The sequence below is a fragment of the Nitrospirillum amazonense genome (assembly GCF_007828045.1).
GTDB lineage: Bacteria > Pseudomonadota > Alphaproteobacteria > Azospirillales > Azospirillaceae > Nitrospirillum > Nitrospirillum amazonense_C.
This window is the reverse complement of record NZ_VITN01000011.1, coordinates 55,815-113,138: the sequence shown is the minus strand read 5'-3', so window position 1 is coordinate 113,138 and position 57,324 is coordinate 55,815. Positions and strand designations below refer to the sequence as shown.

Sequence of the window (57,324 nt, the reverse complement as noted above, 5' to 3'; positions counted from 1 at the left end):
GGCTTGGACGAGCAGGGCTTCATCAACCTGCCCAACCAATCGGCGGCCCAACTGCTGGACATCCCCGACGTGCACGAGATGACGGGGCGCGATATCCTGGCCGTGGTGCCGGAGCTGGAAGATCTCATGTCCGCCATCCGCCGGCGCCCGTCGCGCCTGGTGGAGGGCCAGGTGCAGATCCGCCGGGGCAACACCCAGCGTACCCTGCTGGTGCGGGTGGCGGCGGACACCAGCGGCCACGGCATCCGCGGCTTCGTCATCACCTTCGACGACGTGTCGGAACTCTTGTCGGCGCAGCGCAAGGCTGCCTGGGCCGATGTTGCCCGCCGCATCGCGCATGAGATCAAGAACCCGCTGACCCCCATCCAGCTGTCGGCCGAGCGCCTGCGGCGCAAGTACCTGAAGGAAATCCAGAGCGATCCGGAAACCTTCAAGGCCATGACCGACACCATCGTCCGCCACGTGGACGACATCGGCCGCATGGTGGACGAGTTCTCCGCCTTCGCCCGCATGCCCACGCCGGTGATGAAGCTGCAGAACATCCAGGAGCTGTGTCGTCAGGCCGTGTTCCTGCAGGCCACCGCCCAGTCCGGCATCAAGTTCGATAGCATCCTGCCGCCAGAGAAGGTGGAGGTGGAGTGCGACGGCCGCCAGATCTCCCAGGCCCTGACCAACCTGCTGAAGAACGCGGTTGAGGCCATCGAGGGACGGATGGAGGAGGACGCGGCTGGCGGCCACGACTCCCCGCCGGGCCATATCTCGCTGAGGGTAGAGGCCTTGGACGACCACATCGTCCTGACCATCGCCGACAACGGCAGGGGGCTGCCCAGCGAGGGCCGGGACCGGCTGACGGAACCCTATGTCACCACCCGGGCCAAGGGCACCGGCCTGGGCCTGGCCATCGTGAAGAAGATCCTGGAAGACCACGGCGGCACCCTGGGGCTGGACGACAACCCCGGTGGCGGCGCCCGCGTCACCCTGATCCTACCGCTTGTGCAAGCGGCGGCGCCGCAGGACGCGGAAACGGCCGCCACCCCGGTCCTGGCCCCGGTCCTGGTGGCCGGGACCAGTGCCTCCAAAGGCGTTTGACCCAAAGGCGTTGACTCATGGCGCATGATATTCTGATCGTCGATGACGAGGCCGACATCCGGATGCTGATCTCCGGCATCCTGGAAGACGAAGGCATGAAAACCCGCGAGGCGGCGGACGCCGACCAGGCGCTGGCCGCGGTCGCCGCCCGCCGGCCCAGCCTGATCATCCTGGACATCTGGCTGCAGGGCAGCCGCCTGGACGGCCTGCAGATCCTGGATGAGATGAAGCGTGATCATCCCGACGTGCCGGTGGTCATGATCAGCGGCCACGGCACCATCGAGACGGCGGTGGCGGCCTTGAAGAAGGGCGCCTACGACTTCATCGAGAAGCCGTTCAAGTCCGACCGCCTGCTGCTGCTGGTGGAGCGCGCCATCGAGGCCGCCCGCCTGCGTCGTGAAAACCGCGAGCTGCGCCTGCGCGCCGGCGGCGAGGTGGAGCTGATCGGCCGGTCGCTGATGATCAACCAGCTGCGCCAGTCGCTGGACAAGGTGGCGCCCACGGGCAGCCGTGTCCTGGTCAGCGGGCCGCCGGGCAGCGGCAAGGAGATCGTGGCCCGCATCATCCATGAACACTCCCGCCGCGCCGATGGCCCCTTCGTGGCGCTGAACTGCGCCACCATGCGGCCCGACCGGCTGGAGGTGGAGCTGTTCGGGACGGAGCATCCCATCGACGGGGCGGGCCGCAAGGTCGGCACCTTCGAGCAGGCGCACGGCGGCACCCTGTTCCTGGACGAGGTGGCGGACATGCCGCTGGAAACCCAGGGCAAGATCGTGCGCGTGCTGCAGGAACAGACGTTCGAGCGCGTGGGCGGCAGCACCCGGGTGGAGGTGGACGTCCGCGTCATCGCCAGCACCAACCGCGACCTGGCGGCCGAGATCGAGGCGGGGCAGTTTCGCCAGGACCTGTACTACCGCCTGGCGGTGGTGCCGCTGAAGGTGCCGTCGCTGCGGGAACGGCGGGAGGACATCCCCTTGCTGGCGCGCTATTTCCTGCAGCGCTCCGCCACCGCGTCGGGTCTGCCGCAGCGTGTCCTGGGCGAGGACGCCATGGCGGCCCTGCAGGCCTATGAATGGCCGGGCAACGTGCGCCAGCTGCGCAACGTCATGGACTGGCTGTTAATCATGGTGCCGGGCGACCCGGATGAGCCCATCCGTGCCGACATGCTGCCGCCGGAGATCGGCTCCATCACCCCGACGGTGCTGCGCTGGGAAAAGGGCGGGGAGATCATGTCCCTGCCGCTGCGCGACGCCCGCGAGGTGTTCGAGCGCGAATACCTGCTGGCCCAGGTCACCCGCTTCGGCGGCAACATCTCCCGCACCGCGTCCTTCGTGGGCATGGAGCGTTCGGCACTGCACCGCAAGCTGAAGTCCTTGGGCGTGCATGGCAATGAGCGGGGCGAGGGGAAGGGTGAGGAATAAGCGACAAATAACTGATATATCAGTGATATCTGTCGCTTCCTAAGATTTAAGGTGAGGTTCATCCCATGCCGCGGACAGCCTATGTCAATGGTCGCTACGTGGCCCACGGCGGCGCCCATGTCCATATCGAGGACCGGGGTTTCCAGTTCGCCGACGGTGTCTATGAGGTGGTGTCGGTGGTCGATGGTGTCTTCGCCGACGAAGACGGCCACCTGGCCCGCCTGTCCCGCTCATTGAACGAGCTGGATCTGCCATGGCCCATGCACCCCGTGAGCCTACGCTTCGTGATGCGCGAGGTGGCGCGCCGCAACCGGGTGCGCAACGGCCTGGTTTACGTCCAGATCACCCGGGGCGAGGCGCCGCGCGACTTCCGCTTTCCGGTGGACCCGGCGCCGACGCTGGTGGTCACCTGCCGTTCCACCAAGTTCAGCGCACCGCCGCAGCTGGAAAAGGGCGTCTCGGTCATCACCATCCCCGACATCCGCTGGGCCCGGCGCGACATCAAGTCGGTGGCGCTGCTGCCCCAGGTGCTGGGCAAGCAGCGTGCGGCCGAGGCGGGCGCTTTCGAGGCCTGGCAGGTCGATCCGGACGGCACGGTGACGGAGGGCTGCTCCAGCAACGCCTGGATCGTCACCCAGGAAGGTGTGCTGGTCACCCGTGCGGCCAGCACACGCATCCTGAACGGCATCACCCGCCTGTCGCTGCTGGCCGAGGCCGAGGCGGCGGGTATCCCGTTTGAGGAGCGGGCGTTCACGGTGGAAGAAGCGTACGCTGCTCGGGAAGCCCTGATCTCCAGCGCCAGTACCTTCTGCGTGCCGGTCACCCGCATCGACGGCAAGCCGGTGGGCGATGGGGTGCCGGGTCCCCTGGGGCGGCGTCTGCGCCAGGCCTATCTGGCGCATGTGGGGGTAGATGACCCTGTGGTGACCAAGCTGTGACCGTGACCGCGCGCGATATCCTTTCTGCCCCCATTTGGGCCGCCCCCGCCTTGGCCTTGCCCAAGGCCGTGCTGTTCGACTGGGACAACACCCTGATCACCAACTGGCGTTGCGTCCATGCCGCCACCAACGCGGCGCTGGAAGCCTTCGGTATGCCCGTCTGGACGCTTGAGGAAAGCTACACCCGCGTGCGCCAGAGCCTGCGCGACGCCTTCCCGGCGCTGTTCGGCGACGGGTGGGAGCGGGCGCGGGACATCTTCTACGCCCATTTCGAAACCCACCACCTGGACTACCTCGACCCGCTGGCGGGGGCGGGCCAGTTGCTGGAGGCGCTGTCCGCGCGCGGCGTTTATGTCGGCGTGGTCAGCAACAAGACCGGCCGCTTCCTGCGCACCGAGGCCCGGGCCCTGGGCTGGGACCGCTGGTGCGGCGCTCTGGTGGGGGCCGGTGACGCCGAGGCCGACAAGCCGCATCCGGCGCCGGTGCACCTGGCGCTGGAACCGGCAGGATTGGCGCCGGGGCCGGACGTGTGGTTCGTGGGGGACGCCGACGTCGACATGGAAGTCGCGCATCGCACGGGCTGCCTACCCCTGATGGTGGGGGCCACCCCGCATGGGGAGGGCGCGCTGAGTGTTTACCCGCCGCATCGCCGCTTTGCCGGCTGTGACGAACTTTGCACCTTGGTGGATGGGCTCTAGCACCCCATATCACTTCCTGTGCTAGGATGGCGGACGCTCCGGGGTGTGCCCGGGGCCGCCGGCACTTTCACGCACGGCTCCATAACCGCCGGAAAGGCAACCCCGGGCGCTCCATAGAGGGCCCCAATAAAGAGCGAGGCATGCAATGTCCGAAAAGTCGCAAAACGTTCAGGACGTGTTTCTGAACCACGTGCGGAAGAACAAGACCCCTGTGACGGTCTTCCTCGTCAACGGCGTGAAGCTGCAAGGCATCATCACCTGGTTCGACAATTTCTCGGTGCTGTTGCGCCGCGACGCCCATTCGCAACTGGTCTACAAGCATGCGATTTCGACCGTGATGCCGGCCCACCCCATCCAGTTGTTCGAATCGGCCAAGGAAGGCGACCACGATTGATGAGCGTAAACAGTCGGCGGCCCCCCGTCATGGGGTGGCCCGGCCGGTTGACGGGAAGGACGGCGGCGCTGTGACGGATCGTCCGGCGGATGAGCCCGCCCTCCTTTCTCCCCTGAACGTAGAGGGGTTGCCGGAGGCAGCGCCAGCGGAGAAATCCGCCCGGCGCGCCCTGGTGATCCATCCCATCCTGCGCGAAGAACTCGACGACAAGCGTCCGCCGGAGTCGCGGCTGGAAGAGGCCGTTGGCCTGACCGCCGCGATCGAGTTGGACGTGGTGGCGGCGGAGTGCGTGCGCGTCACGCGGCCCAAGCCTGCCACCCTGCTGGGCGGCGGCTACTTGGAAGAGGCGGCCAAGCGTGTTGCAGAGCTGGGCATCGGCCTGGTCGTGGTCGATCATGCGCTGTCGCCTGTGCAACAGCGCAACCTGGAACGCGACCTCAAGACCAAGGTCATCGACCGCACCGGCCTGATTCTGGAGATTTTCGGGGCGCGTGCGCGTACCCGTGAAGGCCAGTTGCAGGTGGAACTGGCGGCGCTGACCTACCAGCGCTCGCGCCTGGTGCGGTCCTGGACGCATCTGGAACGCCAGCGCGGCGGCTTCGGCTTCCTGGGCGGCCCTGGCGAAAGCCAGCTGGAAATGGACCGCCGCCTCATCGGCGACCGCATCATCAAGCTGAAGGCGGAGCTGGAGGAGGTGCGGCGCACCCGCGGCCTGCACCGCAAGGCGCGCGAGCGCGTGCCTTATCCGGTGGTGGCGCTGGTCGGCTACACCAATGCCGGCAAGTCCACGCTGTTCAACCGCATGGCGCGGGCGGACGTGTTCGCCAAGGACCTGCTGTTCGCCACGCTGGACCCGACCATGCGGTCCATCGTCCTGCCGTCGGGCCGCAAGATCATCCTGTCGGATACGGTGGGCTTTATCTCCGACCTGCCGCACCATCTGGTTGAGGCGTTCCGTGCCACCCTGGAGGAGGTGCTGGCCGCCGACATCATCCTGCATGTGCGCGACGCCGCCCATCCGGACAGCGAGGCGCAGAAGCGGGACGTGGAGACGGTGCTGGCTGAACTGGGTATCGAGGCGGAGACCGATCCCCGGGTGGTCGAGGTCCTGAACAAGATCGACAAGCTGCCGCCTCTGGATCGCGAGACCCTGGTGCGCCAGAGCCGCCGGCCGGATGGCTTGGTGGCTGTGTCGGCCCTGACCGGCGACGGGCTGGAAAGCCTGTTCAACGTCCTGGACCGCCGCATGGTGGCGGGCCGCGACGTGGTCAAGGTTGGCGTGCCGGTCAGCGATGGTGCCGCCATCGCCTGGCTCTATACCAAGGGCGAGGTGACGGAGCGTGAGGACGACGACGACAACGCCCACCTGACGGTGGCGCTGGAGCCGGCGGACGTGGCCCGTTTCCGTGACCGCTTCCCTGGCTGTTCCGTGACCGAGACCCCACCGCTTGCCGAACGGGTTGCCCCGGACAGGCAGGTCCAGGCGTCCTAACCCCCCACCATTCGTACCGCGCCCGCGCATCCGCGCTTCCGGCCGCCGCAGCGGCTGGGCCATAGCCGGCTGTGTTAAGTCAGAACGACAGCCGGCTATGGCTCTGTCTGTCTGCGAGCAGATTCAGGTGCCAAGGCGGTTCCGCCTTCGCACGATCTGCTCTAAGGTGCCGGCCACCCGACGCCGGTCCGCTTCAAGAGAAGGGGGCGGCGCCCATTCCTGGAGGTTCCAAATGAGTTTCAGGCCCCTGCACGACCGTGTGGTGATCCGGCCCATCGAGCAGGATCAGAAGACCGCTGGCGGCATCATCATCCCCGACACCGTCAAGGAAAAGCCCCAGCAGGGTGAAGTCTTGGCCGTGGGCAGCGGCGCCCGCAACGAGAAGGGCGAGATCGTCGCCCTGAGCGTGAAGGCCGGCGACAAGGTGCTGTACGGCAAGTGGTCCGGCACCGAGGCCAAGATCGACGGCAAGGACGTGCTGATCATGCGCGAGTCCGACCTGCTCGGCGTCCTGGAATAAAGCCAAGGCTCAAGCGCAACTTCAGCTCTTATAGGACGCGACCGCGTCCGCCGGAGCGAGCACCGCAGGGCGCAGCGAGGAAGCCAAGCCGGCGGATGCCGGCGCCCGGCGCCTGAGGGAAAACGAAAAAGGAATTTAAAATGGCTGCCAAGGACGTGAAGTTCAACACGGATGCCCGTGACCGCATGCTGCGCGGCGTGGACATCCTGGCCGACGCCGTGAAGGTGACCCTGGGCCCCAAGGGCCGCAACGTGGTCCTGGACAAGAGCTATGGCGCCCCGCGCATCACCAAGGACGGCGTCAGCGTCGCCAAGGAGATCGAGCTGGCCGACAAGTTCGAGAACATGGGCGCCCAGATGGTGCGCGAAGTGGCCTCGAAGACCAACGACGTCGCCGGTGACGGCACCACCACCGCCACCGTGCTGGCCCAGGCCATCGTGCGCGAGGGCGTGAAGGCCGTGGCCGCCGGCATGAACCCGATGGACGTGAAGCGCGGCATCGACCTGGCCGTGACCGCCATCGTCGACGACCTGAAGGGCCAGTCGCGCAAGGTCTCCACCTCCGGTGAGATCGCCCAGGTCGGCACCATCTCCGCCAACGGCGAGGCCGAGATCGGCGAGATGATCGCCAAGGCCATGGACAAGGTGGGCAACGAGGGCGTCATCACGGTGGAAGAGGCCAAGAGCTTCGACACCGAGCTGGAAGTCGTCGAGGGCATGCAGTTCGACCGCGGCTATCTGTCGCCGTACTTCGTCACCAACGCAGAGAAGATGACGGCCGAGCTGGAAAGCCCCTACATCCTGCTGCATGAGAAGAAGCTGGGCAGCCTGCAGCCCCTGCTGCCGGTCCTGGAGGCCGTCGTGCAGAGCAGCCGCCCGCTGCTGATCGTGTCGGAAGACGTGGAAGGCGAGGCGCTGGCCACCCTGGTGGTGAACAAGCTGCGCGGCGGCCTGAAGATCGCCGCCGTGAAGGCCCCGGGTTTCGGCGACCGCCGCAAGGCGATGCTGGAGGACATGGCCATCCTGACCGGCGGCCAGGTCATCTCCGAAGATCTGGGCATCAAGCTTGAGAACGTGTCGCTGGACATGCTGGGCACCGCCAAGAAGGTGGTGATCACCAAGGACGCGACCACGATCGTGGACGGTGTCGGCGCCAAGGCCGACATCGAGGCGCGCATCGGCCAGATCAAGGCGCAGATCGAGGAGACCACCTCGGACTACGACCGTGAGAAGCTGCAGGAGCGTCTGGCGAAGCTGGCGGGCGGCGTTGCCGTCATCCGCGTCGGCGGCGCCACCGAGGTCGAGGTGAAGGAGCGCAAGGACCGCGTTGACGACGCCATGCACGCCACCCGCGCCGCGGTGGAAGAGGGCGTGGTGGCCGGCGGCGGCACCGCCCTGCTGCGCGCCACCCGGTCACTGGCCAATGTGAAGCCGGTGAACGACGACCAGCGCGTGGGCGTGGACATCATCCGCAAGGCCCTGCAGTCGCCCGTCCGTCAGATCGCCTTCAACGCCGGCACCGACGGTTCCATCGTTGTCGGCAAGCTGCTGGACAACAATGACGCGGCCTTCGGCTACAACGCCCAGACCGGTGAATTCGGTGACATGTTCGCCTTCGGCGTCATCGATCCGACGAAGGTCGTGCGCACCGCCCTGCAGCATGCCGCCTCCGTGTCCGGCCTGCTGATCACCACCGAGGCGATGGTCGCCGAGAAGCCCGAGCCCAAGTCGGCCCTGCCGGAAGGCGGCATGGGTGGCGGGATGGGTGGCATGGGCGGCATGGGTGGCATGGGCTTCTAAGCCCTTGCATCATCCTGCGGCCCGGCTTCCCGGCCTGGTTTGAAGAAAGGGATCGTCAGCTGGTTCATCCAGGGGGCGGTCCCTTTTCTTTTTGGGGCTTTATGGTTTGGCCTATCGATTCTATTCCTAGGGGGCACGACCGCCGCCGCCAACCATAGATGTCCCCATGACCGCGCCCCTGCCTGCGACCGACATCCCCGCCATTGATGTGGCCGTTGTCGACGCCCTTATTCGTTCCGTAGCCGAAACGGAAATATTGCCTCGCTTCCAGCACCTGGACGGCGGCGATATCCGCGAGAAGGGACCGGGCGACCTGGTGACCGTGGCGGACGAGGCCTCGGAACGGGCGCTGACCGCCCGGCTGACGGCGCTTTTGCCCGGCAGCACCGTCGTGGGGGAAGAGGCCGTTTCGGCTGACCCCGCCGTGCTGGATCGCCTGCTGGGGGCGGATCCCGTCTGGATCGTGGACCCCATCGACGGCACCGCCAATTTCGTGGCCGGCAAGCCGCGCTTCGGCGTCATCGTCGCCTTGGCCGCCCATGGCCGCACCGTGGCCGGTTGGATTCACGATCCGGTGGGCCGGCGCACCGTGCGCGGCCGGCAGGGCCAGGGCGCCTGGCTGGTGGGGGCCGACGCCGCCGAGGCCGGCACCCGCTGCGTCGCCCTGCCGCCGGTGGCGGTGGAACAGATGCGCGGCATCGCAAACATCCGTTTCTTCGACAGCGACATGCGTCGCCAGCTGACCCAGCGGCGGGAACGCGTGGCGGAAGCCTACACCCAGCGCTGCTCCGCACACGACTACCTGGACCTGCTGACCGGCCAGGCGCACTTCAGCCTGAACAACATGATCAAGCCCTGGGACCACGCGGCGGGCGCGTTCCTGTATGCCGAGGCCGGCGGCCATGCCGCCAAGCTGGACGCCAGCCCGTACAATCCCACCGACCGCACCGGCGGCCTGCTGATGGCCCCGGATGCCGACAGCTGGCGCGCGTTGTATTCGGTGCTGTTCGACGCGTGACAGGAGGGCTGGACGGTTCCGGCCCGGAAACGCGCCGCCGCTTCCTGCGGCCCACCCTGACCGTGACCGCGCTGGCCTTCGCCGTCGATGAGCCCCGGGAATTGATCGGCGCTATGCGGGAACGGTTACCGGGCGACAACGCCGGCCGTCCCTATAGATGACGCTTAACGTCCATCCGTTCATGCAGGACACGGACAACTTCGATGCCAGCGGCTGTCGTTCTATAAAACAGAAGATGGGAGCCGGCCGGGTATTTGTAATAGCCGGGCCTGACCTCATCGCAAGACCTGCCTAAGTCCGGCTGGGCCGCAAGCATCCTGAGGTGATGCCAAAGCTGTCGCAGATATGTTTCGGCTTGGCCAACACCCCATCGTGACTCCGTATAGTCCCAGATGGCTTCCAGATCCCTGACGGCGGCGGGCCTGAGCCGATAGCGGTCTGTCATCGGTCCGACGGCCGGGCGGTCCGCTTGCGTGCGATGAAATCCTCAAAGTCGAAGTCCGTTACCGGACCGCTCTCTTCACCATCGACCAATGCCGAGCGTAGGGCGGCCAGCTTGGTTTCGTGTTCTTCAAGGAGGCGGAGACCGGCGCGCACTACATCGTTGGCCGTATCGTAACGGCCTTCGTTGATCTGTTCCTCAACGAACTTGGTGTAATGGGGATCGAGGCTGACGGATGTGCGCTTGCTCATGATGGACCTCTCATACGTCGGTACCAGTGTACCGATTCTAAGTGCATCTTGGTTGGTGAAATAGAACGTGACGGCCTGACGATGGCAGGTCCGCGTTCAGAAATCCCTTGAATAGGATATTGTATAAACTCTTAAATGGCATCTCCTATCATGGGGGAGCCGTTCATGCGCCGTCGTTCGTTCATCGCCGCCCTGCCTGCCGCCGCCGCCGCGGCCCATGCCCTGGGCGCCCGCGCGGCGGTGGAGACGGCCGCACCCGTTCCCGTGGGGGGAGGGCCGGCGCCCGCCGCCGGGCCGGTGCCGACGGAGGCGGATTACGAGCGCGCGCTGTCCCTGCGCGACCGCTGGATGGGCCTGACGGAGAATGTGGCCTGGCCCGCCCGCTGGGTGGGCAAGAGCGGGCGCCTGCTGTACCGCAAGACCGTGCCGGGCGGCTTCCAGTTCACCACGGTCGATGCCGCCACCCTGCGGAAGGAGCCCGCCTTCGACCATGACCGGCTGGCGGCGGAGTTCAGCAAGGTCGCGGGGCAAAGCTTCACCGGCCTGCATCTGCCGTTCGAGCGGGCGCGTTTCAGCGAGGACGGCCAGACCCTGACCTTCGAGTGGGAGGAGGCGGACTGGTCCTGCCGGCTGTCTGACTATGCCTGCAAGCGGGAGCCGGAGGAGGGCGGCCGCCGGCCCCGGGGTTTCGGCGTGGTGCGCGACCTGGCCCAACCGGGCGACACCGGCCCCAAGGCCTCCCCCGATGGACGGTGGGAGGCGCTGATCCTGAACCAGAACTTGGCGCTGCGCGAGGTCGCCACCGGTACCGTGACGCCGCTCAGCACCGACGGCAGCGAGGGCGACTTCTATGATGGCGAGACCATCGCCTGGTCGCCGGATTCGCGGAAGCTGATCCTCTACCGGGTGCGGCCCGGTTATCGGCGGGACGTGCACAAGGTGGAATCCTCGCCCAAGGACCAGATCGAACCCAAGCTGCACACCCAGCTCTACCCCAAGCCGGGTGACGCCGTGGACCAGGAGCAGCCGGTGCTGTTCCATGTGCCTGGCACCGGCGCGCCCGGACGGAAGCTGGACATCGACGCGGCCCTGTTCCCCAACCCCTACCTGATGACGGATTTCGAGTGGCGGGCCGACAGCGCCACCGTGGTGTTCGAGTACACCCGCCGTGGCCACCAGATGGTGCGGGTGATCGAGATCGACGCCGCCACCGGCACCCCGCGCGCCGTGGTGACGGAGACGGCCGCCACCTTCGTGAACAACGAACGCCGCTTCCGCCATGACGTGAAGAAGGGCGGCGCGGAAGTCATCTGGCTGTCGGAACGGGATGGCTGGAGCCACCTCTATCTCATCGACGGCCGCACCGGGAAGGTGAAGAGCCAGATCACCAAGGGCGACTGGGTGGTGCGCCACGTGGCCAAGGTGGATGATGAGCGCCGCCAGATCTATTTCGCCGCCAGCGGCATGCGTGCGGGGGAGGACCCGTACTTCCAGCACTACTACCGCGTGGATTTCGACGGCCGGAACCTGGTGCCGCTAACCACCGCCGATGCCTACCACGATGTCAGCCTGTCCGACGACCTGGCCTACTACGTCGATACCTATTCCCGCATCGACATGGCCCCGGTCATGGAACTGCGCCGCACCGCCGACCGGTCCCTGGTGGCGGAGATCGAGCGGGGCGACATCACCCGCCTGCTGGCCGCCGGCTTTCGCCCGCCGGAGGTGTTCAAGGCCAAGGGCCGCGACGGCAAGGCGGACATCTGGGGCGTCATCGTTCGTCCCCTGGGCTTCGACCCCGGCCGCCGCTATCCGGTCATCGAGAACATCTACGCCGGGCCGCACGACAGTTTCGTGCCCAAGACCTTCTGGCCCTTCGGCTTCCATTCCGGCGGCGACAAGGTCATCGGCATGCAGGCCCAGGCGGAGATGGGCTTCATCGTCGCCCAGATCGACGGCATGGGCACCATGAACCGGTCCAAGGCCTTCCACGACGTGTGCTGGAAGAACCTGAAGGACTCCGGCTTCCCCGACCGCATCCAGTGGTGGCAGGCCGCCGCCGCGCAGTATCCGCAGCTGGACATTACCCGCGTGGGCATCTACGGCGGTTCCGCCGGCGGGCAGAGTTCGCTGGCCGCCCTGCTGTTCTTCGGCGACTTCTACAAGGCCGCGTTCTGCTACGCCGGCTGCCATGACAATCGCATGGACAAGATCAGCTGGAATGAGCAGTGGATGGGCTGGCCGGTGGATGAGAGCTACGCCCGGTCATCCAACGTCGACAACGCCCACCGGCTGACGGGCCAGGTGGCCCTGGTGGTGGGCGAGTTGGACGACAATGTCGACCCGTCGTCCACGATGCAGGTGGTGAATGCCCTCATCAAGGCGGACAAGACCTTCGATTTGCTGGTGGTGCCGGGCGAGGGGCATTCCGCCGGCCGCTCCACCGGCCCCATCCGCTATGCCCTTCGCAAGCAGTACGGCTTTTTCCTCAAGACGCTGGGCGGCGCCGACGCGCCCGACTGGAACGCCAGCACCAGCACGGCAGCGGTCGTACCGCCAGCTAGCGGTAACGGATAAAGCTGGGCTGGCGGTCCAGCGGGTGTATGGCCGGATGGCGCCGCAGATCCGGCGGTTTTCGGTCCAGCAGCGCCCCATGTCCCGTCCACAGTCAGAACAGGGTGCGGCTCTCCAGCGCGCCCAGGTCGTGCGGCACCGGTCAGACCATCTCGGGCGTGACGGTGATGTTGAAGCTGTTCAGCAAGGCGGCGCGCCGCTGTCCCAGGTCGGTGTCGGGGGCCTTGTGGCGGCGGTAGACGTAGAGGTAGTCGAACACGGCGTTGTAGTCGTGGGACTGCTGGCTGACGCCGCGCCGCTCCGACTCCGCGGCGCTGTCCTTGAAGATGCGGGCGCCGATGACCGGCACGTGCTGAGCCTTCTGCCGGGCATAGACCGCCAGCATGAATTCCCAATCCTCGTACGCCCGCATGTGCACGTCGAACTTCAGCCCGGCCAGCAGGGCGCGGGGGAAGGCGAAGCAGCAGATGGGGATCTGGTTCTTCAGGTAAATCTCATCGGTCAGGCGGCCGGCCATATCAACGCCCCCCTCCGACAGGATGGCGGCATCCGCGCCCCGGCGCTCATTCACGATGGCGCAGTTGAAATAGACCGGTAGGCCCTGGCGCACCGCCGGCTGGTCCTTCAGGGCGGCCAGGAAGCCTTCGTACCAGGCGTCGTCCTCATCCAGGAAGAGGATGTAACGGCCTTTGGCCAGGCTCAGGCCCATGTTGCGGCTGGCCGACGGGCCGGACGGACCGTTGCGGCGCACGTACATGTCGGCGGGGGTCAGCAGCTCGGCGCAGACGGCGTCGGTGTCGCCGTCGATGGCGTCGGAAACCACCAGGATCTCCACCCCGCCCACGCCTTCGCGCTGGGCATTGATGGACGCCAGCGTCCGGCGCAGCAGCGGCGCCCGCTTGTGCGTGGGCACGATGACGGAAAAGAACGGCAACTCGGCCATCAGGCCCCCCAGCCCCGAAAAAATATGCCCCGAAAAGACATACCTTAAAAGAAATCGGCCCGCGCTTGGGACCCTGACACCAGTCTCTCAGACTGGGGAAAGGATGCCAAGGCGGGCCTGATTTGCTGTCGGCTGGACGCCGACCGTTTCAGTTCTTCTTGAACCGGTGAACAGCCAGGCCGGCCGGGGCCTGGACCGTGGGCATGATTTCCACGCGGTTGACGTTGAAATGCGGGGGCAGGGTGGCGGCCCAGGTGACCGACTCCGCCACATCCTCCGCCGTCAGCGGCGTGGTGTCGGCATAGACCTTGGCCGCCTTCTCGGCGTCGCCCTTGAAGCGCACCAGGCTGAAGCTGGTTTCCACCATGCCCGGCTCCACCGAGGTGACGCGCACGCCGGTGCCCAGCAGGTCGGCCCGCAGGCAGAGGCTGAACTGGGTGACGAAGGCCTTGGAGGCGCAATAGACATGGCCGCCGGGGTAGGGGTAGCTGCCGGCGGTGGAACTGAGGTTGATGATGTGGCCGCGTCCCCGCTCCACCATGCCCGGCAGGATCAGGCCGGTCATGATCGCCAACGCCTTGTCGTTGGTGTCGACCATGATCTCCCAGTCGTCCAGGTTGGCCTTCTGCGCGGGCTCCATGCCCAGGGCCAGGCCGGCGTTGTTGATCAGCAGGTCGATTTCGGCGAAGTCCGCCGGGATGCTGGCCACCGCCGCCTCCATGGCGTTGCGGTCGCGCACGTCGAAGGCCAGCGTGTGGGTGGGCACGTCCAGGCTGTCGGCCAGCGCCGTCAACTTCTCCGTATTGCGGCCGGTCAGGACAAGGCGGCTGCCCAAGGCCGCGAAGCGGCGGGCGAAGGCGGTGCCGAAGTCACCGGTGGCGCCGGAGATCAGGACGATGGCGGGGATGTGGGGCGGGGCGTAACTCATCAGACTGCCTCCTTATTTGCTTTGGCGTTCCAGGCCCTTGGCCTTCTGCCACAGGGCTTCCATCTCTTCCAAGGTCGCGTCCGCCGGTCCGCGTCCGCCTTCGGCCAGCCAGGCCTCGATCTGGCGGAAGCGCCGCTCGAACTTGGCGTTGGTGCCGCGCAGCGCGGTTTCGGGGTCGATGTCGATGTGGCGCGCCAGGTTGGCCAGCGCGAACACCAGGTCGCCCAGCTCATCCTGCATGCGGGCTTTCTCCGGCACCGCGTGCTCCATCTCCGCCCGCAGCTCGCCGATCTCTTCCTCGATCTTGTCCAGGATCTCTTTGGCCTGGGTCCAGTCGAAGCCCACGCGGGCGGCGCGCTTCTGCAGCTTCACCGCGCGGGTCAGGGCCGGCAGGCCGCCGATGACGCCATCAAGGGCGGAGGCCTTGGCGCCGCTGGCGGCGGCCTTGGCCGCGCGCTCCCCCGCCTTCTGGGCTTCCCAATTCTTCACCTGGTCGGTGGCGTCGGCCACGGCGCCGACCTGCTCACCGAACACATGCGGGTGGCGGCGCACCATCTTGTCGCTCAGCGCCGTGGTGATGTCGTTGAAGTTCCACAGCCCCCGCTCGCTGGCCATCTGGGCGTAGAACACCACCTGGAACAGCAGGTCGCCCAGTTCCTCCTTCAACGCCGCCATGTCGCCCTGCTCGATGGCGTCGGCCACCTCATACGCCTCCTCGATGGTGTGCGGGGCGATGGTGGGGAAGTCCTGTTCCAGATCCCAGGGGCAGCCGCCGTCGGGGTCCCGCAGCCTGGCCATGATGGCCAGCAGGCGGTCGATGGGGGCGGTCGCGGACGGGCGGTCGGTCATGGGCTGGTCCCGGAAAGGCGAAAGGGGAGCCGGATGGCCCCCCTTCCTACACCGAACCATGCGCCCGAGGCCACCGGCCCGGCGGCATGCGGCATCACTTCTTGAGGCCGATCTCACGCAGCCGCTGGTCCAGGTACTCACCCGCCGTGTAGGCGTCGCTGAGGCGCACGTCCGGCCGGGGGTGCAGGAACATGGGCATGGAATAGCGCGAGACGTTGTGCTCCGGCGGCGGGTTCACCACGCGGTGGGTGGTCGCCGGGAAGTAGCCGCCCGACGCCTCCTTCAGCATGTCGCCGCCGTTGACGGCGATCATGCCGGCGTCGCAGGGCACGTCGTGCCAGTTGCCGGCGATATCCTTGGCCTGCAGGCCGGGCTCGCTGCCCGTGACCAGCAGGGTGATGAGATTGATGTCCTCATGCGCCGCGGCGCGCACGGCACCCGGCTCGAAGCCATCCGCCAGGGGCGGGTAGTGCAGCACGCGGAACAGGCTCTGGGTGCTGCCCGCCATCATGTCCGGCAGGGCGACGGAGAACTTGGCCTTCACCGCGTCCGGCGTATGCTGCTGCAGCCATCCCAACAGGTCGGCGCCCAGTTGGGTCAGGGCCGCGTACATGGCCTCGGTCGCCTCCTTCACGCCCGCCGGCAGGGGCCGGTTGGGATAGACGTGATAGAATTCCTTCAGGTCCTTGATGGGGCTGCCCTTGGCGTTTTCCGACCGGAAGGGGAAATAGCCGTCCTGCGTCTCGGGCGAGAACAGGTGGTCCATCTTGGACTCCGACGCGAAGAACGCCGCCCATTCCCTGTACAGGCGGTCGATCAGCGCCGGATCGATGGGGTGGTTGCGCAGCACGGCGAAGCCGGTCTCGTGCATGGAACGCACGAACTCGGCCGGGGCCGTGGACTCGGTGCAGTCAACACTGGCGATATCGAACATGGGTGTTCCCTGATGGCGCCCGTCCGCCCCGCTTTTGCGGGAGAGGGGTGGCACGCGGACGCCGTTACATCCGCCCCCGGGCCGCGGGCCAGGGACTGTTTTAAGGATCAAGGCCGGCCGCGGGCAGCCATGTCGAATTTCGGCGACTATCAGCAGGCGGGCGGCCCGCCGTCAACCACGCAGATGTTGGAGAGTGTTTCCGTTTTTTGCAGGGGTATGGTGAAGTTGCGGCGCCCTGTCCGGAGGTCCCCCCATGCGTCTGTTCCTGGCCGCCGCCCTGATGCTGGCCTGCACCACCGCCCGGGCGCAGCAAAACCCGCCCACCTTGGCGCCCGCCCTGGCGCCGTTGGGCTTCCTGCTTGGGGATTGGAGCGGCGGGGGCAACACGGCGGACGGCGGCACGGCGCGCGGCACCTCCACCATCCAGGCCGTGGCCGGCGGCGGCGGGCTGCTGCGCCGGGACCACACGGACCTGATGGGCAAGGACGGCAGGCCGGTACCGGGCGCCGGCTTCGACCAGATCATGCTGATCTATCCGCAGGACGGCACTATGCATGCCAATTATCTGGATGGCCAGCACACCATCCACTACACCGGCGCCCAGGTGACGGCCGGGGAAAGCGTGACCTTCCTGGCCGATGCCACGCCCGCGACGCCGGGCTTCCGCCTGGGCTACACCAAGGTGGACGCCGGCACCCTGCACGTGAAGTTCGAGATGCTGCCCCCCGGCGCCCCCGGTTACATGATTGTGGCCGAGGGCGACGTGAAGCGGCGCAAATAGGCCTCAGTCCTTCTTCTTCCGGGCCGGTGCCTTGGCCGCCTGCGCCGCCGCCTTGTGCACCCAGTCGCGCAAGGCGGAAGCATCATCCAGCAGGCCGTCCGGCACCAGGACGTAGGTCTTGCTGACCGGCTGGTCCGGCCCATACTGCAGCGGCTTGGCGCCCGGCAGGGCCAGCAGCGCCGCCTGGTCCGCCCCCGCCAGCTTCAGCGCCAGCCCGACGTCGGAGAGCGAGGCGACGGGCTTGCCCCCGGCATAGGCCAGGATGCCGCCGAACATGGGCTTGTAGGTCAGTTCCAGATCCGGCACCGCCGCCGCCATGATGGTCTGTAGTTTCTTGGGATCGTGAGCCATAAGGGTCCCTGTCGTTAGGCTGGTAACGGGGAATTTAGCATTCCCGGCGTGACAGGTGCTGGCAGGATGGTGACCCCACCCCGGCGAAGGTCTCCTGTCATGAACTCCCCCCAACTGACCTGGCAATTCTGGGCCGTGCTGTCGGCCTTGTTCGCGGCGCTGACCGCCATCCTGGCCAAGGTGGGGGTGGAGGGGGTGAATTCCGACTTCGCCACCCTGGTCCGCACGGCGGTGATCCTGCTGGTAATCGCCGCCTTGCTGCCCATCACCGGGCAGTGGCAGCCGCCGGGCAGCGTGTCGGCCCGCAGCTATCTGTTCCTAGTGCTGTCCGGCTTGGGCACCGGCGCATCCTGGCTCTGTTATTTCCGGGCGCTGAAGCTGGGGGAGGCGGCGCGGGTCGCCCCCATCGACAAGATGAGCGTGGTGCTGGTCGCCCTGTTCGGCGTGCTGTTCCTGGGCGAAAAGCTCAGCCCACCCAATTGGTTGGGGGTGGCCTTCATCGCTTTGGGCGCGGTGTTGGTGGCCTGGCGGGGGTGAGGGCGGCAAGGGTTTCTTAATGGCTTCCGTACCCGGCACTGAGGAACGGAACTCAAGCGCCTCTCGCACGACGCCTCCCGCACCGACCTGAGGGCCCGCATGGATGGATGCGGGACGGGGGGCCTGACGCTCTCCCCGCCGTCGCAGGGGCGCGGGGATGGGCTTCGGCGACAAGCCTTTCTTAACCACCCGACCGGCAATGTGAAGCCCTAGGGACGGGGAGTTTTTCGGGATTGTCGGGCATGGACGGGTTGGCACAGCGGGAAGAGACGGGCGGGCACTTTACCGAGGCGGCCCCCAAGTTGCGCGCCATTTTCCAGGCTCAGACCCAGGCTGCCGCCGGCAGCCTGCACATGGTGGGGCTGGACAGCCTGCGCAGCCGCCTGGGCGCGCGTTGGCCGCGTGTGGCGGACCGGGTGCATATGCTGGCGGAACGCCTGTTGCGGCAGATGCTGAACCCCCGGGATGCCTGGTTCCGCCATGGCGAGGAGGGCTATATCGTCGTCTTCCATCAGCTGGGCCGGACGGAGGCGGGCTTGGTCTGCGCCAAGCTGGTGGAACAGTTGCAGCGCCTGTTGCTGGGCGATGTCGACACCGCCGCCGTGCGCATCCATTCCGCCGTGCATGAGATGGACGGGGAGTTGCTGTTCCAGAGCAGCAGCCTGCATGAAATGCTGTCGGGCGCCGCCTCGCTGGCGGGGGCGGCGGTCGCGGCGGAGACCGGCGCCGACAAGGCCAGTCCCTGGTGGGCCCATGCTGCCCCGCAGGAAGAACCGGTGCAGGTCGTCTACCGTCCCATCTGGGATGTGCGCAAGGAGGTGCTGTCCATTTATCTCGCCCGGGCCATGCGGCCCCGGCGGGGGCGCCTGCCGCTCTGGGGCTACGACTGTGCCGCCGACCCGCAGGACATGCAGCAGATCCTGGGCCTGGACCTGGACGTGCTGCGCCAGACCATGGAGGTCTACGGCGAACTGTACCGCAACCAGTTCCGCTGTTTCCTGTCCGTGCCGGTGCATTTCGAGACGCTGGCCGGCATCGCACGGCGGCGCGAATATCTGGCGGCCTTGCAGGCCATTCCGAAGGAACTGGCGGCATTCCTGGCCTTCCATGTCGTGGGCTTCCCCCAGGGGGTGCCGGTCAGCCGGGCGACCGAGATGGTGGCGTTCCTGAAGCAGTTCAGCCGGGTGGTCATCGCCGTGGTGGAAAGCGGCTGTCAGGATCTGCCGGCTCTGGCGGCGGCCGGCATCTACATCGTCACCATGCTGCTGCCGCCCGGCGCCTCACCCAAGCGCTGGGGACCGGAGCTGTCACGCTTCTCCCACGAGGCGTTGCGTCTGCGCGTGCACGCGGGCGTGGAAGGCGTGGACACCAGCCTGATGGCCTCTTACGCCGACGGTGCCGGCTTCCACTACATGGCCGGCGACTTCATCGGCCCCTGGTCGGAGGTGCCGGAAAACGCGCTGCGCTTCACCCACGCCGACCTGCGCGCCCGCATCGTCGCCGACTAATCGTCCAGCCCCTTGCCGGCCAGGATCAGGGGCGCGCATTTCTCGATGCGCGCCGCCCGGGTCTTGGATTGCTTGGCGGATGAGAAGTGCAGCAGGTAGCCGCGCTGGCGGCCTGGCGTCAGCGCGGCGAACGCCGCCTTAAGGGCGGGATCCCCGTCCAGGCGCTCCTGGAACTCCTCGGGCACGGCGAATTCCCGGGTCGGCCTGAAATCCACCTTCAGGCCGTCCTTTTCCACGGTGATGGCTTCCAGGATGTAGGTTTTCAGCGTTGGCGCCAACTGGGCGATCTCACCGCTGTTGGTGAATCGGATCTGGCGGCCGGCCTGCACATTCTCCGTCTGCTGGATCAGGATGCCGTTGGGGTCCTTCATGAGCGCGCCCTTGAAGAACAGCAGGGCGCAGTAGTCCTTGAAGCCGTGGATCAGGACGATGTTGGCGCCGTCGGAGGTGTAGCAGGGGTTGCCCCACTTGAAGTCCTCCTCCAGCGGGCAATCCAGCGCGATCGCCCGCAGCCTGGCGAATTCCTCGGCCCACTTACCGGCCTTTTCCATATAGGCGTCGACCTTGGGATGGGGCATGGCGGTCTTCCCGACTGAATTGTCTTGTTTTATTGTATGGTCAAAGCGTCTGGGACTGGCTTTGGCCGTCCTGGATCTGGGCCTGTCGCATGGCGGGCGGATCCTCCCCGACCTCCTCGACGTCCACGCTGACATGCAGCGCATGGGTGTCCCCGCCCAGGATGACGCCGCGCAGGGGACAGACGTCGTCATAGTCGCGGCCATAGGCCAGGGTGATATGATTGCGGTCGATCAGGGTGTCGTTGGTCGGGTCCATGTCGACCCAGCCGGCATCGGGCCCGCACCATACCTGCACCCAGGCGTGGCTGGCATCGGCCCCTTGCAGGCGCGGCTGGCCGGGCGGCGGCAGGGTGCGCAGATAGCCGCTGACGTAGCGGGCGGGCAGGCCCAGGGCGCGCAGGGCGCCGATCATGACATGGGCGAAGTCCTGGCAGACGCCGCGCTTGAGCGCCAGCGCCTCCAGCACCGGCGTGGTCACGCTGGTGGCGGAGGCATCGAAGGCAAAGCCATCGTGAATGCGGTGCGCCAGGTCGCGGGCGCCGGCGCCAACGGGCCGGCCGGCCGGGAAGCTGGCGGCGGCGAAGGCAGCCAGATCCGGGCTGGGCTGGGGCAGCCGGGGGGACGCCTCGACGAACTCCGCCACCGCCAGGCGCCGGGGCGCCTCGGCTGCGATCGCCTCCCAGGCCGGCGTCGCCTCCAAGTCGGATGCCGGCCGTGGCGACAGGATGACGTCCAGCTCCACCGTCATGGACAGGTCCAGGTGGGGTGTGTCGATGGCGACATAACTGGTGGGGTTGCCCAGCCAATCCAGGCGGTCCGCCACCACGGCGGGCTCGGGCTCCACCGTCAGCGCCACCACCTGCGCCCGCTGGCCCGCCAAGTCGCGGGGCCCCAGATGGGCGATCAGCTGGGAGGAGACGACCTGCACCGTATAGCTGTAGCGCGTGGTGTGGCGGCAGCGGTAGCGGACGGGCGCTAGGCGGGGCTGGTCAGGCGGCACGGGCGCGGACATGGCTGAAATAGGCTTGTGACAACAGATTGGACATGTCGGGCAACGCCCAGCCCAGCTGGAACAGGGTGGCGCTCAACAGCCCCATGTCGCGGGTCAGCGCCAGATCCTGTACGCGATAGCTGGCCTGTGCCACCAGGTCCGCCAGGCGCATCAGCGGATCCGCGCCACCGGCTGCGCCGAAGGCGGGCAGGGAGGGCAGGCGGGAAACCTGGCGGCGGATGGTCTCCAGCTGGAACAGCAGGGAATGCGGATGTTCCGGATCGGTCAGCAGCAGGCTCAGCGCCGCCTCGCGCTGCACCCCCACCGGGAAACGCTCACGGTAGGCGGGGCCGGCCTCCGCCAGTTCCAGCAGCACCTCCTGCGTGGCGGCGTCCGGCCGCTCATGGGCGATGCCGCTGGCCTGCAGCCGCTCCACCGCGTCGATGGCGCGCTCCAGCCGGCGGCCCAGCACCAGGAAGCGCCAGCCGGCGCCACGGGGCATGCTGTCCAGCTCAAGCCCCGTCTGTGCCGCCAGCACCTGGCTGAAGTCGCCCAGCAGCACGGCCAGCGCCGCGCGATCCGCCTTGGCCAGACGGGCGCCCAGGGCATCCAGGCGGCCCAGGATCTGGCGGCTGTCCAGGGGCAGGCGATCACGCACGCTGCCCATGGCGCGGCGCAGCCGGCCGGTGGTGGCCACCAGGCTGCCCGGGTTGGCGGGGTCGACCGCGATCTCCAGCGCCTGGCGCATGCCGCGTACGGCGTCGCTGTCGGGCAGCTGCGCGATTTCCTGCGGGATCAGGGTGGCGCGGCCCATCAGGCGCAACAGGGGCGACAGTTCCTCCCGTGCGGCCGGCCGGCTGTCATCGGACAGGCGCAGGGTGGCACCGCGCAGCAGGCGCATGGCCGACGCCGCGCGCTCCGCGTACCGGCCCACCCAGAACAGGTGGTCGGCCGCGCGGCTGGGTAGATTGCCGGGCACGGGGCTGGGCTCGCGCGCGCCGTCTGGCGCGCTGATCAGGCGGCGGATCGTACCCGGTGGCTCCGCCCCGACGATCCACAGATCCTTGGAGCCGGCACCCTCCTGCAGGGAGACGGCGGCATGGCGCGCGTCGGCGCTGATGCGTACCAGGCCGCCGGGCATGACTGTCCAGCCCCCGTCGCCACTGGCGCAGAGGAAGGCGCGCACGACCAGGGGCCGCGGTTCCACCCGGCCGTCCCGCCACAGCGGCGCGGTGGAGGGGGCGACCGGCAGCTGGCCCGCCCAATCCTGCGGCCGGGCGCGGATACGCGCGGCCAGATCGCCCCGCGCGGCCTCGTCCAGGTCGGGCCCATGGGCGACGTGGCCGGGCAGGCTGGAGAAGGCCGGCCGCATCACCATGCGGTTCAGCTGCGCCAGCAGCGCCTCGCGCTGTTCCGGGTCCCCGCCCCAATACGTCGGCACGTTGGGCAGCAGCAGATCCTCGCCCAGCAGGCGCCGGCTCAACGCCGGCATGTGGGACAGCAACGCCATGCTTTCCGCCATACCGGATCCCAGGGCGTTGACCACGGCGACGGATCCCGCGCGCACCGCCTGCAGCAGGCCGGGGACGCCCAGCGCGCTGTCCACGCGCAATTCCAGCGGGTCGCAGAAGGCGTCGTCCACGCGGTGCAGGATGACGTCCACCCGCTCCAGCCCCGCCAGGGTCTTCAGGTAGACGGCCTGGTCGCGCACCACCATGTCCGCCCCTTCCGCCAGGGTCATGCGCAGATGGCGGGCGAGGTAGGCGTGCTCGAAATAAGCCTCGTTGAAGGGGCCGGGGGTCAGCAGCACGGCGCGGGGATGGCCATCCACCCCGGAGTGCTGGGGCGCGGCGCGGGCGATGGCCGCGCGCAGGGACTCGAAGAAGGGAGACAGCCGCTCCACATTGCAGGCGCGGAAAGGGTCGGCCAGGGTCTGGCTCAGCACCGCCCGGTTCTCCAGGGCATACCCCACGCCGGTCGGCGCTTCCGTCCGGCAGGTCAGCACCCGCCACTGGCCGTCGCCGTCGCGCACCAGGTCGGCGGCGAACAGCACCAGGCGCCGGCCGCCCGGCACATCCATGCCTTGGCAGGCGCGCAGGTAGCCGGGGTCGGCATAGAGCAGGCTGGGGGGGATGGCGCCGTCGGACAGCAGGGTCTGGGGACCATAAAAGTCCTCCAGCACCTTTTCGGCCAGGGTGGCCCGTTGCACCAGCCCGGCGCTGATCGTCTGCCATTCCGGGGCCGAGAGCAGCAGGGGCACGGGATCCAGCGGCCAAGGCCGTTCCGTTCCCTGCGGATCACGGTAGGAGTTGAAGGTAACGCCGTTCAGGAACAGCCGCTGGCGCGCCGCCGCCCACCTCGCCGCCATCTGCTCCGGGGCGAACGGGCCATGGGCGGCGAAGAATTGCTGCCAGTGCGCGCGCAACTGCCCCGTGCCGGTCACCATCTCGTCAAAGATGGGACCGGTTCCATAACCGAGGTCGCCGGCGTCGCTGAACAGCGAAGGCTGCTCGGGCGGCTGGTGGGAAACGGGTTCCGCCAAATCCTGCTCAGCCAAGTCTCAGGTCTAGGGTCATGGGATAGTCCGGGTTCCGTGTTTCCGGCGGGATGGCCATGGGCCCCGGCGTATGCCCGAAGGGAAGGAAGCGCGCCAGCCGGCGCCCCTCCGCTTCATTGGCATTGACCGGGAAGGTGGTGAAGTTGCGCCCTCCTGGATGGGCGACGTGATAGGTGCAGCCGCCGACGGACCGTTCCGTCCACAGATCCAAAATATCGAAGACCAGGGGCGTATGCACGGGGATAGTCGGGTGCAGGCATCCGGGGGGCTGCCAGGCGCGATATCGGACGGCCGCCACATATTCCCCCTCCGTGCCCGTGGGGTGCAAGGGCAGGCGGCGGCCGTTGCAGGTGACGGCGTAGCGGTCGCCCACCATGCCCGTCATGCGGACCTGGATACGCTCCAGGCTGCTGTCGACATAGCGCACGGTGCCGCCGCCGCCCGGCTCCTCGCCCAGCACGTGCCAGGGCTCCAGCGCCGTACGCAGTTCCAGGGTCAGGCTGCGCTGGCTGACGCTGCCGATCTTGGGGAAGCGGAAATTCAGGTGCGGGGCGAACCAAGCCTCCTCGAAGGCGTAGCCGGCCTCGCGCAGCTCCGCCACCACGTCCTGAATGTCCTGGGTCACGAACTGCGGCAGCAGGAAGCGGTCGTGCAGCTTGGTGCCCCAGCGCACCAGGCCGGCGCGATAGGGCTCCCGCCAGAACCAGGCGATCAGGGTGCGCAACAGCAACTGCTGCACCAGGCTCATCTGCGCGTGCGGCGGCATCTCGAAGCTGCGCAGTTCCACCAAGCCCAACCGGCCGGTGGAACTGTCGGGGCTGTACAGCTTGTCGATGCAGAATTCGGAGCGGTGGGTATTGCCCTGCACGTCCACCAGCAGGTGGCGCAGCGCCCGGTCCACCAGCCACGGCGGCGGGTTGGGACCGGCCCGGTCCAGTTCCTTGAAGGCGATCTCCAGCTCATACAGGCTCTCGTGCCGCGCCTCGTCCACCCGGGGGTGCTGGCTGGTGGGGCCGATGAACATGGTGCTGAACAGGTAGGACAGGCTGGGGTGGTTCTGGAAATAGGCCAGCAGGGAGCGCAGCACGTCCGGCCGGCGCAGGAAGGGGCTGTCCGCCGCCGTCGGACCGCCCACCACCACATGGTTGCCGCCGCCGGTGCCGACGTGGCGGCCGTCCAGCGCGAACTTCTCCGTGCCCAGGCGGGTCTGGCGCGCGTCCTCATACAGGGTGGTGGTGGTGTAGACCAGATCCTGCCAGTTGGACGAGGGATGGATGTTCACCTCGATGACGCCGGGATCCGGCGTCACGGCCATGCTGTTCAGGCGCGGGTCGCGGGGCGGGGGATACCCTTCCAGGACGACGGCCAGGTCCAGGTCGACGCAGGTGGCCTCGATCTGGGTGACCAGCTCGATCCAGTCCTCAAGATAGCTGGTGGGCGGCAGGAAGATGTAGAGACGGCCGTCGCGCGGCTGAACGCACAGGGCCGTGCGCACCAGCCACCAGGCGCTGGTGCCCTTTTCCGGCACCTGGTCGCGCACATCGGCCATGGCGCGCTGGCGCAGCGGTTCCGTCTGGCCCTTGCGCAGCACCATCTGCCGTTCCAGGTCCTCACGTGAAGGCAGGTCCGGCCGGCTGTCGAAAGGATCCTGCTCATAGGAATAGACGCGGTCGATAGTGTCGACCCAGGGCAGGGAACCCAGGGGCAGGCGATAGCCGATGGGACTGTCGCCCGGGGCCAGCAACAGCCTGTCGCTGCGCGTGGTCCAGGCGCTGGACAGCCAGACGGGGCCGCTGGCCTCATGCCGGCGGCTGACGGGCAATGCGTAGCCGACGGCGGTACCCAGGCCGGTGTCGAACACCTTGGCCAGGCGCGCCCGCTCCTCCGCGTTCTCCAGCTTGCTGTCGAACGGGTCGACGTTCACCGGCAGCTCGTGTTCCTTGCGGATGTAGTGCCAGGGGTCCTCGAAGGCACCCCGCGCGTAGTCGGGATCAATGCCCAGCCGTTCCGCCAGGCGGCGGATGAACCGCTCGGACTCGGCCAGGCCATAGCCATAGTGGCGGCGCTCATCGGCCAGGTATTCGGCATGGGTCCACAGGGCGTCGCCGTCTCGCCGCCAGAACAGCTGCAGCGCCCAGCGCGGCAGGCTTTCCCCGGGGTACCACTTGCCCTGGCCGAAATGCAGCAGGCCGCCTTGGGCGTAGCGGGCCTGCAGGCGGCGGATGAGGTCGCCGGACAGCAGGCGCTTGGTGGGGCCCAGCGCCGCCGTGTTCCACTCCGCCCCCTCCATGTCGTCGATGGAGATGAAGGTGGGCTCACCGCCCATGGTCAGGCGGATGTCGCCATCCACGATCTCGCGGTCCACCTGCTGGCCCAGCCGGTCGATGGCGCCCCACTGGTCGGGGGTGTAGGGCTTGGTGGTACGCGGCTGTTCCCGGATCCGGGTGACCGACATCGCGTGCTCGAACGTCACCTCGCACATGTCCAGGCCGCCGGTGACCGGGGCGGCGGAGAAGGGGTCGGGCGTGCAGGCCAGCGGGATGTGGCCCTCGCCCGCGAACAGGCCGGAGGTGGGGTCCAGCCCGATCCAGCCGGCGCCGGGCAGGTAGACCTCGGTCCAGGCGTGCAGGTCGGTGAAGTCGGCCGTGGGGCCGTCCGGTCCCTCCAGCGGCTTCTGGTCGGCCACCAGCTGCACCAGGTAGCCGGAGGCGAAGCGGGCGGCCAGGCCAAGGTTGCGCAGGATTTGCACCAGCAGCCAAGCGGTGTCGCGGCAGGAACCGGTGCCCAGCTGCAGCGTTTCCTCCGGCGTCTGTACGCCGGGTTCCAGGCGGATGACGTAGCCGATGCGCTGCTGCAGCTTCAGGTTCACATCGGCCAGGAAGGCGACGGTGCCCGTGGGCGTGAGATCGACGTCGGCCAGCAGCGCCTTGACCAGGGGGCCCGGCTCATCCGCCTCCAGGAAGGGTTTGAGGTCCTTGGCCAGCCACGGTTCATAGGTGAAGGGGAATTTCTCTGCCGCCGGTTCCAGGAAGAAGTCGAAGGGGTTGATGACCGCCATGTCGGCCACCAGGTCCACCTCCAGCGTGAATTCCTCCGTCTTCTCGGGGAAGACCAGGCGTGCCAGCCAGTTGGACTGGGGGTCCTGCTGCCAGTTCAGGAAGTGCTGCTTGGGCGTGACCTTCAGCGAATACGACAGGATGGGCGTGCGGCAATGCGGCGCCGGCCGCAGGCGCACCAACTGGGCCCCCAGATTGATCAGCCGGTCGTAGCGGTAGCTGGTCTTGTGATTGATGGCGACGTGGATGCTCATGACTTCCCCTGTTCGCGGAAGCGATGGCGACCCATAGCCCCCGGTGCCCTGACCCGGTCACGGTACCATCATTGGCCGCAGGCGTTAAAGTGCATTGCAGCATGTTTTTTGGGCAGCACAAAAGATAGGCAATGCGCTGCCCAAGGACCTCCCGCCGATCAGGTCCGGCCGCCGATGTCGAACGCGACGGTTGTGCGCGTCTGTGCGCTGTGGAAGGGGATGGTGCCGTGCCACATGTAGCTGGGGAACAGCACCAGCAGGCCGGGGCGCGGCTGGACGGCCCGTTCCCACGGCAGGGTGGCGCCGGTCCCCTGGGCGAAGGCGCCGAAGGTGATCCAGCCCTGCTTGCCCTCGGCATCCTTCACCACATCGGGCATGTCCACGTAATAGCAACCGCTGATCCAGCCCTCGGGATGGATGTGGTTGGTGTGATAGCCCTGGTCGCGCAGCCGGGCGGACCATGATCCCGCCCAGACCAGGGACTGGCCCTTGCGCCGCAGGAAAGGATGGTCGGGATCGTCCGGCAAGGCCGCGATATAGCGTTGGGTCGCGGCCAGGATGCTGTCGCGCAGGGCCTGTATGGCGGGGGCCACGCCCACGCGCGTGAACAAATTCTCCCGCGTCTGCGTGCCGTTGCGCAGCGTCTGCTCGATGGGTTCATGCGTGGCCACGTGCTGGGCGTCCAACGCCGCCATCAGGTCGGCATGGAAGGCGGCCAAGTCGGTGTAGCCTGCCGGCGGCGCCAGGTCGATGGATTGGATGAAGCGGTCGTAATCATAGAGGCCGCGCGGATCCGGCTGGCCCAGCAGGCGATAAGCCGTGGCCTGGAAGGCGGCGGCGAACTGGCTGTCCCGCGCCACGGCATCCAGGCGATGGGCGGCCTCCAGCGCCTCGGCCGGCCGGTTCAGGCGCAGTGCGGACTCGGCCACCCGGTGCAGCAGCAACTGGTCGTCCGGCGCGGCCACCAAGCCTTGGCGGGCGGCTTCCAGCGCCTCCTCCACCCGCTGCTGGGCCAGCAGCAAGGTGGTGCGCAGGCGGGGAAGGGCGGGGGCGTCGGGCTCCAGGGCGGCGACGGCGGCGATGTTGGCCTCCGCCTCCTCATGCCGGCCGAACAGGATGTAGGCCTCCGCCGCCATCTTCAGCAGTTCGGGATCGTTGGGCTTGCGTTCCTTGGCCCACTCGTAGGAGTTCAGCAGCTGGGTGTGCTGCCCGGTTTCCCACAGCGTCTGGTTAAGGGCGCTTTGCGCGGCGTAGTTGGCGGGATCCAGCACCACCACCTTCTTGAAGCAGACGATGGCGTCGTCCATCTGGCCCAGGGCCAGGAAGGTGTTGCCCAGGTTCAGCCAGATCTGCCAGCGGTCGGGGGCCCGCTCGGCCGCGCGCTTCAGATGGGGGGCCGCCTCCTCGAAGCGCTGCTGGCGGCGCAGGGCCGTGCCCAGGCTGTTGTTCAGGTAGAAGTCGTTGGGCAGCCGGGTCAGGCCGGCGCGCAGCACCTCCTCCGCCTGCTGCGGCTCATTCAGTTGCAGGTAGGCCTCGGCCAGGCCCACGCGGGCGCCGACGAAGTCGGGCTGCAGTTGCAGGGCCCGGCGGTACAGGGGCAGGGCCGTTTCCAGCAGGGAGCGGGCGTTGGCCGCGTCCGTCCCCGCCAGCGTCGTCAGGCAGTCGGCACGATTGGTGTAGGCCTCGGCATAGTCGGCCTTGTACAGGATGGCCTTTTCATAGAAGGGCAACGCCTCGGCCGGTCGGCCGGTGTCCTTCAGTAGGTTGCCCAGGTTGTAGTTCACATGCGGCTGGCGGCTGTTTATCACCAGCGAGCGGCGCAGCAGCTGTTCCGCCTGGTCCAGCTTGCCGTTGCGCTTGGCGATCAGGCCCATGAGCTGCAGCGCGTCCGGTTCCGAGGCATCCACCGCCAGCACCTGCAACAGGATCTGTTCCGCCTCGTGCAGCTGGCCCCGCGTCTGAAAGGTCAGGGCCTGCTGGATGAGCGCCTGGATGCGCTGTCGCTGGGGCGCCGAAACGGACGGGGTGACGGGGATGGAGAAGGGGGACTGGCCGTTGGTCATGAGGCGTGCGCCGATGCGTCGTGAACGGGAGTGAGAAACGGCGGGCCCCTGGGGTAGGGACCCGCCGCGTGTCGAGATTATACGATAAGCCGCTCCGGGAGTCGGCGATTAGAAATCAGCGGTGATACCCAGAAAGAAGGTCCGTCCCAGCGTGTCGTAGATGTCGGGGTGGGTGTTGTCGTTGCCATAGGTGCCCGGCACGCCGACATAGTCGTCGTTGGCGGACTGGATGGGCGGGGCCTTGTCGAACAGGTTGTTGACGCCGAACCGCAGCGTGTAGTGGTCCATCAGGTTGATGGTCCGGTGAGGTCGAAGTAATGGTAGGCCGCTCAGCGCGCCAGACGCTGAGACAGGATGATAGAGGAGTTGGTGCGCTCCACCCCCTCAACCGCGCCGATGTCGTCGATCACCATGTTCATCTCGGCAATGGATTCGGTGGAGACGACGGCGATCATGTCGAAGGGGCCGCTGACGGCATAGAGCTGGCGCACCTGGGGCATGGCCTTCAAACGCGTTTCCACCTGTCGCGCCGCCTTGGGCAACAGGGTGATGGCGACATGGCCCTGGATGCGCCGTGCCAGGTAATCCTCGTCCAGGCGGATGGTGAAGGCGGTGATGACCCCGCGTGACACCAGGCGTTCCAGCCGGGCCTGCACCGTGGTGCGGGATACGCCCAGGCGCTTGGCCAGCGTCACGGTGGGGAGCCGGCTGTCCGCCTCCAGCAGGCGCAGCAGGGCGATGTCCAGATCGTCAGGTTGAAAATTGTCGATCTGATTGATCATTATGCCCACCATTTTCCGTCAGATTGGTCGCATTGACTGTTCATTCCGTCAAGGGTTTGCCCGACAGTCGTTCCAACAGGGAACTTTGCCTCATGGAACTTTGAACGGGAGAGCACACATGCGTCGCATCGTCGTCGTCGGGGCGGGCAAGATCGGGTCCATCATCGCGGAGAACCTGGCGGGGTCGGGAGATTTCCTGGTGACGGTGCTGGACCGGTCGGCCAAGGCGCTGGAAGGCGTCTCCAAGCGCCTGCCCATCGAGCGGCGCGAGGTCGACATCAGCGACGTGGCCGCCCTGACCGAGGCGCTGACCGGCGCCTACGCCGTGCTGAGCGCTGCCCCCTATCACCTGACCATCAAGGTGGCGGAGGCCGCGGCCATCGCCCGCTGCCATTACCTGGACCTGACGGAGGATGTGGCCACCACCCGCCGGGTAAAGGAGCTGGCGGCCAACGCCCCCAACGCCTTCATCCCCCAGTGCGGCCTGGCGCCCGGCTTCATCTCCATCGTCGCCGGCAGCCTGGCCAAGAAGTTCGACACGCTGGAGGCCGTGCGCCTGCGCGTGGGCGCCTTGCCGCGCTACGCCAGCAACTCCCTGGGCTATAACCTGACCTGGAGCACCGATGGCGTCATCAACGAGTATTGCGAGCCCTGCGAGGCCATCGTGGAGGGCACGCTGCGCGAGGTGCCGGCACTGGAGGAGCGGGAGGAGTTCTGGCTGGACGGCGTGCCCTATGAGGCGTTCAACACCTCCGGCGGCCTGGGCAGCCTGGCGGAGGTGCTGAAGGGCCGGGTGCGCACCCTGAACTACAAGACCATCCGTTATCCCGGCCACTGCCAGCTGATGAAGACGCTGCTGAACGATCTGCGCCTGCGCGACCGGCGCGACCTGTTCAAGACGGTGCTGGAAGGGGCCTTGCCCGCCACCATGCAGGACGTGGTGGTCATCTTCGTCACCGTCAGCGGCATGCTGGACGGCCAGTTGACCCAGGAAAGCTATTCCAGCCGCGTCTTCGGCGACTATGCCCATGGCCGTCAGCGCACGGCCATCCAGACGACCACCGCCGCCGGCATCTGCGCCGTGCTGGACATGCTGGCCGATGGCCGGCTGCCGGCGCACGGCTTCATCCGCCAGGAAGACATCGCCCTGGATGATTTCCTGGCCAACCGCTTCGGCCGCGCCTATCAGGGGGCGAACCCGGTGGACCAGGTGGTGGCGCGCGTCGCCTGACCTGCAGAACCGGATAAGCAAAAGAGCAGCGTGAGGGAAGAAGCGATGACGGCAGTGAGCAAGACCCGGGACGACATCCGGGCGGTGCTGGATCGGCTGGGGGTGGACCCGGCTGTGCTTTCGGGCGGCGACATCGTGGCGCGCAGCCCCATCGATGGGCGCGAGGCTGGCCGGGTTAGGGCCCTGTCGGCGGCGGATATGGACGCGCTGGTGCGCAAGGCGCACGCCGCCCACCTGGAATGGCGCCTGGTGCCGGCCCCCCGCCGGGGGGAGTTGGTGCGCCTGCTGGGTGAGGAACTGCGCGCGGTGCGTGGCGACCTGGGCCTGCTGGTGACCTTGGAGGCCGGCAAGATCGTGTCCGAGGGCCTGGGCGAAGTGCAGGAGATGATCGACATCTGCGACTTCGCCGTCGGCCTGTCGCGTCAGCTCTACGGCCTGACCATCGCCACGGAGCGGCCGGGCCACCGCCTGATGGAAACCTGGCACCCGCTGGGCGTCTGCGGCGTCATCAGCGCCTTCAACTTCCCCGTGGCGGTGTGGTCGTGGAACGCGGCCCTGGCCCTGGTCTGCGGCAACAGCGTCATCTGGAAGCCGTCGGAGAAGACGCCGCTGACGGCCATCGCCGTACAGGCGGCCTTCGACCGTGCCGCCGCCAAGTTCGGATCCGCTCCGGAGGGCCTGTCCATCCTGGCCCAGGGGCACGCCGACGTGGGCCAGGCGCTGGTGGACCATCCGCTGGTGCCGCTGGTCTCGGCCACCGGCTCCACCCGCATGGGCCGGGCCGTGGCGCCCCGCCTGGCGGCGCGCTTCGCCCGCGCCATCCTGGAACTGGGCGGCAACAACGCCGCCATCGTGGCGCCGTCGGCCGACCTGGAATTGGTGGTGCGTGGCGTCGCCTTCGCCGCCATGGGCACGGCCGGCCAGCGCTGCACCACCCTGCGCCGCCTGATCGTGCATGAGGCCGTGGCCGACCGCCTGCTGGACCGCCTGGCCGCCGCCTACCGCAGTGTCAAGGTGGGCGACCCGCGTGAGACCGGCACCCTGGTGGGCCCGCTGATCGACCAGGCTTCCTACGAGGGCATGGTGAAGGCCCTGGCCGCCGCCAAGGCCGCCGGCGGCACCGTCATCGGCGGGGAGCGCGTGGATGTGGGTTCCCCCGACGCCTATTACGTGCGCCCGGCGCTGGTGACCATGCCGGACCAGACCGGCCCCATGCTGGAAGAAACCTTCGCCCCCATCCTCTATGTCGTGCGCTACCGCGAGCTGGACCAGGCCATCGCCTTGCAGAACGGCGTGCCCCAGGGCTTGGCGTCCAGCATCTTCACCACCGACATGCGCGAGGCTGAAACCTTCATCAGCGCCGCCGGGTCGGACTGTGGCATCGCCAACGTCAACCTGGGCCCGTCGGGTGCCGAAATCGGCGGCGCCTTTGGTGGCGAGAAGGAAACCGGCGGTGGGCGTGAGGCCGGCTCCGACAGTTGGAAGGCCTATATGCGCCGGGCCACCAACACCATCAATTACTCCAGCGCGCTGCCGCTTGCCCAAGGCGTGCAGTTCGATATCGGTTGAGGAGGGCCCGTCCCATGAAGACGCCCACCGTTCAGAAGATCGCCCAGGGCCTGGTCGGTCCGGAGGAGGCCGGCCGGCTGATGGAGATGCTGGCCCTGCATCCCGACTTCCTGGTGGACCATGGCGACACGGTGCCGCGCGCCGTGGTGGCCCAGGCCCTGAACATGCTGCTGTTCCGGGGCCTGCTGCGCGAGGTGCCGGAGGGGGCCCGCTATGTGCGGGAGCAGGGCGGGCGCATGGTGTTCGACCATGGCGCCCTGCGCACGGTGAACGCCCCCGGCCTGGGGGCGCTGCCGCCCGGCCACGCCGCCTTCGCCCGGGTGCTGGAGCCGCTGGGCTATCACGTCGGCGGGACCTACCCGCTGGAGCGGCTGCGCATGATGGGCTACGCCTACACGCACCGCGATTATCCGGACGACATCGCCCAGTTCTTCGTCAGTGAAATCTTCCCAGACCGCTTCTCGCCCGAGGTACAGGCGGCGGCGGCCGAGGTGTTCCAGGTGAAGGACGACCCACTGGCCGCCGACGCCAAGGGCTTGCTGGACCGGCTGGCCGCCGGCGGCACGCTGGAACTGGCGGAAGCGACGGGCCTGGTGGGCGAACTGGTGCGCCTGTTCGACCGCCACCACCCGGTGCCCACCCTGGCGCGGTATGAGGCGCTGTTGGCGGAATCGGCGGAGCTGGCCTGGATCGCCACCGAGGGCAACCGCTTCAACCACGCCACCGACCGGGTGGCCAACGTGGAGGCCCTGGCGGAGGAGCTGAAGGCCCGGGGCTATGAGATGAAGCCCAAGGTGGAGGTGTCGCGCAACGGCACGGTCCGCCAGACGGCGCTGCGGGCGGTCATGGTGGAGCGGCCGTTCATCGACGCCCGGGGCGCCACGGTCAGCCGTGTGGTGCCGGGTTCGTTCTACGAATTCATATCCCGCGACCTTATCGACACCGAAGCGGGCCGCCGGCTGGACCTGCGATTCGACAGCGGCAACGCCCAGGGCATCTTCAAGATGACGGCGGCGGCCTCGGTCTGCTGATCATTTGTGACGGTACGCGCGTCCGGCCCCATCCTTATGAACAGGGTGGGGCCGGAATGATGTGGCTTAAGCGCGCCGGGCCGGACGCCAGGTGGAGCGAGAGGTTGACCAGATAGGGCGATATCCCCACAATTCCGCGCCTGATCGTTGCCGCCCGGGGGATGGGCCAACCTCGACACCCGGCGGCGTCGCGCCATAACAGAAAAAAGCATATCCATGACCAATAAAGAGGACCCCGCGCCCGCCACCGCATCCATCGGCGGTTCGCGCACCCCCCTCATCGTGATCGGCCTGCTGCTGTTGCTGGGGCTGCTGACCGTGGGCGGCATCATGCTGTACCAGCATCACAAGGCCAACTCGGCCAAGTCCACCGCGGCCGAGGCGCAGAAGCCGGCGGGACCGCCCTGGGCCAAGAATTGCGCCAAGGACGCCAATGGCGGCGACGTTTGCTATGTCGAGCAGTTCGCCATCGCCAACCCGGGCAACGCCATCGTGCTGCATGTCCAGATCGGCTACATGTCGGCCGACGGCAAGCCGGTGCTGGTCATCACCGTGCCGCTGGGCACGCCGGTGCAGCCGGGCCTGCAACTGACGCTGGATGGCGCCAAGCCCATCGCCCTGCCGCTGACCCTGTGCCAGCAGGGCGGCTGCATCGCGTCGGCCAACCTGGACCAGGATGTGCTGAAGCAGTTCACCACCGGCAAGGTGCTGATGGTGCGCTATGCCAAGCCGGACAAGACGCCCATGGACGTGCCGGTGCAACTGGGCGGCCTGGCGCCCGCGCTGCAGAGCCTGGGGCCGCCGCCGGCCCCGAAGCAGGCTGACAAGCCCGCCGACACGCCGGCGGACCAGCCGAAGAAGTAAGCCGGGTCCGGATCAAAGAAAGAGGGCGGTGTCTCATGCGGGCGCCGCCCTTTGTCGTTTGGGGCCCCTGTATCAGGTTCCCCGGGCCTTGGACTTGGCGTCCAGCGCCGTGGCGGTGCGCGGGGTCATGTCGTCCAGGTTCCAGTCGGCCGGATTGAAGGGCCGGGCGCTGGGCTTTTCATTGGGATAGCCGTGGATGTCGTCCTGGCTGTTGATGATCTCACCCCGGCCCTCGGCCACGTCGGCCAGCAGGCGGACATCGTCATAGTCGCGGTCCCACGGGCGGGCGCCGGCGTTGTGCAGCACCGACTGTTGCACCGCCGCCGCCGGCAGGGGCGTCAAGCCCTCCGGCCACAGCGGCGCCTTGTCCATCTCGATGACCTTGGCGGCGGAGGTGGTGTAGCGGCCCATCAGGGGCAGCGGCCCACCCGCCCGGTCCACGGCGATGTTGTCCTTGCCGTAATATTCCAGATCGCCATAGCCGCCGATCTCCAGGAAGGCCAGCGGGGTGGGGGTGGAGGGGCCGGCGCGCAGCACGTTGTCCACGGCCGCCATCTGGCCGACCTGGTAGGGGTGGTCGCCCCATTCCTCGGCCTGCAGGTTGTAGTGCACCGCCCGCTGGCCGGGGTCATAGATCAGGTTGTTGACGATCACGCCATGGACGCCGCCCTTGAACAGCGGGCTGCGCTCCACATTGTGGGCGTACAGGTTGCCGACGATCAGGATGTCGGTGATGTTGTCGTGGATGAGCGAGCCCTTGGAGTGCTCGATCTTCATGTGGGTGGCGCGGGCCAGGCCCTCGGCGATGATGTTGTTGGAATAGGTGATGCGGTGCGAGGTGTGCTGGCGCCATTCATCCGGCGTGTCGCCATTGAAGCGGGGGCCGGAGGCGGACAGGTTCTCGTCCGTGGCCCAGGTCAGGCTGCAATGGTCGACAATGACGTTGTAGGCGGCCTTCACCGTGCTGAAGGCGTCCTCTTCCCAGCCGCTTTTCTTGGGGGCGCCGGCATCGCCCACGCGGATGCGGATGTGCTGCATCACCACGTCGTGGGCGCTGACATCCATGCCGCCGCGGATCAGGGTGATGCCGGGGGAGGGGGCGGTCTGCCCGGCGATGGTGACGAAGGGCTCATCCAGCTTGATGGTCTTCTGGTTCAGGTCGATGACGCCGCCGACCTCGAACACGATGATGCGCGGACCCTTGGTCTCGATGGCCTCGCGGAAGGAACCGGGCCCCTCATTGTTCAGGTTGGTCACCTTGATGATCTTGCCGCCGCGCCCGCCGGGCGTGTGCGCTGCCCAGCCGAGGGCACCGGGGAAGGCTAGCTGGTCCGCCTTCTCGGCGGCGCCGGCGCTGCTGATGGCCACGCCACCGGCAGCCAGCAGCGTGGCAATGGCGGTGGTGGCCAGAATACGTCTGATCAACGGTCTATCCTCCCAGGTGTTTGTTATGGCGATGGCGGGCTGCGACACGTCAAGCGTGCTGGACCCCGCTCTCGGCGTCAATAAATGACACCGGTTTCCTAAAGGGGCAAGAGTGCAGTTCCGGGGGTGCGGCGGAATGACGCCCGGCCGGGAGGGGCCGTGGGCGAGGGCCGCGGGCCAGGGCCGTGGGCCAGGGCCGTGGGCCAGGGCCGTGGGAAAGAAAAGCAAATCCCTTTTGCCGCGGCGCGCGCGACGCGGCATGGTAGGATTTTGGAAACAGGCACTTCAAAAAGAAGTCCTGAAGAAGAACGAGAAGAAGACCAGCGATGACCCAGGATGCCGCGCCGCGTAGGGGGCGCCCCCGGCGGGGACGTGCCGCCGCCATCCAGACCGTGGCCACGGAGGCCGTGACCTGGACCCTGGACCGGCCGCCCACCATCAACGACGTGGCCCGCCTGGCGCATGTGTCCAAGAAGACGGTGTCGCGCGTCATCAACCAGTCGCCCTTCGTGAATGAAGAGACGCGCAGCATCATCAACGGCATCATCGAGCAGATCGGCTACGTGCCCAGCCCCCAGGCGCGCGGCTTGGCCTTCCAGCGGTCCTTCCTGCTGGGCCTGGTCTATGACAACCCCAACGCCCAGTTCATCGTGAACATCCAGGAAGGCGTGCTGGCCGCCTGCCGCCTGGCGGGGTTCGAACTGGTGGTGCATCCTTGCGACCAGAAAAGCCCGCATTTCCTGAACGACGCCAAGCAGTTCGTGCAACGCCAGAACCTGGACGGCGTCATCGTCGTGCCGCCCGCGTCGGAAAACCCGCAACTGGTCGAGGTGTTGCGCGACCTGGGCTGCCGCTATGTCCGCCTGTCCGCCGTGTCGCTGGACGAGGCCGCCAACATGGTGGTCTACAACGACCGCCAGGGGGCGGCGGAGGTGGCGGAGCATCTGGCGGCGCTGGGGCACCGCGACATCGGTTTCATCGCCGGGCCGTCGCGCCACCGCTCCGCCCACGAGCGCCGGGAAAGCTTCGTCGGCGCGTTGAAAAGCCACGGCATCACCCTGCGTCCCGACATGGTGGAGGAGGGGGCCTACACCTTCGAATCCGGCGAGGTCTGCGCCACGCGCCTGCTGACGCGCGAGCCCCGCCCCACCGCCATTTTCGCCAGCAACGACGAGATGGCGGCCGGTGTCTACAAGACGGCGCAGCGCCTGGGCATCAGCATCCCCCGGGACCTGACCATCGTGGGCTTCGACGACAGCCCCATCGCCACCCGGCTGTGGCCGTCGCTGACCACCGTGCGCCTGCCGGCCAAGGATCTGGGGCGGCTGGCGGCGGAAAAGCTGATCATCCGCATCTCCAGCGATGAGGAGGAGGGGCACACCGCCACCGGCGTCGTCAGCCGCATGGTGGTGCGCGAGTCCTCTGTGCCGCCCCGGGGCTGAAAAATCTTTAGGTGAGATTTTCTTCCGCCAGAAATATCGATGCGAAATTGACACCGGTTACCAACCCCGCTACCAAATGAAGCGGGAGGAGGACGGATCCGGCGTGCCGGAGACCGCCCCTTAAACGACGGTTGCCGCGTCCGCGCGAAGACGGACGGGACGAGCCCGGTGGATACTGAAGGAAGGCCCACATGGCCCAGCACCTGACCCTGCACGACGATCGCCTGTTCCCCGCCGACCCTGCGGTGCGCGCCATCGCCCGGCGCCTGTACGCGGCGGTAAAGGGGCTGCCCATCATCAGCCCGCATGGCCACACCGACCCGTCGTGGTTCGCCGGCAATGAGGCCTTCCCCAACGCCACCGCCCTGCTGCTGCAGCCCGACCACTACCTCTACCGCATGCTGTACAGCCAGGGCGTGACCTTGGAGCAGCTGGGCATTCCAGCATCGGGCCAGCCCGCCCCGGACGTGGACCCGCGCGAGGCCTGGCGCCTGCTGGCCCGGAATTTCCACCTGTTCCGCGGCACGCCGTCCTCCACCTGGCTGAACCACGTGTTCACCCAGGTCTTCGGCCTGGACGTGAAGCTGAGCGCGGAGACCTCCGACCTCTACTTCGACACCATCACCGCCAAGCTGGCGACGGAGGAATTCCGCCCCCGCGCCCTGTTCGAGCGCTTCAACATCGAGGTCATCGCCACCACGGAAAGTCCGGTGGACACGCTGGCCCACCATGAGGCCATCCGCGACAGCGGCTGGAAGGGCAAGGTCATCACCGCCTACCGTCCGGACGCGGTGATCGATCCGGAGCATGAGAACTTCCGCCCGGCCATGGAGCAATTCGCGGCCCTCACCGGTGAGGACGTGTACAGCTGGCGGGGCTATCTCAACGCCCACCGCAAGCGCCGCGCCGACTTCAAGGCCGTGGGCGCCACCAGCAGCGACCATGGCCATGTCACCGCCGCCACCGCCGACCTGTCGCCGGCCGATGCCGAGGCCCTGTTCGCCCGCGTGGTGAAGGGCACCTTCACGGCGGCCGATGCCGAGCTGTTCCGCGCCCAGATGCTGACCGAGATGGCGGGCATGAGCCTGGAGGACGGTCTGGTCATGCAGATCCACCCCGGCTCCTTCCGCAACCACAACCACCAGATCTTTCAGCGCTACGGCCGCGACAAGGGCGCCGACATCCCGCTGCGCACCGAATACGTCCACGCGCTTAAGCCGCTGTTGGACCGCTACGGCAACGATCCCCGCCTGTCCGTCATCCTGTTCACCTTGGATGAGACGGTCTACGCGCGCGAGTTGGCGCCGCTGGCCGGCCACTATCCGGTGCTGAAGCTGGGTCCCGCCTGGTGGTTCCACGACAGCCCGGAAGGGATGATGCGCTTCCGCGAGCAGACGACGGAAACGGCCGGTTTCTACAACACCGTGGGCTTCAACGACGACACCCGCGCCTTCCTGTCCATCCCCGCCCGCCACGACGTGGCCCGCCGGGTGGACTGCGCCTTCCTGGCGCGCCTGGTGGCGGAACACCGCCTCGACGAGGACGACGCGGCGGAGGTGGCCGTCGACCTGGCCTACCGCCTGCCCAAGCGCGCCTACAAGTTGGACTGACGATGGGGCGCGGCATGGGCGGCGCCGTCCACGCCGTGCCCCTGACCCCAAGCGGGGAAACCACAAACAAACGGGGAGAATGGCCATGTTCAAGAAGGTGTATCAGGCGACCCATCCCGACATGATGGATGGCGCCCGTAACCAGCAGTTGCGCGACCGCTACCTCATCACCGACCTGTTCGTGGCGGGTGAGGTCAGCCTGAACTATTCCCACAACGAACGCTTCATCATCGGCGGCGCCGCGCCGGTGAACGCGCCCCTCGATCTGCCCGTGCAGACGGAACCGGCCTCGGCCGCCGGCAAACCCTTCCTGGAGCGCCGGGAACTGGGCATCGTCAACGTTGGTGGCCCCGGCACGGTCACGGTGGACGGCACGATCTACGACCTGGCGTCGCGCGACGGCCTGTACGTGCCCATGGGGACGGCGACGGTGGTGTTCGCCTCCACTGATGCCGCCCACCCGGCCAAGTTCTATCTGGCCAGCACCCCGGCCCACGCCCGTTTCCAGACGGTGAAGATCCCCATCGACCAGGCCGTGCCGCTGGAGCGCGGGGCGCTGGAAACCAGCAATGAGCGCACGATCTACCAGTACATCGTGCCGCAGACCTGCCAGTCGGCGCAGCTGCTGCTGGGCCTGACCATGCTGAAGCCGGGCAGCGTGTGGAACACCATGCCGCCCCACTTGCACGACCGCCGGTCCGAAGTCTATTTCTACTTCGATATCAAGGACGACCAGCGCGTCTTCCACTTCATGGGTGAGCCGGAGCTGGCCCGCCACATCGTGGTGGCCAATGAGGAGGCCGTGGTGTCGCCGCCCTGGTCCATCCACATGGGCTCTGGCACCGCCAACTATTCCTTCATCTGGGCCATGGGCGGGGAGAACCTCGACTACACCGACATGAAGGTGCTGGACATCTGCCAGCTGCGCTGAGGAAGGGCGACCCCATGGCTTACAACCCGTTCGACCTGACCGGCCGCGTGGCCCTGGTCACCGGCGCCAACACCGGCCTGGGGCAGGGCTTGGCCGTGGCGCTGGCGCGCGCCGGCGCCGACATCGTGGCCGCCGGCCGCAGCACGCCGACGGAGACGGAGGCGGCGGTGACCGAGGTGGGCGCCCGCTTCCACTTCGTCCATGCCGATCTCGACAGCGTCGGTGTGGTGCAGCAGGTGGTTGACCAGGCCGTCGCCGCCTTCGGCCGCATCGACATCCTGGTCAACAACGCCGGCACCATCCGCCGGGCCGACGCCCTGGACTTCTCCGAGGACGATTGGGACCTGGTGATGAACGTGAACCTGAAGACGCCCTTCTTCCTGGCCCAGGCCGCGGCGCGCCAGATGGTGGCGCAGGGCGCCCAGGGTAAGGGCCAGGGTAAGGGTAGTGGCGGCAAGATCATCAACATCGCCTCGATGCTATCCTTCCAGGGTGGCATCCGCGTCGCGTCCTACACCGCCAGCAAAAGCGGCATCGCCGGCCTGACCAAGCTGCTGGCCAATGAGTGGGCGGCCAGGGGCATCAACGTCAACGCCATCGCGCCCGGCTATTTCGCCACCAACAACACCGAGGCGCTGCGCAACGACGAGACGCGCAACCGCGACATCCTGGCCCGCATTCCCGCCGGCCGCTGGGGCCGTCCGGAGGATCTGGGCGGGGCCGCGGTGTTCCTGGCCTCAACCGCCGCCGACTACGTGCACGGCACCGTCCTGGCGGTCGATGGGGGATGGCTGGCCCGGTGATCTGTACGATAGGGGGAGCCGGGGCCGGCGAGGGGGCCCGTCAGGAAATGCCGGCCGAAAAAGTTCTATGGCACCGGCCGATGCGGTAGATATGGTCGATTGCAGGTCGCGACAGCGATACCGTTAAGTGAGCCTCGACCGTGACCGACACGCCTCTTCCGCTGATCAGCCGACCGGCCGTCGGGCGGCATTTGACCGGCTCCCTCGTCGGTAAGATCCTGGCCATCGTTGTCCTGTCAGCCTTGCTGGTCAGCCGTGATGCGGATTGGGTAACGCATCCGACCCTCTGGGCGGAGGATGGCGTCATCTGGTTCCAGAACGCCTATACCAAGGGCCTCAAGGTCCTGGTCATGCCCAGCGCCGGATACATCAACCTTTTCCCCTATGCCATGGCCCTGGCTGCCCGGGCCATGCCTCTGGGATGGCTGCCGGGTTGGATGATGGCCGGCGGGTTCGTCGCCCAGGTGGCGCCCGCCGTCTTGCTGCTCCTGCGGGGGGCGCCGCTTGTCCCGTCCATCTGGGCCCGGTGGGCGCTTGCGGTCTTTTACCTGGGCGTTCCCAATTCCTACGAAATCCATTTGAACCTGACCAACGCCCAATGGCACCTGATGCTGCTGTCCTTCCTGATGCTGGTGCTGCCGGCGCCGCAGGGGCGGGTCTGGCGGGCGCTGCAGTATGGCGTGTTGCTGGTCAGTGGGCTGACCGGGCCGTTCTGCCTGTTCCTGGCCCCTGTCGCCTTGTGGCAGCGGCTGGGCGCGGCCCCTGAGCAACGGCGCCATGCCTTCATTCAGGCGGCGATCGTCGGATCGGCCGCCTCAATCCAGGTGCTGTGCCTGCTCACCCTCGGCGCGGGGGAGCGCCAAAGCCTAGTGTTGGGTGCCAGTGGCACGCGCCTGGCGCAGATGTTGACGACCCAGGTGTTCCTCAGCGGCGTGTTGGGCACCGCCACTGTTGGCGCTCTAAAGCAGGGCGCGCTGTGGCAGCAGCCAGCGATGGCCTGGGTCATCGCCCTGGCGGGCCTGTCCATCATCACCCTCGCGTTGGTGAAGGGGCCGTCGAGCTTTCGGAAATTCTGCCTCGCCGGGCTTATCCTGCTGGCCTGCGCCCTGGTCAGCCCGGCCGGCGCACCAGTGGGGGACCAGTGGGCCCTGTTGGGCATGCTGGGATACGGGGGCCGCTATTTCGTCATCCCCATCCTGATCTTTTTCACCGCCTGCCTGATCCTGGCGTGCAGGGCGCCCGGCAGGTTCCGCATTCCCGCCTGCGCCCTGCTGTGCGTCTTCATGGTGGGGGTATGGGCGGATTGGCTGTACCCGACGCGCAGCGGCACGTTCGCCGCCTATCACCAGGCGGTGGAGGCTTTCGAGAACGCCCCGCCGGGAACCCAGGTTTCCTTCCCGGAGGCCAGCCCTGGTTGGAACATGGTGTTGACCAAGCGCTGAGGCCGGCGGGGTTGCTTTAACCTTCAAATCTCCGCGTGGAACCGGAGGCCCAGCACGTTCGCCGGGCCCCGGTCGCGGTTGTAGGCGGGGTTGGCCACGAACTGGTAGTCCAGCGTCAGGTTGAGGCCGGTCCACAGGGCGGCGCTGTAGTACGCCTCGAGGATGCGCTCGCTGCTGTAGCTGAGGCGCCCGTCGCCCACCAGGATGCCCAGGCCGCCGGCCGCCAGGTAGTCGCGGGCGTCGGCGTTCAGCATGTTGACCACGCCGGCCAGGCCGGCGGTGTCCTTGTCCCGGCCCCAAGAGGCGCCGGTGAGGGAAGCGCCGACGGACAGTGACTTGTTCACATCGGTGAATTCATAGGCCTCCTTGCTGCCGTCGTTGGCGCTGGCGCGCAGGAACAGGCCCCAGTCGTCGCCCATCTGCTGTTCCGCATTCAGGGCGAATCCGGCGCGGGTGGCGTAGCGGCGGACGTCGCCGGTGTCCGGCACCCCGCCGGTCAGCGCCGCCGCCCGCACGGCGTCGCCGTAGCTGCCCATGTTGGCGTGGTTCTGGAAGACCAGCACCTTCACCTTGCCGTCACGGCCCATCAGCTGGTGTCGCTCCTCCGCCTCCACCACCAGTTCGTACTGGCCGAAGCCGCGCACAAGGGCCTTGTCGTTGGGCTTGCGCGACAGGTCGAAGACGCCGGCGCGCAAGGTCCACCAGCTCTGCGTCCATTCCGCCGCCGCGCCGTAGCTGTAGCCCCAGGCGTCGGCGGCATAGTCGAAGGCGCCGCTGTCCACCACGGTCCAGTTCAGGAAGTCCTTGCGCGGGTCATGGGCGTAGGTGTTGGCGTCGAAGATGTCGGTGACGGAGAATTTGCCGGCGGTGATGACGATATTGTCAGCCGTGCGGCTGCCGCCCAACTGGTTGGCGGCGGCCTCCAGCGGCTGGACCTCTCCCCCCAGATTGAAGGTCTGGCGGAAGAAGGCGCGATCCAGGCGGATGTAGGGCTCGCTCTCGCCCACCTTGTAAGCCTCGGCACTGGGGAAGCCCGCTACGCCCAGCGTGTTGCTGAGACCGAAGCCCTGGTCGATCTCTGGGTTGGCGTAGAATTCCATGCCCGGCCACAGGCGCACGCCGGCATAAAGCGTGGCGTCGGTCGTCTCATTACCGCGCGCGCCCGGATCCAGGCTGTTGGCGCCCCGGTAGGGTGAGCTGAAGCTGGGGTGGTACTGCTCCACCAGCGTGAATTGGCCGTGCAGGCTCCAGCTTTCCGCCTCCGGTATGTCCGCCTCGGCGGCCAGCGCTGCGCCGCAGGTCAAGGCAAGGATAGGCGTGATGGTGAGAAGCATTTTCATTTAAATAACCCGCCCGCCGGAGCATGAATTCAACAACCGCGTTCCTTTGGCAAAGTTCCGTTACGGATTTGCGATGGGGAACGCTGTCGTTATACGGTTTCGGCGGGCGGTATGCGCCCATACGAAGGTTTGGGCAAGTCGGGCGTTTTGTCGCAGTGCCATTCGATTGTTCTGTTATTTCATAACGTTAGTGACGTTATTTCATAGCATTGGGCAGCCAAAGCGACAGGAACGGTATGTAGGAGACGAGCATCAGTACCACGCCCGCCGCCAAGTAAAACGCCCAGATGGACCGCATGAGCTGGCCCACCGGCACCTTGCCGATGGCGCTGCCCACGAACAGGACGGAACCGATGGGCGGGGTGATCAGGCCGATGCCGCCGTTCAGCATCATGATGACGCCGAACTGCACCGGATCGATGCCGAAGGCCTTGGCCACCGGCAGGAAGATGGGGGTGCAGATGATGATCTTGGGGCCCATGTCCATGAAGGTGCTCAACGCCAGCAGGATGAGGTTCATGATCAGCAGCACCATGACCTTGGTGCCGGCCATGGCCTTCAGCGCATCCACCGCCGCCGCCGGCACCTGCAGGTAGGACATCAGCCAGCCGAAGGCGCTGGCCGCGCCGATCATGAACAGGATGATGCCGGTGGTGTGGGCGGACCCGGCGCAGCACTCCTTGAAATCGGCCCAGCCCAGGCGGCGGTAGACCGCGACCGTGACGATGACGGCGTAGACCACGGCGATGGCCGCACTCTCCACCGCCGTGAAGATGCCGGCGCGCACGCCGCCGAACACCAGCACCACCAGCAACAGGCCGGGGCTGGCGGAAATCAGGCGCCGCACCACCGCCGCCATGCCGGGAAAGGGCTCCACAGCGTAGCCGCGCTTGCGGGCGATGAGATAGGCCGTGACCATCAGGGCGGCGGCCATCACCATGGCGGGCAGGATGCCGGCGGCGAACAGGTCGGCGATGGAGATGCCGCCGCCGCCCGCCGCGGAATAGAGGATCATGTTGTGCGAGGGCGGCACCATCAGCGCCACCAGGGCGGAGGTGATGGTGACGTTGACGGCGTAGTCGCGGTCGAAGCCGCGCGCCACCATCTGCGGGATCATGGTGCCGCCGATGGCCGAGGCGTCGGCGATGGCGGAGCCGGAGACGCCGCCGAAGAAGGCGGAGGCCAGCACGTTCACCTGGCCTAGGCCGCCCCGCAGATGGCCCACCAGGGCGGAGGCCAGGCCGATCAGGCGCTCGGAGATGCCGCCGCGCATCATCAACTCACCCGCGAAGATGAACAGCGGGATGGCGATCATGGCGGTGGAACTGATGCCCGAGGTCATCTGCTGCACCAGCACCATGGGCGGCAGGCCCAGGGTGACGATGGCGGCGACCGACGCGGCGGCGAGCGAGAAGCCCACCGGCACGCCCAGCAGCAACAGGACGGCGAAGGCGCCGAAGAGGACGGCGATATCCATGGGTTCAGTCCTCCACGATCATATGGTCGGGGGTGGGCAGGGGCACGACCAGCCGTTCCGCCGCGAACAGGGCGATCAGCGCGCCACCCAGCGACAGGGGCAGATAGTTCAGGCCTTCCGGCAGCTCCGTGCCCGGCATGGCGATGGACCAGTTGTCGGCCATCAGGTCCCAGCCCCAGACGGCCAGCGCCGCGCCAATGGCCAGCACCACCAGGCGGGCGAAGGCGTTGAGGGCGGCCTGCACCCGGGGCGGCGCCACCTGGGCCAAGGCGATGAAGCGGAAGTGCATTTCCCGCCGCACGGCCACGGCGGCCCCCATCAGGGCGGTGGTGGTCATGAACAGCAGGGTCAGGGGCTCGGTCCAGCCGGGGCTGTCGTTCAGGACATAGCGGGCGAAGACCTGCCAGCCCTCGGCCAGGCTCATCCCCACCATGCCGATGGCGGCCAGCACGGTGGCGGCATGGGAAAGGCCGGTCAGGGTCATGCCGGCCAAGCCGGCGGGGGCGGCGGTCGCTTGGGTCGCGTGCATGGGGTCAGGCCTCCTGCCGGATGCGGCGGTAGAACCGGTTGCGGTCGGGGTCGGCCAGGTAGGTCTTGAGCACCGGTTCAGTCGCGCGCCGGAAAGCGTCCTTGTCCACCTCCGTCACCTGCACACCGTTGGCGATGCAGTGGGCCCTGGCCGCGGCCTCGTCCCGGTCCCACAGGTCGCGCATCATGGGGACGGAACGGGCGGCCAGATCCAGCACCAGGTCGCGGTCGGCCGGGCTGAGGGCGCGCAGGCTGCGTTCGGAGATGAACAGCAGTTCGGGCGACATGGAATGGTGCGTTTCCGCCCAGTGGCGCGCCACCTCGAACTGGCGGGTGGAGTCCAGGCTGGGCCAGTTGTTCTCCGCCCCGTCGATCAGGTGGGTCTGCAGGGCGGTGAACACCTCGCCGAAGGACAGCGGCGTGGGGTTGGCGCCCATGGCCTGGGCCATGGACATGAAGATGTCGGACAGGGGCACCCGGATCTTCATGCCGCGCAGGTCGCCCGGCTCATGCACCGGTCGGCGGCCGTTGTAGATGCACCGTGCGCCGCTGTCGTAGAAGCAGGCGGCCACCAGGCCGCGCTGGCTCAGGGCCGTCAGCAGATCCTTGCCCACGGCGCCGTCCAGCGCCCGGCGCATGTGGGCCACGTCATCGAACACATAGGGCAGCGTCAGCACGCCGGAGATGGGGAAGATGTTGGTCAGCGCCGCGAAGTTCACGCGGGTGAAGTCCAGCGCGCCATAGCGGGTCAGGTCTATGGTGTCGTTTTCCCGTCCGATCTGGCCGGAATGGTAGACGCGCATGGACAGGCGCCCACCCGTCTCCTTGGCCAGTTGCTCCCCGATCCACTGGATGGCCTGGACGGTGGGGTAATCCTGCACGTGTACGTCGGACGCGGTGAAGGTGCCGGGCGGCGGGGCGCTGGCCCGGGCATGGCCGCCGGCGAGCGCCACGGCCGCGCCGGCGGCCATGCCCCCCAGCAGTTGTCGGCGCTTGATCAATCCGTCCTCCCGTTCGCTTATTGCTTGTAACCCTGGCGGCGTCGTTGCGTCGTCAGGGAGGCCCATCGAGGGGCGTCGCTGGCACCGCCCGGCAGTGCAGGACGCCATCGGGGCCGAAGTCCGCCTTGGCCGTCTGGCCGGCCACGATATCGTGGATGCCGGTGGTGGCGCCGGTGGAAACCAGGTCGCCACTTCTCAACGGGCGCCCGCGCGCCGCGAGATGGCTTGCCAGGAAGCGCAGGGCCGACAAAGGGCCGCCGGGGATGGACGGCGCGCCGCCCACGCCCACGCGGACGCCCTCGATGATCGTCTCGCAGCGCATGCTGTCCCAGCCGCGCGCCCGCCAGCTGGATATTTCCGGACCCAGAATCAGGCCGGCATTGTTGCCGAAGTCCGACACCACCACGGGCGGCCCCAGGTCATTGATGGTGGCGAGCGGGCTGCCCGCCGGCTCGATCCCTATATGGAGCGCGCCCACCAGGTCCGCCGCCTCATCCTCCGTCCAACTCAGCTTGCCGGCCGGCGCGTCGGTGCTCAAGCGGAAGACATATTCGGCCTCCACCGCGGCGAAGCCGCCGACAAAGGTGGGAAAGGGCGTCACGGCGCCGCCCTCGGCCAACCAGACATTGCGGGCGAAGATGGGGCCGGCCAGACGCGGCTCGCCCAGCGTCTCCTCCCAATCGGGGGGAATGCGGCCGATCTTCCAGCCGGCGATGCGGTCGGGCCACAGGCCAATCGCCACCTCCTGCGCGGCATAGCCCTGGGCCAGATCTATGGGCGTGGGACCCGGATAGCCTGGCAGGGAACGAGCCGCCCGGCGGGCCGCGACGAAAGCGGCGGCGGCGGCGCTGGGGGAATAGGTGGCGGTCATGGCCGCACCCTGCGCGGGTGCTTCTTGTCCGGCCAAATCCTGTTCCGGACGATGGCTGCCGCTGCGGCAGGCACGGCACGCCGAGCCATGGTCGACCCTCCCTGGGATCCCGTCATTTCTTGTCCATCGTGTCTAAAGGAAACCGGTGTCATTTACAAGCCAGCTCTGAGGCCGGACGGCACAAGTCCGCCCGGCCCCAGGCCGTGATTTCAGGCTTACAGCGCCGCCACGGCGGCCAGCACCGCGTCGCGCCCGCCATTGCCCAGGCGGGCGTAGGCGTCGATCAGTGCGGCGCGGAAACGGGTGTCGGTGGCCAGCGCCGGCGCGAACATCACCTCCAGCGCCAGGAAGCGGTCCACGTCGGCGGCGGTGCCGTCACAGCGGCCGCCGATGTCCAGCAGGGTGGGGGCCAGCGGGTCGGTCAGGCCGGCGCCCTCGGCCGCGCGGCGGCGGACGAAGTGCATCCAGCCGGCGACCACCAGGGCGGGGCGGGATATCGACAGGCCCTGGCCCAGCCGCTCCTCGATCACGCCAAACAGGCGGTAGGGCAGCTTTTGCGACCCGTCCCAGGCGATCTGGGCCAGCAGGTGGCGGATGGCGGGGTTGCGGAAGCGCTCCAGGATCTGCCCGGCATACTGGGCCAGGTCATAGCCCGCCGGCGGCGTCACCGTGGGCAGCACGTCCTGCAGCATCAGCCGTTCCAGGAAGCCGGCGAGTTCCGGCGTGGTCATGGCGTCGGCCACGGTTTCCGCGCCCGCCAGGCCACCCAGGTAGGCGAGGGCGGAGTGCGGGCCGTTCAGCAGGCGCAGCTTGGCCCGGCCGAAGGCACCGACATCAGTGGTCAGGATCACGCCCGCCTTGTCCCAGGCCGGCCGGCCGTTGCAGAAGCGGTCCTCGATCACCCATTGGGTGAAGGCCTCGCGCTGGATGGGCCAGGCGTCGGCCACGCCGGTCGCGTCCAGCACCCGCTGGCGCAGGGCGTCGTCGGTGGCCGGGGTGATGCTGTCCACCATGGTGCTGGGGAAGGCGACATACTCCCGCACCCAGGCGCCCAGGTCGGCGTCCAGGGCGGCGGCGTATTGCGCCGTGGCGCGGCCCAGGCGGCGGCCATTGTCCGTCATGTTGTCGCAACTGATGACGGTGTAGGGCGGCAGGCCCACGGCGCGGCGGCGGCGCAGGCCGGCGACGACATAGCCGATGACGCTGACCGGCGTTTCCGGGTGGGCCAAGTCATGGACGATGTCCGGATGGCTGGTGTCCAGCTCCCCCGCCGCCGTCAGGCAATAGCCCTTCTCCGTCACGGTGATGGTGACGATGCGGGTGGCGGGCGCCGCCAGGCGGGCCAGCACGTGGCTCTGCGCCTCCGGCGCGCACAGCACCTCACGGATCGATCCGATGACCCGGTGGCCGATCGTGCGGTCCAAGGTCACCAGCGTGTACAGGCCGTCCTGCGGCACCAGCGCGTCGCGCACGCCCGGGCTTTTCAGCGACACCGCGCTGATGGTCCAGTCGCCCCCGTCCAGTGCCAGGGCGTCATCCGTGTAGACGGCCTGGTGGGCGCGGTGGAAGGCGCCCGGGCCGAAATGGACGATGCCGATGCCGCACACCGCCCGGTCATAGCCGGGCCGGGCCACGGTCTGGGGCAAGGTCGGCAGGGTGGCGGGGGACAGGTGCGCGGTCATCAGGCTCAGGCTCCGGAAGGCGGGTATCAGCGGCGGACGTCCAGCCCGCCGGCGTCCTGGGCCGCCAGGATGTCGGCCTCGGGCAGGGGCAGGGCGTCGCCGGGAATGGAATGTTTCAGCGCGGCGGCGGCCACGGCGAAGGACAGGGCCCGGTCAGGCTCCCATCCTCGCATCAGGCCGTGCAGCAGGCCCGCGGCATAGGCGTCGCCGCTGCCGATGCGGTCGACGATGCCGGCCAGCGCGTGGGTGCGGCTCTGGTGCAGGCTGTGCCGGGTGGCGAGCTTGCCGTAGAAGTCCTGCTGGTCCACGCCATGGTGGCTGCGCACCGTGGTGGCGATGGTCTGCAGGCGCGGGCAGGCGTCGAACAGGGCCCGGGCTGCGGCGGGGAAGCGCGCCGCCTCCTCCAGCCTGTCCACATCCAGGTCCAGCAGCAGCGCGGCGTCGCGCTCATTGGCGAACAGCAGGTCGCATTGCTCGATGAAGCCGCGCAGGATGGCCGGGGCGTTGCCGCCGCGTGCCGTCCACAGCTTCTGCCGGTAGTTGCAGTCGAACGAGATCTTGAGGCCCAGGGCGCGGGCGGCCTGCAAGGCGGCACGGGCCGCCGTCTCGGCCTGCGGGCTGACGGCGGGGGTGATGCCGCAGATGTGCAGCCAGTCGGCCCCGGCCAGCAGCGCCTGCCAGTCATAGGCGGCCGGGTCGGTCTCCGCGAAGGCGGAGCGGGCGCGGTCATAGATGACGTCCGACGGACGCGTCACAGCGCCGGCGGACAGGAAGTACAGGCCCATGCGGCCGTCGGCGTAGCGGATGCCGTCCGTGCCGACACCATGGCGGCGCAACTCACCGGCGCAGGCGCGGCCGATGGCGTTGTCGGGTAGGGTGCTGACGGCGCGCACGGTATGGCCCAGGTGGGCCAAGCCGACGCCGACATTCGCCTCCGCCCCGCCGAACAGGGCCGTCAGGCTGGGGCTTTGCAGCAGCAGCTCATGACCGGGGGCGGCCAGGCGCAGGAGCAGTTCCCCGAACACCACGACATGACCGCGCATCATTCCGTTCATCTCTCCTGGCCATCCATTCTGGTCGCTGCCGCGGGGTGGTCAAGGCCAACCCACGCGTCCTCCCGGGCCCGTCTGTGCCGCGGGCTTGCCCGACGCACTGTGCCAGCGGGACCGGACCGGATCAATGACCAATTGACACCGGTGACATTAAAGGCGGCCTTTCCCGCACGGAAGGACCGTCACGGCATCATCCCTAGGCCACGCACCCAGGCGATGTAAAGGTCCGGCCACGCCGCGGCCGGCAGCCTGGCGACACCCCGGATGCCGAAACCGTGGCCGCCCTTCTGGAAAATGTGCAGTTCGGCCGGGACCTTGGCGGCATGCAGGGCGGCATAGAAGCGCAGGCTGTTCTCCACCGGCACCGACGGGTCGTCGTCGGCGTGCAGCAGGAAGGTGGGCGGGGTCTGGGCCGTCACCGCCCGCTCCGTGGAATAGGCCGCGTCCTGCGCCGGGGTGGGATTGTCGCCCAGCAGCTGGGCGCGCGATCCCTGGTGGGCGATGGCGGGATCCATGCTGACCACGGGGTAGACCAGGGCCAGGAAGTCGGGTCGGGCGCTCAGCCGGTCGGCCGCGTCCTGCGGCGTATAGACCGGGGTGTCATAGCGTGTGCCCAGGCTGCCCGCGACATGGCCGCCAGCCGACAGGCCCATGGCGCCCACCTTGTGCGGGTCCACGCCCCATTCGGCGGCGCGGGCGCGGATCAGGCGCATGGCGCGTTGCGCGTCCCGCAGAGGCACGTCGGCGGCGTGGACATGGCCATCGCCCGGCAGGCGGCCCGGCAGGCGATAGGTCAGGACGAAGACGGTGACCCCGGCGGCGCTGAGCCGCCGGCCGATCTCATCGCCCTCCTTGTCCACCACCACCCTGCGATAGCCGCCGCCCGGCATAACCAGCAGGGCGGTGCCGTTGGGGTGGGCCGGGCGGTACAGCGACAGATGCGGCCGAGTGATGCCCACGGTGTAGCGGTCGTGCCAAGCGGCGGGATCGGCGCTACGCTCCACCACCGTCTCCTGCACCGTCACCCCTTCCGATCCCGGGCCCACGCCGGCGGGCCAGATGGGGAAGGGGGTGGGCAGACCATCGGCCAGGGCGACACGCGGAAGCCCGGTCACCAGGACGGCCCAAACGACGCCGGCCGCAAAAGCCCTCTTCACAAACGCATGGAAACCGGTGTCATATATTGGCCCGAGGTTGGGACGGGTGCGATCCATCGGGTCCTCCCTGCGCTTGATCTGTGGCCATAAAAGGAAGTGGGAGGAAGCATGGACCGGGGTCGACCGTTCCGCCAAGCGGAAAGTCGCGTTTCCTTGTCATCGGTCGATCGCCGCGCGGCATTGGGGTTGGGCGTGGCCGCCGCCGCGGCGCTGACCCTGCCGGCGCGGGCTTGGGCCGCTTCCGATCCGGTGGTGACCACCGCCCACGGGCGGGTGCGCGGCACGCGCCACGACGGCGTCCAGGTGTTCAAGGGCATCCGCTACGGCGCCGACACCGGCCCCCGCCGTTTCCAGCCGCCGCAGCCGCCAGCCCCTTGGCGCGAGGTCAGGGACGCGCTGGCCTATGGTGCGGCCTGTCCCCAGACCCGGTTCGACGAACCGCAATCCGAGGATTGCCTGTTCCTGAACGTCTGGACGCCGGAGGCCAAGGCCGGCGGCAACCGGCCGGTCATGGTCTATATCCACGGTGGCGCCTATTCCCACGGGTCCGGCAGCGATGCCCTTTATGACGGCACGCGCCTGGCGCGCCGGGGCGATGTCGTGGTGGTGACGCTGAACCATCGCCTCAACGCCTTCGGCCATTTGTATCTGGGCCGCTTGGCCGGAACGGCCTACGCCCAATCCGGCAACGCCGGTATCCTGGACCTGGTGCTGGCCCTGCGATGGGTGCGCGACAACATCGCCGCCTTTGGCGGCGATCCCGGCCGCGTCATGCTGTTCGGCCAGTCCGGCGGCGGCGCCAAGATCGCCACCCTGATGGGGACGCCGGCGGCCCAGGGCTTGTTCCACCGCGCCGCCACCATGAGCGGCCAGCAGGTTACCGCCTCCGGACCGTTGAACGCGACCGCCCGTGCCCAGACCTTTCTGGAAGCCCTGGGCCTGACACTGGAACGCGCGGCGGAGGCGGCCGCTCTGCCCATGGAAAAACTGCTGTCGGCCCTGAACACCGCCGATCCCATCCACGGCGTGGCCGGGCAGGGCATGGGCGGGCTCTACTGGGGCCCCGTGCTGGACGACCAGGTGCTGGCCCGCCATCCCTTCTATCCGGATGCCCCGGCGCAGTCGGCCGGCATCCCCATGATCATCGGCAATACCCATGACGAGACGCGGCTGCTGATCGGCGGGAGCGACCCGTCCACCTTCACCCTGGCCTGGGACCAGGTGCCCGCCCTGTTGGCCAAGCACATGCGGGTGGACATCAACCCCGACCTGGTGGTGGCGGAGTACCGCCGGCTCTACCCCGGCTATAGCCCCAGCGACGTCTTCTTCTCCGCCACCACGGCTGGCCGCTCCTGGCGCGCGGCGGTGATGGAGGCGGAGGCGCGCGCCATCCAGGCTCAGGCGCTGGGCCTAGGGGCGGGGGGGCAGGCGGCGCCTACCTACGCCTACCAGCTGGACTGGGGCTCGCCCAAGGATGGCGGCAAGTGGCGGGCGCCGCACACGCTGGACATCCCCCTGGTGTTCGACAACACCGGCGTGCCCGACTCGCTGTCCACCGACAATGCCGACGCGCGACTCATGGCGGAGCGGATGAGCAACGCCTTCATCGCCTTCGCCCGCACGGGCGATCCCAATGCCGGCGGCGCGCCCCGCTGGACGCCGTATACCCTGTCAGGGCGGGAGACCCTGGTGTTCGACCTGGACTGGCGCCTGGAACAGGACCCGCGTGGCGCCGAGCGGCGCCTTTTCGCTCTGATGCCTTTCATCCAGCAGGGGACCTGAGCGCCGGTAAAAACGGCGCATTCCCTGACAGTTTCGCCAGGAACGGCCCCACGGGAGCAAGACGGCGTCGCGAACAACTCTTGGTGCTTGCATCGGTCGGTAACCGGTGTCATTTTAGGAACAACGGCGATGGCCAAACAGGCCCTAAAGACGCCGACATAATGGGAGGGTGTGGGAATGCCATCACGCAGAGGCATGGGCTGGGGCGCCGTCGGCGGCTGCCGCGCCCGATCAACTTTTCGAAACGCACCATCTGGGCATCCGGGGACGCCAGGGCCGCTGGCGCGGCGCTGACGCCGCCTGAAGGCCCTCGTTGATGCCTGGCCCACAGCCAGCCGTTATTTGCGGATTAAAAATGACACCGGTCCCAATAACGGGCCGGACGGACGGGGAGGTCGGACGGGTGGCATGACCAGGCGACAACGTCTGGTTTTTCTGGGAACACTCCGGGCCGGGGGAACAACCGGCTGGTGCTTCCCCGGGCACACGGGCCGGCAAAGCAAAACAACAAGGTTGAACGGAGGATTACGTCAAATGCTCAAGAGCGTGAGCCGGACGCGGCGCCACACATTGTCCACCCGCGTGTCCCAGGTGGCGTTGCTGCTGGCCTTGGCAGCGGGGGGAACCGGCGCGGCCCATGCCGCCGGCCAGGCGGCGGCGCAGCCCTCGGCGCCAGCCGACCAGGGTGCGACCCAGACGGGCGCGCCGGCCGACCAGGCCAGCCAGGCCACCGCGCCTCAGGGCGAGGCGGCGGCCCCCGGCGGCGGCGATGGGCTGGAGGAAATCATCGTCTCCGGTTTCCGCCGCAGCCTGAACGTCGCCCTGCAGGCCAAGCGTGAAAGCTCTGGCGTGGTCGACAGCATCGTGGCGGAAGACATCGCCAAGTTCCCGGACAAGAACTTGGCCGAATCCCTGCAACGCATCCCCGGCATCGCCATCACCCGCGACGCGGGTGAGGGGCGGCAGATATCCGTGCGCGGCCTGGGCCCGGCCTTCACCCGCGTGCGCATCAACGGCATGGACGCCATCGCCACCACCGGCAGTTCCGATGCCCAGGGTGGCAACAACCGCTCCCGCGCCTTCGACTTCAACGTCTTCGGTTCCGACCTGTTCAGCAACCTGACCGTCCACAAGACGCAGTCGGCGGACCAGGAAGAGGGCTCGCTGGGCGCCGGCGTGGATCTGTCCACGCCCCACCCGCTGGACTTCGGTGGCTTCAAGCTGGCCATCAATGGCAAGGCCACCTACAACGACCAGAACAAGAGCAAGGAGCCCAACGGCGCCGTGCTGGTCAGCGATACCTTCGCCGACGGCAAGCTGGGTTTCCTGGTGGGCTTTTCCTATTCCAAGCGTGACACGCAGCAGCTCAGCTCCGAAACCACGCGCTGGGCGTCCAACGCCTCCAACGCCTCGGGCAGCTACAACGGCGGTGTCACGGCGCCCACCGCACTGTCCGCGGTCAACGGCCCCAACGTCTTCATGCCGCGCATCCCGCGCTACAGCGTCTATGACTACAACCAGAGCCGCGCCGGCCTGGTGACCTCGCTGCAATGGAAGCCGGATGAGGATACCGAGATCAGCCTGGACGGCGTGTTCTCCGACCTGTGGGGCACCCGTTCGGAAAACGACCTGGAGGCCATCAGCTTCAGCCAGGCGCGCACCACGGTGGGCAGCATCGTCACCGGCAAGCCGGTCATGCAGATCGCCTCCGGTACCCTCGACGCCAACGGCAACCTGATCGCCGGCACCTTCAACAATGTCGGCATCCGGTCTGAGGCGCGCTACGACGTGCTCAGCACGCAGTTCGGCCAGGAAACCCTGAACATCAAGCACAGCTTCTCCCCCAGCTTCCGCATGAACGCGCTGGGCGGCTACTCCGTCTCCGCCTTCAACAACCCGGTGCAGACGACCATCACCCTGGATCGCACCGGCAGCAACGGCTACTCCTACGACTATCGCGCCAACAGCCGCCTGCCGGTGCTGTCCTACGGTTTCGACGTCACCGACCCGGCGAACTGGAAGCTGGTGAACGGCCTGTCCAACATCCGCCTGCGCCCCAACGGCACCCAGAACACCTACGGCAACGGCGACCTGGACTTCGAATACGACATCAGCAACGAGCTGACGCTGAAGGCTGGCTTCCAATTCAAGGACTTCACCTTCTCCACCTACAACAAGACCCGCGCCTCGGAAATCGCGGTCCCCAATCTGCCGGCCGGCGTGAGCCTGGCCAGCCTGACCAAGATCGGCGGCGGCGTGGGCGGCTTCGCCCCGGCGGGCACGCCCGGCAACTGGCTGGTGGCCGACATCGACGCCTTCGCCAACGCGCTGAACATCTACAGCAAGACTGGCACCTTCTCCGTCAGCCAGACGGGCACCGGCTCGCTGGGCAGCAATTACGCGGTGGAGGAAAAGGACTACGGCGGCTACGCCCAGGCCAATTTCAAGACCGACCGGCTGGGCCTGCCCATCCGCGGCGACATCGGCGTACGCTTCGTCACCACCGACCAGAGTTCCTCCGGCTACCAGGCGGTGGGCAGCACGCCCACGTGGGTGACCGTCGGCACCGATTATCATGACGTGTTGCCGTCGATGAACCTGGTGGGCGAGGTCACGGATGATTTCCTGATCCGGGCGGCGTTGGCCAAGGTCATGGTGCGCAACGACCTCAGCGGCTTGAACCCGGGCGGCAGCGTCAACGTGGCCGGCACCAACCGCACGGTGACCTCCGGCAACCCCTACCTGAAGCCCATCCGCGCCAATACCGCCGACCTGTCCTTCGAATACTACTACCAGCCGGGCGCCCTGATCTCGCTGGGCCTGTTCTACAAGGACATCAACAGCTACGTACAGACCTTGAGCGAAAACAAGGTCTACAACAGCTCCGGCCTGCCGCTCAGCCTGTTGAACGGCACGGGCCTGACCGGCAGCGAGGTGTTCACCTTCAGCACGCCGGTGAACACGAAAGGCGGAGACCTGAAGGGCCTGGAGGTGAACTTCCAGCAGCCGTTCAGCTTCCTGCCGGACTTCTGGAGCAATTTCGGCATCCTGCTGAACTACACCTACGTGCAAAGCCGCATCAATTACCTGCTGGCGGCGACCTCGACCACCACCACCCTGGCCGACCTGGTGGGCCTGTCGAAGAATGCCTACAACGGCACGCTGTATTATGACGATAAGGTGTTCAGCGCCCGCATCTCCGCCGCCTACCGCAGCGGCTACCTGACCCAGGTGCCGGGCCGCAATGGCAACGACGTGGAAGGCACCAACTCCACCATGAACGTGGACTTCGCGTCCTCCTACGCCGTCAATGAGCGCCTGACCTTCATGTTCAATGCCATCAACCTGACGAACGAGTGCAATGACCAGTACGTCGGCTCGGTCAACCGCCTGAACTACTACAACTGCACCGGCCGCATCTATGAGGCCGGCTTCTCCTTCAAATACTGAGCGCTTTTTAAAAGCTGGGGCGCGGGTGAGGCGGCGCCCCGGTTCTTTCCCCCGGCCTCATGAGACCCTTCAATTGTGCTCCACCTCCTGACGCGCGCCGGCACCCGTACGGCGCGCGTTTTCTTTTCGGGTGGTGTGGCATCGGTTGTGCAGGCCCGGCCGCCATGGTTCACTGGCCACAAGAATGGGTGGCGGATGGGGCGGGGCATGCGGCGTGCGCGGTGGCGGTATCTCGCGGTTGTCCTGCTGCCGTTCATGGCGGACCCCGTCCTGGCGCAATCTCAGCCGTCAGTGGCCCCACCTGGGCCTTCACCTGGGCCCCCGTTTGGGCCCCCGTTTGGGCTCCCGCTGGCACCCCCGCCGCAGATCACCCTGACGCCCGCGGTGCCCAAGGCCGGCCCGCAGCCGGCGCCGGTCTCCAGGCCGCCGGAACCGTCCACCCCCGAATTCATCATCCAGGCGCCGCATTTCGTCCTGCCCGACCCGCTGGAACAGGAGCAGTTCCTGCGGGAGCAGGCGGAGACCTGGCGGTTCAATCACATGGAAACGTATCTGGGCGCGGATAAGGAGGACAAATACTTGCGCCTGCCGGAAATGAACACCGGCACGACACGGGATCAGCGCTACCTGGGCAGCCTGCTCCACCCCTGCAAGATCAACCAGGACCACGTCCTGACGTGCCGGTGACGGTTACCGGCCGCTGATCTGGTGGGCGCCCAGGCGGGCCAGCGCCTCCGCCGCCAGCGCCCGCGTCAGGTCGCCGGCGGACAGGGCGCGGCCCAGGCGCGCCGCCTGGCCGGCCCACTGGTTGGTGAAATCGCCGGATCCGGCCGCTTCCGCCTTGGCGCGCAAGGGGGCGAGGGCGCCGCCGGCGGTTGGGAAGGCGGG

Annotated in this window: 49 protein-coding genes (2 of these 49 running past the window's edge); 25 read left to right on the top strand and 24 right to left on the bottom strand. The window is 67.9% G+C overall.

Annotated elements, in window-relative coordinates; genetic code table 11:
- The 9 genes from FBZ89_RS17770 to FBZ89_RS17730 all read left to right on the top strand — a co-directional run.
- Positions 1-1,089 carry the 3' portion of a sensor histidine kinase NtrY-like gene (locus tag FBZ89_RS17770; protein WP_145751217.1) on the top strand. It extends 1,275 nt beyond the left edge of the window, so only the last 1,089 of its 2,364 coding nucleotides appear in the window; its start codon lies off the left edge, out of view; the stop codon is at positions 1,087-1,089.
- Between the two features lie 17 nt (positions 1,090-1,106).
- Positions 1,107-2,510 (top strand): nitrogen assimilation response regulator NtrX, encoded by a 1,404-nt coding sequence (ntrX, locus tag FBZ89_RS17765; RefSeq protein ID WP_145609327.1) that lies wholly within the window; start codon positions 1,107-1,109, stop codon positions 2,508-2,510.
- 65 nt (positions 2,511-2,575) lie between these two features.
- A complete protein-coding gene (locus tag FBZ89_RS17760; protein ID WP_145751216.1) occupies positions 2,576-3,448 on the top strand; it encodes a D-amino-acid transaminase in 873 nt (290 codons plus the stop codon).
- Complete coding sequence (locus FBZ89_RS17755; protein ID WP_145751215.1) at positions 3,445-4,146, top strand: HAD family hydrolase; 702 nt, start codon at positions 3,445-3,447, stop codon at positions 4,144-4,146. Before FBZ89_RS17760 ends, FBZ89_RS17755 begins: the two co-directional genes overlap by 4 nt.
- Before the next feature lie 145 nt (positions 4,147-4,291).
- On the top strand, positions 4,292-4,540 hold the full coding sequence (gene hfq / locus FBZ89_RS17750) for an RNA chaperone Hfq (protein ID WP_040843434.1): 249 nt from the start codon (positions 4,292-4,294) through the stop codon (positions 4,538-4,540).
- Between the two features lie 127 nt (positions 4,541-4,667).
- Positions 4,668-6,032, top strand: a complete 1,365-nt coding sequence (gene hflX / locus FBZ89_RS17745; RefSeq protein ID WP_484213823.1) for a GTPase HflX — start codon at positions 4,668-4,670, stop codon at positions 6,030-6,032.
- 232 nt (positions 6,033-6,264) lie between these two features.
- Positions 6,265-6,552 (top strand): co-chaperone GroES, encoded by a 288-nt coding sequence (locus tag FBZ89_RS17740; protein ID WP_145616338.1) that lies wholly within the window; start codon positions 6,265-6,267, stop codon positions 6,550-6,552.
- A 140-nt stretch (positions 6,553-6,692) separates the two neighbouring features.
- Complete coding sequence (gene groL / locus FBZ89_RS17735) at positions 6,693-8,351, top strand: chaperonin GroEL (protein ID WP_145751214.1); 1,659 nt, start codon at positions 6,693-6,695, stop codon at positions 8,349-8,351.
- Positions 8,352-8,517: 166 nt separating this feature from the next.
- Positions 8,518-9,369, top strand: a complete 852-nt coding sequence (locus FBZ89_RS17730) for an inositol monophosphatase family protein (RefSeq protein ID WP_186457418.1) — start codon at positions 8,518-8,520, stop codon at positions 9,367-9,369.
- Positions 9,370-9,520: 151 nt separating this feature from the next.
- Here the strand turns inward: FBZ89_RS17730 and FBZ89_RS32070 are convergent, their stop codons facing one another.
- Together FBZ89_RS32070 and FBZ89_RS17720 are read right to left on the bottom strand one after the other, a co-directional pair.
- Positions 9,521-9,814: a type II toxin-antitoxin system RelE/ParE family toxin gene (locus FBZ89_RS32070; protein WP_145751213.1), complete on the bottom strand. Its 294-nt coding sequence runs from the start codon at positions 9,812-9,814 to the stop codon at positions 9,521-9,523.
- The gene (locus tag FBZ89_RS17720) at positions 9,811-10,062 is read right to left on the bottom strand and encodes a type II toxin-antitoxin system ParD family antitoxin (RefSeq protein WP_145751212.1); all 252 of its coding nucleotides are present in this window, start codon (positions 10,060-10,062) and stop codon (positions 9,811-9,813) included. Before FBZ89_RS17720 ends, FBZ89_RS32070 begins: the two co-directional genes overlap by 4 nt.
- 165 nt (positions 10,063-10,227) lie before the next feature.
- On the opposite strand from FBZ89_RS17720, the gene FBZ89_RS17715 reads away from it, so the two are divergent.
- Positions 10,228-12,639 carry a S9 family peptidase gene (locus tag FBZ89_RS17715; RefSeq protein WP_246172301.1) on the top strand — a complete coding sequence of 804 codons (2,412 nt, stop codon included), beginning with the start codon at positions 10,228-10,230 and terminating at the stop codon, positions 12,637-12,639.
- A gap of 139 nt (positions 12,640-12,778) precedes the next feature.
- On the opposite strand, the gene FBZ89_RS17710 is transcribed toward FBZ89_RS17715, so the two are convergent.
- The 4 genes from FBZ89_RS17710 to FBZ89_RS17695 form a co-directional block, all read right to left on the bottom strand.
- Entirely contained in the window at positions 12,779-13,579 is an 801-nt protein-coding gene (locus FBZ89_RS17710; protein ID WP_145751211.1) for a glycosyltransferase family 2 protein, read from the bottom strand.
- A gap of 148 nt (positions 13,580-13,727) precedes the next feature.
- Positions 13,728-14,507 (bottom strand): SDR family NAD(P)-dependent oxidoreductase, encoded by a 780-nt coding sequence (locus FBZ89_RS17705; RefSeq protein WP_145751210.1) that lies wholly within the window; start codon positions 14,505-14,507, stop codon positions 13,728-13,730.
- 12 nt (positions 14,508-14,519) lie between these two features.
- Positions 14,520-15,356, bottom strand: coding sequence for a nucleoside triphosphate pyrophosphohydrolase (gene mazG / locus FBZ89_RS17700; protein ID WP_145751209.1), 837 nt, complete (start codon positions 15,354-15,356; stop codon positions 14,520-14,522).
- A gap of 94 nt (positions 15,357-15,450) precedes the next feature.
- Positions 15,451-16,290, bottom strand: a complete 840-nt coding sequence (locus FBZ89_RS17695) for an isopenicillin N synthase family dioxygenase (RefSeq protein WP_145751208.1) — start codon at positions 16,288-16,290, stop codon at positions 15,451-15,453.
- Positions 16,291-16,543: 253 nt separating this feature from the next.
- On the opposite strand from FBZ89_RS17695, the gene FBZ89_RS17690 reads away from it, so the two are divergent.
- Positions 16,544-17,071: a hypothetical protein gene (locus FBZ89_RS17690; protein ID WP_145751207.1), complete on the top strand. Its 528-nt coding sequence runs from the start codon at positions 16,544-16,546 to the stop codon at positions 17,069-17,071.
- Between the two features lie 3 nt (positions 17,072-17,074).
- Here FBZ89_RS17690 and FBZ89_RS17685 read toward each other — a convergent pair whose 3' ends face one another.
- A complete protein-coding gene (locus FBZ89_RS17685) occupies positions 17,075-17,422 on the bottom strand; it encodes a TfoX/Sxy family protein (protein ID WP_145751206.1) in 348 nt (115 codons plus the stop codon).
- 99 nt (positions 17,423-17,521) lie between these two features.
- Between FBZ89_RS17685 and FBZ89_RS17680 the strand changes: the two genes are divergently transcribed.
- Positions 17,522-17,959 carry an EamA family transporter gene (locus FBZ89_RS17680; protein ID WP_145751205.1) on the top strand — a complete coding sequence of 146 codons (438 nt, stop codon included), beginning with the start codon at positions 17,522-17,524 and terminating at the stop codon, positions 17,957-17,959.
- Positions 17,960-18,201: 242 nt separating this feature from the next.
- Complete coding sequence (locus FBZ89_RS17675) at positions 18,202-19,467, top strand: hypothetical protein (protein ID WP_145751204.1); 1,266 nt, start codon at positions 18,202-18,204, stop codon at positions 19,465-19,467.
- On the opposite strand, the gene FBZ89_RS17670 is transcribed toward FBZ89_RS17675, so the two are convergent.
- From FBZ89_RS17670 to FBZ89_RS17640, 7 genes are all read right to left on the bottom strand, one after another.
- Positions 19,464-20,045, bottom strand: a complete 582-nt coding sequence (locus FBZ89_RS17670) for a YdeI/OmpD-associated family protein (protein ID WP_145751203.1) — start codon at positions 20,043-20,045, stop codon at positions 19,464-19,466. The genes FBZ89_RS17675 and FBZ89_RS17670 overlap by 4 nt on opposite strands.
- A gap of 40 nt (positions 20,046-20,085) precedes the next feature.
- Positions 20,086-21,057 carry a transglutaminase family protein gene (locus tag FBZ89_RS17665; RefSeq protein ID WP_145751202.1) on the bottom strand — a complete coding sequence of 324 codons (972 nt, stop codon included), beginning with the start codon at positions 21,055-21,057 and terminating at the stop codon, positions 20,086-20,088.
- The gene (locus FBZ89_RS17660) at positions 21,035-23,593 is read right to left on the bottom strand and encodes a circularly permuted type 2 ATP-grasp protein (RefSeq protein WP_246172299.1); all 2,559 of its coding nucleotides are present in this window, start codon (positions 23,591-23,593) and stop codon (positions 21,035-21,037) included. Before FBZ89_RS17660 ends, FBZ89_RS17665 begins: the two co-directional genes overlap by 23 nt.
- Complete coding sequence (locus FBZ89_RS17655) at positions 23,586-26,903, bottom strand: transglutaminase family protein (protein WP_145751201.1); 3,318 nt, start codon at positions 26,901-26,903, stop codon at positions 23,586-23,588. The genes FBZ89_RS17660 and FBZ89_RS17655 overlap by 8 nt, the downstream gene beginning before the upstream one ends.
- A gap of 158 nt (positions 26,904-27,061) precedes the next feature.
- Complete coding sequence (locus FBZ89_RS17650) at positions 27,062-28,966, bottom strand: tetratricopeptide repeat protein (RefSeq protein ID WP_145751200.1); 1,905 nt, start codon at positions 28,964-28,966, stop codon at positions 27,062-27,064.
- 108 nt (positions 28,967-29,074) lie between these two features.
- Positions 29,075-29,254 (bottom strand): TonB-dependent receptor, encoded by a 180-nt coding sequence (locus FBZ89_RS17645; RefSeq protein WP_145751199.1) that lies wholly within the window; start codon positions 29,252-29,254, stop codon positions 29,075-29,077.
- Positions 29,255-29,295: 41 nt separating this feature from the next.
- Entirely contained in the window at positions 29,296-29,748 is a 453-nt protein-coding gene (locus FBZ89_RS17640; RefSeq protein ID WP_145751198.1) for an Lrp/AsnC family transcriptional regulator, read from the bottom strand.
- Between the two features lie 118 nt (positions 29,749-29,866).
- On the opposite strand from FBZ89_RS17640, the gene FBZ89_RS17635 reads away from it, so the two are divergent.
- The 4 genes from FBZ89_RS17635 (at position 29,867) to FBZ89_RS17620 (ending at position 34,443) form a co-directional block, all read left to right on the top strand.
- Positions 29,867-30,979: a saccharopine dehydrogenase family protein gene (locus tag FBZ89_RS17635; RefSeq protein ID WP_145751197.1), complete on the top strand. Its 1,113-nt coding sequence runs from the start codon at positions 29,867-29,869 to the stop codon at positions 30,977-30,979.
- Between the two features lie 45 nt (positions 30,980-31,024).
- Entirely contained in the window at positions 31,025-32,548 is a 1,524-nt protein-coding gene (gene amaB / locus FBZ89_RS17630) for an L-piperidine-6-carboxylate dehydrogenase (RefSeq protein WP_145751196.1), read from the top strand.
- A 14-nt stretch (positions 32,549-32,562) separates the two neighbouring features.
- Positions 32,563-33,579: a 2-oxoadipate dioxygenase/decarboxylase family protein gene (locus FBZ89_RS17625; RefSeq protein ID WP_145751195.1), complete on the top strand. Its 1,017-nt coding sequence runs from the start codon at positions 32,563-32,565 to the stop codon at positions 33,577-33,579.
- A gap of 216 nt (positions 33,580-33,795) precedes the next feature.
- Complete coding sequence (locus FBZ89_RS17620) at positions 33,796-34,443, top strand: invasion associated locus B family protein (RefSeq protein ID WP_145751194.1); 648 nt, start codon at positions 33,796-33,798, stop codon at positions 34,441-34,443.
- A 72-nt stretch (positions 34,444-34,515) separates the two neighbouring features.
- On the opposite strand, the gene FBZ89_RS17615 is transcribed toward FBZ89_RS17620, so the two are convergent.
- Positions 34,516-35,868, bottom strand: coding sequence for a pectate lyase family protein (locus FBZ89_RS17615; protein WP_145751193.1), 1,353 nt, complete (start codon positions 35,866-35,868; stop codon positions 34,516-34,518).
- A gap of 326 nt (positions 35,869-36,194) precedes the next feature.
- Here FBZ89_RS17615 and FBZ89_RS17610 point away from each other — a divergent pair, with 326 nt between their 5' ends.
- From FBZ89_RS17610 to FBZ89_RS17590, 5 genes are all read left to right on the top strand, one after another.
- A complete protein-coding gene (locus tag FBZ89_RS17610) occupies positions 36,195-37,310 on the top strand; it encodes a LacI family DNA-binding transcriptional regulator (protein WP_246172298.1) in 1,116 nt (371 codons plus the stop codon).
- Positions 37,311-37,501: 191 nt separating this feature from the next.
- Positions 37,502-38,920, top strand: a complete 1,419-nt coding sequence (gene uxaC, locus FBZ89_RS17605; RefSeq protein WP_145751192.1) for a glucuronate isomerase — start codon at positions 37,502-37,504, stop codon at positions 38,918-38,920.
- 85 nt (positions 38,921-39,005) lie between these two features.
- Positions 39,006-39,851 (top strand): 5-dehydro-4-deoxy-D-glucuronate isomerase, encoded by an 846-nt coding sequence (gene kduI / locus FBZ89_RS17600; protein ID WP_145751191.1) that lies wholly within the window; start codon positions 39,006-39,008, stop codon positions 39,849-39,851.
- Positions 39,852-39,865: 14 nt separating this feature from the next.
- Positions 39,866-40,654, top strand: coding sequence for a 2-dehydro-3-deoxy-D-gluconate 5-dehydrogenase KduD (kduD, locus tag FBZ89_RS17595; protein ID WP_145751190.1), 789 nt, complete (start codon positions 39,866-39,868; stop codon positions 40,652-40,654).
- A gap of 140 nt (positions 40,655-40,794) precedes the next feature.
- The gene (locus tag FBZ89_RS17590) at positions 40,795-42,096 is read left to right on the top strand and encodes a hypothetical protein (protein WP_145751189.1); all 1,302 of its coding nucleotides are present in this window, start codon (positions 40,795-40,797) and stop codon (positions 42,094-42,096) included.
- A gap of 23 nt (positions 42,097-42,119) precedes the next feature.
- On the opposite strand, the gene FBZ89_RS17585 is transcribed toward FBZ89_RS17590, so the two are convergent.
- The 8 genes from FBZ89_RS17585 to FBZ89_RS17550 form a co-directional block, all read right to left on the bottom strand.
- Entirely contained in the window at positions 42,120-43,436 is a 1,317-nt protein-coding gene (locus tag FBZ89_RS17585) for a carbohydrate porin (protein WP_145751188.1), read from the bottom strand.
- A 196-nt stretch (positions 43,437-43,632) separates the two neighbouring features.
- Complete coding sequence (locus tag FBZ89_RS17580; protein ID WP_145751187.1) at positions 43,633-44,913, bottom strand: TRAP transporter large permease; 1,281 nt, start codon at positions 44,911-44,913, stop codon at positions 43,633-43,635.
- A 4-nt stretch (positions 44,914-44,917) separates the two neighbouring features.
- Entirely contained in the window at positions 44,918-45,442 is a 525-nt protein-coding gene (locus FBZ89_RS17575) for a TRAP transporter small permease (protein ID WP_246172296.1), read from the bottom strand.
- A 4-nt stretch (positions 45,443-45,446) separates the two neighbouring features.
- Positions 45,447-46,442 carry a TRAP transporter substrate-binding protein gene (locus tag FBZ89_RS17570; protein ID WP_145751186.1) on the bottom strand — a complete coding sequence of 332 codons (996 nt, stop codon included), beginning with the start codon at positions 46,440-46,442 and terminating at the stop codon, positions 45,447-45,449.
- A gap of 52 nt (positions 46,443-46,494) precedes the next feature.
- On the bottom strand, positions 46,495-47,313 hold the full coding sequence (locus FBZ89_RS17565; protein ID WP_145751185.1) for a 2-keto-4-pentenoate hydratase: 819 nt from the start codon (positions 47,311-47,313) through the stop codon (positions 46,495-46,497).
- 215 nt (positions 47,314-47,528) lie between these two features.
- A complete protein-coding gene (locus FBZ89_RS17560) occupies positions 47,529-48,995 on the bottom strand; it encodes a mannitol dehydrogenase family protein (RefSeq protein ID WP_145751184.1) in 1,467 nt (488 codons plus the stop codon).
- A gap of 26 nt (positions 48,996-49,021) precedes the next feature.
- Positions 49,022-50,041: a sugar kinase gene (locus FBZ89_RS17555; protein WP_145751183.1), complete on the bottom strand. Its 1,020-nt coding sequence runs from the start codon at positions 50,039-50,041 to the stop codon at positions 49,022-49,024.
- 188 nt (positions 50,042-50,229) lie between these two features.
- Positions 50,230-51,162: an alpha/beta hydrolase gene (locus FBZ89_RS17550; RefSeq protein WP_211115274.1), complete on the bottom strand. Its 933-nt coding sequence runs from the start codon at positions 51,160-51,162 to the stop codon at positions 50,230-50,232.
- A 195-nt stretch (positions 51,163-51,357) separates the two neighbouring features.
- Between FBZ89_RS17550 and FBZ89_RS17545 the strand changes: the two genes are divergently transcribed.
- The 3 genes from FBZ89_RS17545 to FBZ89_RS17535 all read left to right on the top strand — a co-directional run bounded on the left by FBZ89_RS17545 (position 51,358) and on the right by FBZ89_RS17535 (position 57,123).
- Positions 51,358-52,986, top strand: a complete 1,629-nt coding sequence (locus FBZ89_RS17545; RefSeq protein WP_145751181.1) for a carboxylesterase/lipase family protein — start codon at positions 51,358-51,360, stop codon at positions 52,984-52,986.
- Positions 52,987-53,520: 534 nt separating this feature from the next.
- Positions 53,521-56,436 carry a TonB-dependent receptor gene (locus tag FBZ89_RS17540; protein ID WP_145751180.1) on the top strand — a complete coding sequence of 972 codons (2,916 nt, stop codon included), beginning with the start codon at positions 53,521-53,523 and terminating at the stop codon, positions 56,434-56,436.
- A gap of 384 nt (positions 56,437-56,820) precedes the next feature.
- Positions 56,821-57,123, top strand: a complete 303-nt coding sequence (locus FBZ89_RS17535) for a hypothetical protein (protein WP_145751179.1) — start codon at positions 56,821-56,823, stop codon at positions 57,121-57,123.
- Positions 57,124-57,126: 3 nt separating this feature from the next.
- On the opposite strand, the gene FBZ89_RS17530 is transcribed toward FBZ89_RS17535, so the two are convergent.
- A protein-coding gene (locus FBZ89_RS17530; RefSeq protein WP_145751178.1) for an NAD(P)H-dependent flavin oxidoreductase crosses the window boundary here: on the bottom strand, positions 57,127-57,324 show its 3' portion. The gene runs 894 nt beyond the window's last position; the window shows 198 of its 1,092 coding nt (coding positions 895-1,092); the start codon falls outside the window, past its right edge; its stop codon occupies positions 57,127-57,129.

What these genes read in the sequence shown, in the direction of transcription:
- groL (WP_145751214.1), top strand. Translation starts at nt 6,693, where the DNA reads ATGGCTGCCAAGGACGTGAAGTTCAACACGGATGCCCGTGACCGCATG.
- FBZ89_RS17670 (WP_145751203.1), bottom strand. Translation starts at nt 20,045, where the DNA reads ATGCCCCATCCCAAGGTCGACGCCTATATGGAAAAGGCCGGTAAGTGG.
- uxaC (WP_145751192.1), top strand. Translation starts at nt 37,502, where the DNA reads ATGGCCCAGCACCTGACCCTGCACGACGATCGCCTGTTCCCCGCCGAC.
- FBZ89_RS17685 (WP_145751206.1), bottom strand. Translation starts at nt 17,422, where the DNA reads ATGGCTCACGATCCCAAGAAACTACAGACCATCATGGCGGCGGCGGTG.
- FBZ89_RS17635 (WP_145751197.1), top strand. Translation starts at nt 29,867, where the DNA reads ATGCGTCGCATCGTCGTCGTCGGGGCGGGCAAGATCGGGTCCATCATC.
- FBZ89_RS17610 (WP_246172298.1), top strand. Translation starts at nt 36,195, where the DNA reads ATGACCCAGGATGCCGCGCCGCGTAGGGGGCGCCCCCGGCGGGGACGT.
- FBZ89_RS17655 (WP_145751201.1), bottom strand. Translation starts at nt 26,903, where the DNA reads ATGAGCATCCACGTCGCCATCAATCACAAGACCAGCTACCGCTACGAC.
- FBZ89_RS17715 (WP_246172301.1), top strand. Translation starts at nt 10,228, where the DNA reads ATGCGCCGTCGTTCGTTCATCGCCGCCCTGCCTGCCGCCGCCGCCGCG.
- FBZ89_RS17555 (WP_145751183.1), bottom strand. Translation starts at nt 50,041, where the DNA reads ATGATGCGCGGTCATGTCGTGGTGTTCGGGGAACTGCTCCTGCGCCTG.
- FBZ89_RS17710 (WP_145751211.1), bottom strand. Translation starts at nt 13,579, where the DNA reads ATGGCCGAGTTGCCGTTCTTTTCCGTCATCGTGCCCACGCACAAGCGG.
- FBZ89_RS32070 (WP_145751213.1), bottom strand. Translation starts at nt 9,814, where the DNA reads ATGACAGACCGCTATCGGCTCAGGCCCGCCGCCGTCAGGGATCTGGAA.
- FBZ89_RS17585 (WP_145751188.1), bottom strand. Translation starts at nt 43,436, where the DNA reads ATGAAAATGCTTCTCACCATCACGCCTATCCTTGCCTTGACCTGCGGC.
- FBZ89_RS17645 (WP_145751199.1), bottom strand. Translation starts at nt 29,254, where the DNA reads ATGGACCACTACACGCTGCGGTTCGGCGTCAACAACCTGTTCGACAAG.
- amaB (WP_145751196.1), top strand. Translation starts at nt 31,025, where the DNA reads ATGACGGCAGTGAGCAAGACCCGGGACGACATCCGGGCGGTGCTGGAT.
- FBZ89_RS17540 (WP_145751180.1), top strand. Translation starts at nt 53,521, where the DNA reads ATGCTCAAGAGCGTGAGCCGGACGCGGCGCCACACATTGTCCACCCGC.
- FBZ89_RS17565 (WP_145751185.1), bottom strand. Translation starts at nt 47,313, where the DNA reads ATGACCGCCACCTATTCCCCCAGCGCCGCCGCCGCCGCTTTCGTCGCG.
- FBZ89_RS17640 (WP_145751198.1), bottom strand. Translation starts at nt 29,748, where the DNA reads ATGATCAATCAGATCGACAATTTTCAACCTGACGATCTGGACATCGCC.
- FBZ89_RS17730 (WP_186457418.1), top strand. Translation starts at nt 8,518, where the DNA reads ATGACCGCGCCCCTGCCTGCGACCGACATCCCCGCCATTGATGTGGCC.
- FBZ89_RS17560 (WP_145751184.1), bottom strand. Translation starts at nt 48,995, where the DNA reads ATGACCGCGCACCTGTCCCCCGCCACCCTGCCGACCTTGCCCCAGACC.
- FBZ89_RS17665 (WP_145751202.1), bottom strand. Translation starts at nt 21,057, where the DNA reads ATGTCCGCGCCCGTGCCGCCTGACCAGCCCCGCCTAGCGCCCGTCCGC.
- FBZ89_RS17675 (WP_145751204.1), top strand. Translation starts at nt 18,202, where the DNA reads ATGGACGGGTTGGCACAGCGGGAAGAGACGGGCGGGCACTTTACCGAG.
- FBZ89_RS17695 (WP_145751208.1), bottom strand. Translation starts at nt 16,290, where the DNA reads ATGTTCGATATCGCCAGTGTTGACTGCACCGAGTCCACGGCCCCGGCC.
- FBZ89_RS17705 (WP_145751210.1), bottom strand. Translation starts at nt 14,507, where the DNA reads ATGAGTTACGCCCCGCCCCACATCCCCGCCATCGTCCTGATCTCCGGC.
- FBZ89_RS17650 (WP_145751200.1), bottom strand. Translation starts at nt 28,966, where the DNA reads ATGACCAACGGCCAGTCCCCCTTCTCCATCCCCGTCACCCCGTCCGTT.
- ntrX (WP_145609327.1), top strand. Translation starts at nt 1,107, where the DNA reads ATGGCGCATGATATTCTGATCGTCGATGACGAGGCCGACATCCGGATG.
- FBZ89_RS17620 (WP_145751194.1), top strand. Translation starts at nt 33,796, where the DNA reads ATGACCAATAAAGAGGACCCCGCGCCCGCCACCGCATCCATCGGCGGT.
- FBZ89_RS17580 (WP_145751187.1), bottom strand. Translation starts at nt 44,913, where the DNA reads ATGGATATCGCCGTCCTCTTCGGCGCCTTCGCCGTCCTGTTGCTGCTG.
- FBZ89_RS17575 (WP_246172296.1), bottom strand. Translation starts at nt 45,442, where the DNA reads ATGCACGCGACCCAAGCGACCGCCGCCCCCGCCGGCTTGGCCGGCATG.
- mazG (WP_145751209.1), bottom strand. Translation starts at nt 15,356, where the DNA reads ATGACCGACCGCCCGTCCGCGACCGCCCCCATCGACCGCCTGCTGGCC.
- kduI (WP_145751191.1), top strand. Translation starts at nt 39,006, where the DNA reads ATGTTCAAGAAGGTGTATCAGGCGACCCATCCCGACATGATGGATGGC.
- FBZ89_RS17760 (WP_145751216.1), top strand. Translation starts at nt 2,576, where the DNA reads ATGCCGCGGACAGCCTATGTCAATGGTCGCTACGTGGCCCACGGCGGC.
- FBZ89_RS17720 (WP_145751212.1), bottom strand. Translation starts at nt 10,062, where the DNA reads ATGAGCAAGCGCACATCCGTCAGCCTCGATCCCCATTACACCAAGTTC.
- FBZ89_RS17680 (WP_145751205.1), top strand. Translation starts at nt 17,522, where the DNA reads ATGAACTCCCCCCAACTGACCTGGCAATTCTGGGCCGTGCTGTCGGCC.
- FBZ89_RS17740 (WP_145616338.1), top strand. Translation starts at nt 6,265, where the DNA reads ATGAGTTTCAGGCCCCTGCACGACCGTGTGGTGATCCGGCCCATCGAG.
- FBZ89_RS17625 (WP_145751195.1), top strand. Translation starts at nt 32,563, where the DNA reads ATGAAGACGCCCACCGTTCAGAAGATCGCCCAGGGCCTGGTCGGTCCG.
- FBZ89_RS17690 (WP_145751207.1), top strand. Translation starts at nt 16,544, where the DNA reads ATGCGTCTGTTCCTGGCCGCCGCCCTGATGCTGGCCTGCACCACCGCC.
- kduD (WP_145751190.1), top strand. Translation starts at nt 39,866, where the DNA reads ATGGCTTACAACCCGTTCGACCTGACCGGCCGCGTGGCCCTGGTCACC.
- hfq (WP_040843434.1), top strand. Translation starts at nt 4,292, where the DNA reads ATGTCCGAAAAGTCGCAAAACGTTCAGGACGTGTTTCTGAACCACGTG.